Source organism: Streptomyces sp. NBC_00158 (assembly GCF_045160885.1).
Taxonomy (GTDB): domain Bacteria; phylum Actinomycetota; class Actinomycetes; order Streptomycetales; family Streptomycetaceae; genus Streptomyces.
Map to the genome: position 1 here is coordinate 1,306,430 of NZ_CP108161.1, position 57,671 is coordinate 1,364,100.

Here is a 57,671-nt window from a genome sequence, read left to right on the forward strand (position 1 = left end):
TGATCGAGTAGGTGAAGGGCATGATCACCACGGTCAGGAAGACCGGGATGGCGGTCGCGGCGTCGGCCCAGTCCACGTGGCGGGCGTTCTGCATCATCATCGCGCCGATGATCACCAGGGCCGCGGAGGCGACCTCACCCGGGACGACCTGGGTGATCGGGGTGAAGAAGAGGCAGGCGGCGAAGAGCAGACCGCTGACGACGGAGGCGAGACCCGTGCGGGCACCCTCGCCCACGCCGGTGGCGGACTCGACGAAGACCGTCTGGCCGGAGCCGCCGGCGATGCCGCCGATGGCGCCACCGGCACCGTCGATGAACAGCGCCTTGGACAGGCCCGGCATGCGGCCCTTGTCGTCGGCCAGCTTGGCCTCGGTACCGACGCCGATGATGGTGGCCATCGCGTCGAAGAAGCCGGCGAGCACCAGCGTGAAGACGATCATGCCGACCGTCATGACGCCGACGTCGCCCCAGCCGCCGAACTCGACCTTGCCGAAGAGCGAGAAGTCCGGCATCGAGATCGCGGAACCCTCGAGGGTCGGCGGACCGTTCTTCCAGGCCTTCGGGTCGATGTCCAGGACCGCGTTCAGGATCGCCGCGAGGACGGTGCCGCCGACGATGCCGATCAGGATGGCGCCGGGGATCTTGCGGGCCTGGAGCATGAAGATGCCCAGCAGGGTGACGCAGAAGAGCAGGACCGGCCAGCCGGCGAGCTCGCCGACCGAACCGAGCTGGACCGGGGGACCGAACTCGGGGCCCTTGCCGACGAAGCCGGCCTTCACGAGACCGATCAGGGCGACGAACATGCCGATGCCCATGGTGATCGCGTGCTTGAGCGCGAGGGGGATCGCGTTCATGATCATCTCGCGGAGGCCGGTGACGACCAGGAGACAGATCACGACGCCGTACATGACGCACATGCCCATGGCCTGCGGCCAGGTCATCTGCGGGGCGACCTGCGAGGCCAGGACGCCGGAGACGGACAGGCCGGCGGCGAGGACCAGCGGGACCTTGCCGATGAAGCCCATCAGGAGGGTGGTCAGGGCCGCCGCGAAGGCGGTGGCCGTGATCAGGGCCTTCTGGCTCATCGTGTCCCCGGCGACGTCCTTGCCGGAGAGGATCAGCGGGTTGAGCAGGAGGATGTACGCCATGGCCATGAAGGTCGTGACGCCGCCACGAATCTCATTGCCTACGTTCGACCCTCTGTGGGTGATGTGGAAGTAACGGTCGAGCCAAGAACGCCCAGCGGGGTTCAGAGTGCCGTCGCCGGCCTCCTCCGCTGTGGTCTTGGGCTCTACGGAAGACTGGGTCATGGTGCCTAACTCCCAAGGTTCAAAGGGGCACCCGCATGAAGATTGGAGACACGGGATTTGGGAAACTGCGTTGGCTGCACGACCCGGGGTGACGGCCCGAGGCGACGCGAATGTGCACTGCGTGTACTGCGGGTAGTGCGGGGGTGACCGCTGGTACTACGTGGGGGTTTTGCAGGGGTTCTGCCAAGTGACGAGGACCGCGAGCGGTGCGGTACTGCGTACTTCGTGCTCCGGGCGGTGCGGCGTGAAGTGTGACGTTCCCGAGTCACACCGCCCGGAAATCCGAGGGGTGCGGTCCGGGGGCCTCGCGGCCCCCGGACCACTGCGTCCTTAAAGGGTCCCGGTGAGGGCTTCCGGACGGATCGGCGTCTTGTTGAGCTCCAGACCGGTCGCCTGCCGGATCGCCGCGAGGACGGCCGGGGTGGACGACAGGGTCGGGGCCTCGCCGAGACCGCGAAGGCCGTACGGCGCGTTCGGGTCGGCCAGCTCCAGGACGTCGACCGGGATGGTCGGGGTGTCCAGGATGGTCGGGATCAGGTAGTCCGTGAAGGAGGGGTTGCGCACCTTCGCGGTCTTCGGGTCCACGATGATCTCTTCCATGACCGCCACGCCGAGACCCTGGGTGGTACCACCCTGGATCTGGCCCACCACGGAGAGCATGTTCAGCGCCTTGCCGACGTCCTGGGCGGTCGCCAGCTCGACGACCTTGACGAGGCCGAGCTCGGTGTCCACCTCGACGACCGCGCGGTGCGCGGCGAAGGTGTACTGGACGTGGCCGTCGCCCTGGCCGGTCTTCAGGTCGAACGCGACGGTCGGGCGGTGACGGAACTCGAGTTCGAGGTCGATCGCGTCCTCGCCCTCCAGGATGTCCGCCAGCTCCGCGAGCACCTCGCCGCCGTCGGTGACGACCTTGCCGCCCTCCAGGAGCAGCTCGGCGGTCGCCCACGCCGGGTGGTAGGAGCCGTTCTTGCGGCGGCCGATCTCGAGGACGGCCTCGCGGACGGCCTCACAGGTGTTCTTCACGGCGCCACCGGTCATGTACGTCTGCCGGGAGGCGGACGTGGAACCGGCGGAGCCGACCTGCGTGTCGGCCGGGTGGATGGTCACCTGCGTGACACCCAGCTCCGTACGGGCGATCTGCGCGTGGACGGTGACACCGCCCTGGCCGACCTCCGCCATGGCCGTGTGGACCATCGCGACGGGCTCGCCGTTGATGACCTCGAGCCGCACGCGGGCGGTCGAGTAGTCGTCGAAGCCCTCGGAGAAGCCGACGTTCTTGATGCCGACCGCGTAGCCGACGCCGCGGACGACGCCCTCGCCGTGGGTGGTGTTGGAGAGGCCACCGGGCAGCGCGCGGACGTCCGCGCTCTCGCCGGCGGTCTCCCACTGGCGCTCCGGCGGCAGCGGGCGGGCCTTGACCCGGCGCAGCAGCTCGGCGACCGGGGCCGGGGAGTCCACGACCTGGCCGGTGGGCATGATCGTGCCCATCTCCATGGCGTTCAGCTGGCGGAACTCGACCGGGTCCATGCCCAGCTTCGCCGCGAGCTTGTCCATCTGGGCCTCGTACGCGAAGCAGGCCTGGACGGCGCCGAAGCCGCGCATCGCGCCGCAGGGCGGGTTGTTCGTGTAGAGCGCGATCGCCTCGATGTCCACGTCGTCGATGACGTACGGGCCCACCGAGAGGGAGGACGCGTTGCCGACGACGGCCGGGGAGGCCGACGCGTAGGCACCGCCGTCGAGCACGATCTTGCACTTCATGTGCGTGATCTTGCCGTCCTTGGTGGCGCCGTGCTCGTAGTACAGCTTCGCCGGGTGACGGTGCACGTGGCCGAAGAAGGACTCGAAGCGGTTGTAGACGATCTTGACCGGCTTGTTCGTGGCCAGGGCCAGGAGGCAGGCGTGGATCTGCATCGAGATGTCCTCGCGGCCACCGAAGGCACCGCCGACGCCCGAGAGCGTCATGCGGACCTTCTCCGGCGGGAGGCCGAGGACCGGGGCGATCTGCTGGAGGTCCGAGTGCAGCCACTGGGTGGCGACGTAGAGGTCGACACCGCCGTCCTCGGAAGGCACCGCGAGACCGGACTCCGGGCCGAGGAAGGCCTGGTCCTGCATGCCGAAGGTGTACTCGCCCTCGACGATCACGTCGGCCCGCTTGCGGGCCTCCTCCACGTTGCCGCGGATGATCGGCTGGCGGTGCACGATGTTCGGGTGCGGGACGTGACCGGAGTGGTGGTCGTCGCGGCCCTCGTGGATCAGCGGCGCGTCGGCGGCGAGGGCGGAGGCCTCGTCCGTGACGAGCGGCAGCTCACGGTAGTCGATCTTGATCTTGGCGGCCGCGCGGCGGGCGGTCTCCGGGTGGTCGGCGGCCACGAGGGCGACCGGCTCACCGTGGTGGCGTACCCGGCCGTTGGCCAGGACGGGGGTGTCCTGGATCTCGAGGCCGTAGTTCTTCATCTCGGCCGGCAGGTCGTCGTACGTCAGCACCGAGTAGACGCCCGGCATGGCCAGGGCCTCGGAGATGTCGATGGAGACGATCTCGGCGTGGGCGACGGTGCTGCGCAGGGTCTGGCCCCACAGCATGTCCTCGTGCCACATGTCCGAGGAGTACGCGAACTCGCCGGTGACCTTGAGGGTGCCGTCCGGACGGAGCGTGGACTCGCCGATGCCGCCCTTGGTGTGGTTCTGGGTGACGTTCTTCGGCGTGCCGACGGTGCGGGTGTCCTGAGCCATGATCAGACCGCCTCTCCCTGACGGGCGGCCGCGAGGCGGACCGCGTCGAGGATCTTCTCGTAGCCCGTGCAGCGGCAGAGGTTGCCGGACAGGGCCTCACGGATGTCCTGGTCGGACGGGTCGGCGTTCTGCTCCAGGAGAGCGTCGGCCTGGACCAGCAGACCCGGGGTGCAGAAACCGCACTGGACCGCGCCGGCGTCGATGAACGCCTGCTGGATGTTGGAGAGCTCGCCGCCCTCACCGGTCTGGGAGTCGGTGCCCTTGGCGGACCACTGCTTGGCCTCGTCCGTGGAGACGCCCTTGCCGCCGCCGCACGCGCCGGTGCCGCAGGCGTGGCCGTGCTCGTCGCGCTGCTTGGCGAAGTCCGCCAGGCCCTCGACGGTCACGACGTCGCGGCCCTCGACCTGACCGGCCGCGACCAGGCAGGAACAGACCGGCACGCCGTCGAGGCGGACGGTGCAGGATCCGCACTCGCCCTGCTCACAGGCGTTCTTGGAACCGGGCAGGCCCAGGCGCTCACGCAGGACGTAGAGGAGGGACTCGCCCTCCCAGACGTCGTCGGCTTCCTGCGGACGACCGTTGACAGTGAAATTGACGCGCATGGTTACGCAGCCCCTTCAAGCGAGCGGCCGTTGGTGCCGCGGTACTGCTCCCAGGTCCAGACGAGCTGGCGGCGAGCAAGGATGCCGACCGCGTGGCGGCGGTACTTCGCCGTGCCGCGGACGTCGTCGATCGGGTTGCACGAGGCGGACGCGAGCTCACCGAACTGCTTGGCGATCGACGGGGTGATGACCTTGCCGTTGTCCCAGAAGCCGCCCTCTTCGAGCGCAGCGTTCAGGAACTCCTCGGCGGCCTTCGCCCGGATCGGGGTGGGGGCCGCGGAGGCGATGCCCGTACGCACGGTGCGGGTGTCGGGGTGCAGCGCGATGCCGAAGCCGCAGACGGCGATGACCATCGCGTTGCGGGTGCCGACCTTGGAGTACTGCTGCGGGCCCGTGGCGTTCTTGATGTGGACCGTCTTGATGAGCTCGTCGGCGGCGAGCGCGTTGCGCTTCACGCCGGTGTAGAACTCGTCGATCGGGATCAGGCGGGAGCCGCGCACCGACTCGACCTCGACGTGGCAGTCGGCGGCGAGCAGGGCGGGGTGGGAGTCACCGGCGGGCGAGGCGCAACCGAGGTTGCCGCCGACGCCGCCGCGGTTGCGGATCTGCGGGGACGCGACCGTGTGCGAGGCGAGCGCGAGACCCGGCAGCGTCGCGCGCAGGTTCTCCATGATCTGGGTGTACGGGACGGAGGCGCCGAGCTTGGTGACCTCCTCGCCGACCTCCCACTCCCGCAGCAGTTCGATGCGGTTGAGGTCCAGGAGGTATTCCGGACGGCGGTGGTCGAAGTTGATCTCGACCATGATGTCGGTGCCACCCGCAATCGGCACAGCTGTGGGGTACTCGGCCTTGGCGGCGAGTGCCTCCTCCCAGCTGGCGGGGCGAAGGAAGTCCATGTGCGGCTCTCTTCTTCTTAATCGGGTCGTTCACTTCAAGCCAGGAGGCCGAAGGCCCTCGACTGGTCGTTCACGTGCTGTTAACGCGGTGTGGAGCCAGTACACAAGCCCGGCGTCCCTCGGGTGCAGTCACCGAAACCATGAAGGAGTTGGCTGGCGGCCTCCTTCGTCTTGTAGATTCGTATGAAAGGCAGGATGCGACGACCTGCCCGATTTCCAACGGCAACATTCGAGACAGATCGGCGGCGACATCATGCGGCTGCGCGCACTGCTGGAAACCGAGGCGCTGGGGCTGCGGCTGCTGGGCGGCGAGGAAGAACTCGACCGGACGGTCCGCGGGGTCATGACGACCGACCTGAGGGATCCCAGCCGATATCTGACCGGGGGAGAACTTGTCCTGACCGGCCTCGCCTGGCGAAGAAATTCAGCCGACTCCGAGCCATTCGTACGAATCCTCGCGAGCGCGGGGGTGGCGGGCCTCGCGGCCGGCGAAGCGGAATTGGGAGACATCCCGGACGACCTGGTTTCGGCCTGCGTGCGCAACCGGCTCCCGCTCTTCGCGGTGAACGAGGACGTTGCATTCGCCACCATCACGGAGTACGTGGTGCGGCAGGTCTCCGGGGAGCGCGCGGGCGACCTCGCGGCGGTCGTGGACCGCCACCGGCGCCTGATGACCTCGGGCCCCGCGGGCGGCGGACCCGATGTGGTGCTGGATCTGCTCACCACGGACCTCGATCTGCGGGCCTGGGTGCTCTCCCCCACCGGCCGGCAGATCGCCGGAGCGGGCGAGCCGCTGGCGCCGGGCATCTGCGCGACGCTGGCGAGCGAACACCTCGCGGCGGTCCGGACGGGCCGCAGGGGCCCGCACCGGATGTCCATCCAGGGTATTACGTACTCCCTCTTCCCGATCAGGGGACACGGTCGCGGCCCAGGTCAGGCCACCCGTGACGTGCGCGAGAGCGTCCTGTCGGACTGGCTGCTGGCCGTCGAGGCGGACGCCGGCGACTGGCCCGCCGAACGCCTGGACCTGCTCCAGGGCGTCACCCAGCTGATCGCGGTCGAGCGGGACCGCCGCGACGCGGCCCGTACGGTGCGCCGCCGGCTGGCGCAGGAGGTGCTGGAGCTGGTCCAGACGGGCGCCCCGCCCGCCGAGATCGCCGCCCGCCTGCGGGTGGCGGCCCCGGTGCTGCTGCCCGGCCTGGGCGCGGCCCCGCACTGGCAGGTCGTGGTGGCGCGGGTGGACTGGGAGGGCGGGGACATCCCCGGCGGCCCGGTGGCCCAGTCGCTGCTGGAGGAGATCCTGGTCGACCCGTCGATGTCCGGGCCGGAGCCCTCCGACCGGATCGCGGTCGCCCACGCCGGCGACGAGGCGATCGCGCTCGTGCCGCTGCCCGCGCTCTCCGGCGACGCCGGCGAGGACCGGGGCCCGGACTCCGCCCTGCACGCCGACGCGCTCCTGGCGGCCGTACGCGAGCCGCTGGCGGCCGGTCTGGCCGACGACGGCCGGCTCACCCTGGGCGTCAGCGCGGCCGTGCACTCCGCCGAGGGGCTGCGCGGGGCGCTGGAGGAGGCCCGGCACGCCCGCCGGGTCGCGGCGGCCCGCCCCGGACGGGTCTGCGCGGCCGGCCACCACGAGCTGGCCTCGCACGTGCTGCTGCTGCCGTTCGTGCCGGACGACGTCCGCCGCGCCTTCACGGCCCGGCTGCTGGACCCGCTGCGGGACTACGACCGCCGGCACCGGGCGGAGCTCATCCCGACCCTGGAGGCGTTCCTGGACTGCGACGGCTCCTGGACCCGCTGCGCGACCCGGCTGCACCTGCACGTCAACACGCTGCGCTACCGGGTCGGGCGAATCGAGCAGCTGACGGCGCGCGACCTTTCGCGCCTGGAGGACAAGCTGGACTTCTTCCTGGCGCTGCGGATGAGCTGACCCCCGGCCCTCCCATCTGCGCACTCCCCACGAAGGGGCCGGGCAGGGGCGGCTGACGAGCCGTCCGGACTTTGTGAAAGAGTTCACCCGACCCCTTGGCCGAGGCAGCCGATCCGTGCTCTCATTTCGCCCCAGGGCTCAACGACGTGCTGCTTGGTTGCTTCGGGGAGGGCAATGTGGCGGATACCGCCATGTCCGGTGCGGGATCAACTGGGGGCGACGACCCCCTCCAGCGGGCGATATGGCGGCTGCGCTCGCGCGGCTGTTGGACGGACGCGGCGGCCCTGCTGACGCCGCACGCGCACGACGCGGGGGCGGCGGTGCAGCGCACCGCGCTCCTGGTGGAGCGGTGCCTGTTCACCGGCCAGGGCTGGTCGGACGCGGAGGACGCGCTGCGGGTGGCCGAGGCGGTGGCCCGGGACGACGACGAACGGGGCGCGGCGGCCTGCGAGCGGGGCCAGCTGGCGTACGCGGCGACCGTGCTCGGCGTACGGGACCGGGCGGACGAGGCCCGTTCGGCGCTGGGCCGCGCGGCGGCGCTGCTGTCCCCGGGATCGCGGACCCGCCCGCTGCTGGACTTCCGGCGGGGCCTGGTCGCCGAGCACCTGGCGGACGCCCCGCAGGCGGCCCGGCCGGCGTACGACCGCGCGCACGCGGGGGCGGTGGCGCACGGGGACACCCTGCTGCTGTCGTTCACCTGGCGGCACCTGGCCGCGCTGGCGCTGCGGGACGGAGAGGTCGCCGAGGCCCGCAAGGGCTTCGCGGAATCGCTGCGGATCCGGGAGGACCTGGGGTTCCTGGTCGGCACCGCGCCGGCGCTGGCGGCGCTGGCCGAGGTCGAACCGGAACCGGAGGCCGCCCGGCTGCGCGCGGAGGCGCGCCGCCTGTTCCACCTCCTGGGCGGCATCCCGACCTGGCTGGCGGACCAACTGGCCCCGGCGGCGTAGCCGACTCCCCGCGGGGCGGTGGTCCGGGCGCGGGCCGACGGCCGATGCCCAGGGTGCTGCCGACTCCCTGCGGGGCCGGTCCCCTACCCGCCCTTCCACCGTTCCCAGGGGCTCCGCCCCTGACCCCGGTCCTCAAACGCCGGACGGGCTAAAGACAGCCCCGCCGGCGTTTGAGGCGCGGGGGTCTGGGGGCGGAGCCCCCAGGGGGTCCGGGGCGCAGCCCCGGGGAACGGGCGAAGGGCGGGGCGGGGACCTCGCCCCGCGCAGCGGTACCCCCAGCGGGAGCGGCTACGCGCCGGCGAAGTGGGCCCGGACCAGGGACTCCACGGCCCCGAGATCCTGCGCGGCCAGCGCATCGAGCAGCGCCGAGTGCTCCGCCGCATCGGCGACGAGGTCCCCCCGCCGAACCCGCGGAGCACCCGGCAGGGGCCACTGCGCCCGCCGGTGCAGTTCCTCGGCGATCCGCACCAGCTGGCCGTTGCCCGACAGGGAGAGCACCGCCCGGTGGAAGGCCCGGTCGGCCTCCGCGTAGCGCGGCAGGTCGCCCTCCTCCGCGGCCTCCGCCGCGGCCACGGCGGCCGGCCGCAGGGACTCCCAGGTCGCGGCCGGCACGGAGCGTGCCAGCCGGAGCATCACCGGGACCTCGATCAGCGCCCGGACCTCGGACAGCTCCGCCTGGCCGCGCGGGGTGCGGCTCAGCACCCGGAAGCCCCGGTTGGGCAGGCACTCCACCGCGCCCTCCAGCGCGAGCTGCTGCATCGCCTCGCGGACCGGGGTGGCGGACACGCCGAAGCGTTCGCCGAGCGCGGGGCCGGAGTAGATCTCCCCCGGCACCAGCTCCCCGTCCACGAGGGCGGCGCGCAGCGCGTCGAGGACCTGTCCCCGCACGGAATGCCGCAGCACCTTCTGCGGCGGGATCAGGGGCTCCCGCCCCTGCGGGGCATGCTCGTCCGACACCAGGGCGTGGGCCGCTCCGTGCACTCGGTCCTCCTCCGGGTCTCGACCGGTTCCGAGGATAGGCGGAACTCGGGCGTCCCCGGGCTCCCCACACCCCCCGAGATCAGCTAAGGTAAGGCTTACCTTTCCTCACGACGCGTGATTCGGTGGTCCGCCATGCCCGGCTCGGCTGTTCCCGTCCTGCTCCCGTCCGCACCCGCCCCGGCCGGCTCTCCGGTGGCGCGTGCGTACGAGCGCCTGGCGGCCGCCTACCCGGGCCTGCGGGCCGAGGAGCGCGGCGCGCACGAACCCCTCCCTCGCGGTGTGGGCTGGGTCGGCGCGCACGAGCTCGCGGCGGGCGCGGCGGCGCTGGACACCCACCTCGCGTGGGACGAGGCCCAGGTGCTGCGGGACTACGGGCGCCGGGGGCGGCCCGACGTGGTGGCCGGGTTCGGCCTCCACCGGTACGCCTGGCCGGCCTGCCTGCTGATCACCGTCCCGTGGTTCCTGGACCGCCGGGTGCCCCGGCTGCCCGTGGACCGGGTGGCGTTCCACCGGACCCGGGGGCTGATGTCCGTACGCGTCGAGGAGTTCGCCTGCCTGCCGGACGACCCGGCGGCCGCCCTCCCCGGGGCGCGGGTCGTCTCCGGCGAGGAGGCCCTGCGCGAGGAGGTGCGGGCAGCGGTGGCCCAGCACCTCGGACCGCTGCTGGAAGGTTTCGGCCCGCGGATGCGGCGCGGCCGCCGCGCCCTGTGGGCGATGGCCGCCGACGAGGTCGTCGAGGGGCTCTGGTACCTCGGGAGCCTGCTCGGCGAGGAGCGGCGGGCCGTGCGCGAGCTGGAACTGCTGCTGCCGGGCGCGCTCGCCCCGTACGCCGGGGCGGCCGGCTTCCGCACCCTCGCCGGCCCCGGCGGGGCGGAGCTGACCACCCGGGACCGGGCGAGCTGCTGCTTCTTCTACACGATCCGCCCGGAGGACACCTGTACGACCTGTCCGCGCACCTGCGACGCCGACCGCGTCACCCGGCTCACGGCGGCCGGCGGCTGAACCCACCCGTGCGGATGAAGTGAAATCGAACTCAACTCGACAGACACGAGCGTCAGTTCGACCCACAACACCCTATCCGACGGGACCCGCCCCCCGATGGCGTCCACTTGCCCCGAAACCCACGTGCACCACTGACCGGCTGCGCCACTATGGCGCCCGGAAAGCCGCATACGCGAGGCAAGGGACATCCGCATGAGACTGACCGACATATCGCTGGACTGGCTGCTGCCCGGCAGCCTGTTGATCCTGGGCGTGCTTGCGGCAGTGGCGGTGGTGGCCCGGGGCAAGCGTGAGGGCGAGAAGGCCACGGCCGACGACAGCTGGGAACGCAGCGAGGAACGGCGGCGCCGCAAGGAAGCCGTATACGGGACCGCCTCGTACGTCCTGCTCTTCTGCTGCGCCGCGGTGGCCGCCGCGCTCTCCTTCCACGGGCTCGTCGGCTTCGGCCGGCAGAACCTGAACCTCTCCGGGGGCTGGGAGTACCTGGTCCCGTTCGGCCTCGACGGCGCCGCCATGTTCTGCTCGGTGCTCGCCGTCCGCGAGGCCAGCCACGGCGACGCGGCCCTCGGCTCCCGGATGCTGGTCTGGCTCTTCGCCGGGGCGGCCGCCTGGTTCAACTGGGTCCACGCCCCCCGGGGCACGGGCCACGACGGCGCCCCGCAGTTCTTCGCCGGGATGTCGCTCTCGGCGGCGGTGCTCTTCGACCGGGCCCTCAAGCAGACCCGCCGCGCGGCCCTGCGCGAACAGGGCCTGATCCCGCGCCCGCTGCCGCAGATCCGCATGGTCCGGTGGCTGCGGGCACCCCGCGAGACCTTCGGCGCCTGGTCCCTGATGCTGCTGGAGGGCGTGCGCACCCTCGACGAGGCCGTGGACGAGGTGCGCGAGGACAAGAAGGAGCGCGAACAGGACCGGCACCGCAGGCGGGAACAGCACCGCCTGGACCGCGCCCGCATCAAGGCGCTGGGCCGGCAGCACAGGGCGTTCGGGCGGGCCCGGGCGCGTCAGGTCGACCTGCCGGGGCTGACCCCCGGGACGGGCTCCGCGCCGGTCGGCGCGGAGCCGGCCATATCGGAAACGGGACAGCTGCCCCTACGACGAAGGCCCTCCCTGCAGGCCGTGAACGGAACCGAGTCCCCTGATCCGTCCGGGTCCCGGACGGTGGACCTCACCGCCGAGGACGACACCCAGACGATCCCCCGGCTCGACTCCCTGGAGCGCAAACTGAAGGACCTGGAGCAGCAGTTCGGCTGACCGGACCGCACGATGACGGAGGCGGGGCACCCCCTGGGCGCCCCGCCTCCGCACGCTCAGGCCTGAGCCACGGCCGCGGCCGGGGCCCCGAGTTCGAACCAGACCACCTTGCCGCGCCCCATCGCGAGCGGGTCCACGCCCCAGGCGTCGGCCAGCGCCTGCACCAGGACCAGTCCACGGCCGTGCGTACCGTCGTCGGCGGACGGTACGTGCGGCCGGGGCAGGCGCCCGGCGTGGTCGCGGACCTCGACCCTGAGCCTGCCGGCCCGGACGGTCGCGGACACCTCGGCCCCCTGGTCGGTGTGGACCAGGGCGTTGGTGACCACCTCGGTGATCAGCAGCTCCGCCACCTCGGCCGTCTCGCCCCGGCAGCGGTGCCGCACCAGCTCCCGCAGTGCCCGGCGGACCTCGCCCACCGCCTTCAGATCGGCCCTGCGCACGCTGCGCGCCATCTCGGCGCGGTCCTGCTCGGCGCCCGCCGACGGCTCCCGCGCCACCGGCCGCTCGGTCCGCCACGTCTTCCCGGTCCTCGCCCCCACCCGCACGGCGACATACCTCCCCGTATCGCTCTGCCCGTGGTCTCGAACAGGTCTACGGAATGCATGCCCCCGGCGACGGTCCGCACTCCTTCGGGCTCAGGGCCTGGGCACGTTGCGTAGGTTGGATCGAGCCATCTGGATCATCCGTCCGACCCCTCCGTCCAGCACGATCTTGCTGGCGGACAATGCGAATCCGGTCACCATCTCGGCACTGATCTTCGGTGGAATCGACAAGGCGTTGGGGTCCGTCACCACGTCCACCAGAGCCGGTCCCTTGTGCCGGAACGCGTCCTTCAAAGCGGCCGTGAGCTGCTTGGGCTTCTCCACCCGGACCCCGTAGGCGCCCGCCGCGCGGGCGATCGCGGCGAAGTCCGGGTTCCGGTTCGTCGTCCCGTACGAGGGGAGGCCGGAAACCAGCATTTCCAACTCCACCATGCCCAGGGAGGAGTTGTTGAAGAGAACCACTTTGACGGGCAGGTCGTACTGCACCAGGGTGAGGAAATCTCCCATCAGCATCGAGAAACCGCCATCACCGGACATGGACACCACTTGACGGCGGCGGTCCGTGAACTGTGCGCCGATGGCCTGCGGGAGGGCGTTGGCCATGGAACCGTGGCTGAAGGAGCCGATGATGCGCCGCTTGCCGTTCGGGGAAAGATAGCGCGCCGCCCACACGTTGCACATGCCCGTGTCGACGGTGAACACCGCGTCCTCGTCGGCGAGTTCGTCGAGGACGGACGCCACGTACTCGGGGTGGATCGGCGTGTGCTTCTCGACCTTGCGCGTGTACGCCTTCACCACCCCCTCCAGTGCGTCCGCGTGCTTCTTCAGCATCCGGTCCAGGAAGCGGCGGTCCTCCTTCGGCCGCACCCGCGCGTTCAGCGCGCGCAGGGTCTCCCGCACGTCCCCCCACACCGCGAGGTCCAGCTGCGAGCGGCGGCCGAGGTGTTCGGGGCGGATGTCCACCTGGACGATCTTCACGTCGTCGGGGAGGAAGGCGTTGTACGGGAAGTCCGTGCCGAGCAGGACGAGCAGATCGCACTCGTGCGTGGCCTCGTAGGCGGCGCCGTACCCCAGCAGGCCGCTCATGCCGACGTCGTACGGATTGTCGTACTGGATCCACTCCTTGCCGCGCAGCGCGTGGCCGACGGGGGCCTTGACCCGGCCGGCGAACTCCATGACCTCGGCGTGCGCGCCCGCGGTGCCGCTGCCGCAGAAGAGCGTGACCCGGTCGGCGTCGTCGATCAGCCGCACCAGCTTCTCGATCTCCCCGTCGCCGGGCCGTACGGTCGGCCGGGCCGTGACCAGGGCGTGCTGCACCGCCTTCTCCGGGGCGGGCTGCGCGGCGATGTCCCCGGGCAGCGCGACGACGCTGACGCCGCCGCGGCCGATGGCGTGCTGGACGGCGCTCTGGAGCAGCCGGGGCATCTGCGCCGGGTTGGAGATCAGTTCGCTGTAGTGGCTGCACTCGCGGAACAGCTGGTCGGGGTGGGTCTCCTGGAAGTAGCCGAGCCCGATCTCGCCGGAGGGGATGTGCGAGGCGAGGGCCAGGACGGGGGCCATCGAGCGGTGCGCGTCGTAGAGGCCGTTGATCAGGTGGAGGTTGCCGGGGCCGCAGGAGCCCGCGCAGGCGGCGAGCCGGCCGGTGATCTGGGCCTCGGCGCCCGCCGCGAACGCGGCCGTCTCCTCGTGGCGGACCTGGATCCACTCGATGCCGCCCGTGCGGCGGATCGCGTCGACGACCGGGTTCAGGCTGTCGCCGACGACCCCGTACATCCGGCGCACGCCCGCGCGCACGAGGATGTCCGTGAACTGCTCCGCCACGTTCTGCCTGGCCATGGAAGGACGCCCTCTCCGGTTCCCCGCGAGCCGTGTGCGCCTTCCATCCACGCACGTCCCGCGCGGTTACGCCTCCCAGAGCGCGGCGGCCGTCCGGTCGTCGGCGTAGCCCTTGAGGCGGAGCTGGGTGTCGGCGAGGAAGGCCGCCAGGCCCGGCGGCTCCCCCTGCGACCAGCGGGCGGACAGCTCGGCCGGGAGCAGGCTCTCCTCCCGCATGGGCTCGGCGAGGCCGCCGGAGCAGAGCAGCAGGGTGTCACCCGGCCGGGCCACCGAGGCGCGGAACCGGAAGCCGGTGCCGCCGGGCGCGGCGCCGTCCTCCTCCAGGTCCTGCCAGCGGCCCCCGCGCAGCCGGAACACCCCGCCGGCGCCCGCGCCGAAGCAGATCCGGTGGGGGCAGTCCGGGTCCAGCGGCAGCAGCAGCCCGCGCAGCCCGGCGGTGTACGCCTCCTCCGCGAGCCCGAGCTCGGCGGCGCGGGCCCTCAGCCGTCCGTAGCCCCGGTCGGTGAGGCGCTGGAGCCCCGACAGCAGGGCCTCGCGCCGGCCCGCCCGGATGTCGTCGGCGAGCCGCTCCCGGCTGCGCCCGACGGCCGCCGCGACGAGGTGGCCCAGCTCGGCGGCGGCCTCCCGGGCGCCGGGGGCGGCCCGGTCCCCGCCGGCCAGCACCACCAGGACCAGGGCCTCGTCACCGCTGCCGAAGCGGGCGGTGAGCAGGAAGTCCCGCCGGGCCTCTCCCCGGTAGCGGGCGGAGTCCCCGCGCAGGGAGGCGGCCCGCAAGGTGTACGTCCCGTAGCGGGCGCCCTCCAGGACGGTGTCCGGTGTCAGGAAGTCCAGCGCGGCCGGGTCGGCGGCGGGCAGCGCCCCCGGCTCGGCGGCGTAGGTGGGGGCGCGGTCGCCGAGGTACCGCACCGCCGGCCGCCCGGTCGGCTCGCGGGGCGGGGCGGGAGGTGCGGGTGGCGCCGCGGGCACGGCCACGTTCCCCTGCGCGTACGCCGTCTCCCCGGCCACCCGCGGGTCCGGCGGCGCGGGCGGCTCCGGCGGCGCGGGCGGTACGGGGGGCGCGGGCGGTTCCGGCGGGGCGGCGGCCCGGTACCCGGGCGGTGGCGGGGGCACTGCCGGGGTCCCCGTCGCAGCGGGCGCCACGCCCGCCGGCGGCTCCCGGCGCGGGCCGGGCAGGGAGGGCCCGGGGGGTGCGGGCTCCGACGGCGAAGGGCCGGACGCGTCCGGCCCGGGCGGGGAGGGATCCGTCACGAGGACCGACGCCGAGCGGAAGCGCTGGTCCAGGGTGTCCCCCGGGTCGGGGGCGGGGCCCGCGTCGGGGTCCTCGTACAGCTTCTGCCACCAGTCCTGCGCGCCCTGCTGACTCATGCCCCCATTCTGGGCGCGACCGGGCGGCGGAAAACCCCGAATCCGGGAAAAGGGCCCACCGGGCCGCCACCCCGTGGGACGCTCCCCCACCATCCGCACGAACCATCGGAATTGGCATGTCCGATCGACCCTCCGGGAGGTCCGGGCGGGACCTCCTTGGCGCAGCGGCGGGGCGTGCGGCGAAGATGGCGGCGGCGGGTTCGCGCCGTGGCCGCTTCCCGCCGGGAGCGGCCCTGGGGAGTGGGGGTGGACGGGTTGCTGGGAGCGATAGGCCTGGACGAGGGCCAGGAAACGGCGTACCGGGCGCTGGTGGCACTGGGGGCGGCGGAGGTGCCCGACCTGGCGCACCGGCTGACGCTGCCGGCTGCGCAGACCGAGCTGGCACTGCGGCACCTGGAACGCCAGGGGCTGGCCGCCCGCTCCCCCGCCCATCCGGGCCGCTGGGTGGCCGCGCCGCCCGGCGCCGCCCTCGGGGCCCTGCTGACCCGGCAGCGCGACGAACTGGAACGGGCGGAACGGGCCGCCACGCTGCTGGCGCGCGAGTACCGGGCGGAGGCGGCCGAACCGGCGGTGCACGACCTGGTGGAGGTGGTGACGGGCGCGAGCGCCGTGGCCCACCGCTTCCAGCAGCTCCGGCTGGGCGCCACGCGGGAGGTCTGCGCGCTGGTGTCAGCGCGGGAGGACGACGACGGGGACCGGGCGGCCGTACGGGGCGTCGAGTACCGGGTGGTGATCGAGCGGGAGGTGCTCACCCTGCCGACCGGTATGCGGGAGGCCTCCAGCGCGCTGGCGCGCGGTGAACGCATCCGGGTATCGGCGGCGGTCCCCACGCACCTGCTGATCGCGGACGGCAGCCTCGCCATGGTCCCGCTGACGGCCCGCGGGGCGGAGCCGGCGGCCCTCGTGGTACACGCGTCGGGCCTGCTCGAATCGCTGCGGGGCCTCTTCGAGGCGGTGTGGCGGGAGTCCCTCCCGCTGCGGCTCGGCGCCACCGGCCACCCGGAGGAGGGCGACGGCGGCCCCGACACCACCGACCTGGAGATCCTCTCCCTGCTGCTGGCGGGGATGACGGACGCGAGCGTGGCCAAGCACCTGGAGCTCGGCCTGCGGACGGTGCAGCGGCGCGTGAAGGGGCTGATGGAACTGACGGGCGTGACCACCCGGCTCCAGCTGGGCTGGCACGCGTACGAACGGGGCTGGGTGGCCCGATAGCCGGGGGTCGGTCACGCTGGGCGCATGGACCTGCCGCAGCTGCTCCTGGTCGGGGTGGTGCTGCTGCTCGGGGTGGTGGGGGTGCTGGTCCCGGGGGTGCCGGGGACGCTGCTGGTGTGGGCGGCCCTGCTGTGGTGGTCCCTGCACGAGCGGTCCGCGGCCGCGTGGGCGGTCCTGGTCGCCTCGACGGCCCTGCTGCTGGTGGTGCAGGTGGTGAAGTGGCAGCTGCCGCCGAGACGGCTGCGGGGCGTCGGCGTCACCCGCCGGATGGCGGCGTACGCGGGCGCGGGCGCGGTGGCGGGCTTCGTCCTGCTGCCGGTGCTGGGGGCGGTGCCGGGGTTCGTGGGCGGCATCTACCTTTGCGAACGCCGCCGGCTGGGCACGCACGGGGAGGCGTGGGCGTCGGTCCGGGCGGTGATGCGGGCGGTGGGGACGAGTGTGCTGGTGGAGCTGTTCGCGTGCCTCGCGGTGACGGCGGCGTGGCTCGGCACGCTCCTTGCCGATTCCTGACGCGCCGCTCGCGGGGCTCGGCCGCGAGCGACCTCCCCGGCTTCGCGCCGCTGCGCCGGACTCCGTCCGTCCCCTCCTTGACGCGGTCCTCGCGCCGCTCGGCGCCGGGGCGCTTCGCGGGCTTCGGGCCCGCTGCGCCGGACTCCGTCCAGCGGCCTGTGGGGCGGGGCCGGTGCGCGTGGCCGCGGCCGGTGGGTCGTCTGCGGGTGGTTGGGCCGCTGCGCGGGGCTGGGTCCCCTACCCGCCCTTCCACCGTTCCCAGGGGCTCCGCCCCTGACCCCGCGCCTCGAACGCCGGCGAGGCTGAGAAACCGGCGCTCCGCGCCCGGTGCGCTCAAACGCCGCGCGGGCTGGAATTGCCGCGCAGCGGCAAATCCAGCCCCGCCGGCACCCTCCAGCCCCGCCGGCGTTTGAGGCGCGGGGGTCTGGGGGCGGAGCCCCCAGGGGGTCCGGGGCGCAGCCCCGGGGAACGGGCGAAGGGCGGGTAGGGGAACCGGCCCCGCGCAGCGGGACACCCAGCCCAGGTCGCGACGGGCACGCACCGGCACGGCCCGGCCAGGCGCGCCACGCACCCCCGGCGGGGGCCCCGCACGGGGCCGGCCCCGCCCCGGCCAGAGGTCCCGCACGGTGTCACACCCCCCGGCCAGGGGATCAGCGGCCGCGCTTCGCCGCGTAGTTGGCCCGGCCCTCCGCCGACTTCAGACGCCAGTCCCGCGCGAGCTCCGCCCGCAGCCTGGCGTCCGTCTTGGCGACGATCCGCTGGTTCTCGCGCAGCAGCTTGCGGTAGCTGTCCAGGCGGCGCTCCGGGAGCGCCCCCTCGGCCACCGCCGCCAGCACCGCGCACCCCGGCTCCGACTCGTGCGCGCAGTCGTGGAAGCGGCACTGCTCCGCGTACTCCTCGATCTCCGAGAACACCTGCCCCACCCCCGCTCCCGCGTCGAAGAGCCCCACGCCGCGCAGGCCCGGGGTGTCGATGAGGACGCCCCCGCCCGGCAGGGCGAGCAGGTTGCGGGTGGTGGTGGTGTGGCGGCCCTTGCCGTCGACCTCGCGGGTCTCCTGGACCTCCATGACGTCGGCGCCGAGCAGCGCGTTCGCCAGCGTGGACTTGCCCGCGCCGGAGATGCCGAGCAGCACGCTCGTGCCGTCGGCGACGACCGCGGCGAGGACGTCGGTGCCCTCCCCCGTGTGGGAGGAGACGGTGAGCACCTGGACGCCCGGGGCGGCGGTCTCCACGTCCTGGACCAGGTAGGCCAGGGCGGCCGGGTCGGGGACGAGGTCCGCCTTGGTCAGGACGACCAGCGGCTGCGCGCCCGACTCCCAGGCCAGCGCGAGGAACCGCTCGATGCGGCCGAGGTCGAGCTCGACGGCGAGCGAGACCGCGATGACGGCGTGGTCGACGTTGGCGGCGAGGATCTGCCCCTCGGACCGCTGCGAGGAGGTGGAGCGTACGAAGGCGGTCCGGCGCGGCAGGTACGCCTTCACGTAGCGCGGGTTGCCGGTCGTCTCGACGGCGGCCCAGTCGCCCGTGCAGATGACCCGGAGCGGGTCGTGGGGGGTGACGAACGCGGTGTCGGCACGGATCACGCCGTCCTCGGTCATCACGTCGCACTGGCCTCGGTCGACCCGCACGACGCGGCCCGGGACGAGTCCCTGGGCGGCGTACGGGGCGAACTCGGCGGCCCAGGCCTCGTCCCAGCCGAGGGCGGCGAGGGAGGTGAGGGACCGGGAGGAGGAAGAGAGGGAAGTCAAGGGGGACCCTTCGAAGGGTGGCCCCGGCAGCGCCCGCCCGGCGGCGGTGCGTTGGGTGTGAGGTCAGCCGGAGGCCACAGGGGTGGAAACGATGACGAACTCCTGAATGCGGGCAGTGCCCGTCTCCGTGACAGTCATCAATGTCCTCACCTCCTGCTTCTTCTCAACGGAACAACACCGTTCCCCGGCACAGGACACAGCCGCGCCTCGGAACGAACAGGACCATATCCTCGACCCAAGGCACGGCACCAGCGAATAAATCCGGGCCCCGGCCCACCCGGCACCTACCGCGGGTGCTCCGCCGAGGTGAGGGGGCAGTGGCCACACCGGCTCGCCACAAGCATCTCAAGCCCGTGGGAGCAGCAGCCGGAAGTGAGCACCCTGGAGTACCGGATGCCCCAGAACGCGTGACCGGACATTGAGGTCTCCGTCCACGTCGCGTGCCAGTCGGCGGGCGATGTACAGACCTGTGCCCCGGTTCGGTCCGCGAGTCGACTCGCCCTTGCGGAACACGAAGTGCTCGGTCTCCTCCGAGTAGGCCAGGCCCGGACCATTGTCCTGAATGTCGATGGCGAACTCCGCGCTCAGTGGGGCGACAGTCGCCCGCACGGTCGCATCGCCGTTCACGGCACACGCCTCAGCCGCGTTGGAGAGCAGCTCGTAGAGGATCCGCTGGAGACCAGCGTCCGAAATGCTCACCCGGCAGTTGTCCGGCGAGTGGACCTGTAGTTTCACCTCGGGGTAGTGGATGGCGAACGGGTTCCTCATCTCCAGGAGCGTCACGGAGACGTCGGACTCGCCCTCCGCCGACAGGCTTGCGGAAAGTTCGTCCGTGGTGCCGGTCAGGGCTTCGGCGGCGGCCTCCAGTTCCTCGGCGGTGGTGCCGGGCCCGTCGGCGATCTGCTCGTAGTGCCGCAGCCCGGGGTGTAGGGCATAGCGGTACAGCTGCCAGTCCGCGAGCCGGAAGGCGCGGCTCGGGTCGGCACCTGTCTCTCTGGCCTCCTCCGCCATGCGGGCGACGGCCTGCTCCAGTTTCCGGTCGGCGTCGCCCCCGAGTACGAGAAGGACCCCGCACCGGTGCAACCGGACCTCGTCGGCGTCGGCCCGCTCGGCCAGCGGAAGGGTTGCCAGCCGGGCCAGACCATGCCGGACCTCGGTCTCGTGGGCATCGTCGAACATGCCGTCCCCCGCTACCGAGGCAGCACTCAGCAGGATCTCTTCGAACGTGACCTGCTGCCCCGGCACCGCGGCGGACAGCGCGGCCCAGAAGGCGACCTGGGAAGCTGCCGAATCCGCGATCGGGGCGAGTACCGTGCGCTCGACCGCCTGGGCGAACGGCTGGTTCCTGGCGCAGTCCCGCACGACGGCATACCCGTCCCGCTCCTGCGACCCGGCTTTCGGACGTGCCAGGAACTCCAGGAAGAGATGGAGCAGCGCCGCATCGGGGCCGGTCTGGAACGTCAACGCGTCGGCGGTCGTGAGGTCCCCCAGCCCCGCGAGGTCGACCATCCAGCGCAGGACGTGCCACCACTGCCCGGGGTCGGTGCCGAGCAGTGCCTCCAGTGAGGCGGCGGACCCGCCGGTGAACACGTCGAGCGGCCACTGCCTCCCCAGCACTCTGAGCAGTTGCACGGGAACATGCGCACGCAGGGTGACCAGTTCGACGAGGTGGCCGAGGTCGAGCACGGCACAAGGGGTCCGCTCGGGGAGCGTCTGCGCCCACAAGGACCAGCCCACCGCGATGTAGGGCCGGCCGAGGTCCGTCTCGGGCCGGTGCTCGGTCTCCGGAGCGGCGACGAAGAGCTCGACGCTGCCCGTGGGCCAGAACCGTGCGGTCTCCTCGTCGGTGAACACCCCGGTGATCGCGGTGAGGTACCCGCCCTCGACGCGGTGCACCGGCGGCTGGGGGCGGTCGCCGCCCCCGAGGAACTCCGTCAGCGCCCGGGAGAACCGGGCCGCGGTGGCCTCGTTGCTGTCGGCGAGCGCGGCGTAGGCCTCAAGCAGTTCCTTGCCCGCCGGGCCGGTGGGCCGCCAGCGGTCGAAACTCACGGGTCGGACGGTCGCGTCGAGATGCCATTTCAGGACCTCGGAGGGGGTTTCCCCGGCATATGCCCAGCCCCGAAGCGGTGGGACTGCCTCCGGTCCCGGGCGGGGTGAAGCTCCGTTGGCCAGCAGCAGTGCGACCAGACGCAGCTGCCCTGCCTTCAGCAGCTCCTCGCACACGCCGAGCGTGTCCGGTTCCATGCCCTGTGCGGCCGCCTCCTCGCATCTGCCGCGCAGCACCCTCCGCTTCTCGTCCAGTACGCCTTGCAGGGCCTCCTCATCGGCGCGCAGGCGTTCGTCCGCCTGCGGCCACGATCGCGCGCACAGTGCGGTGAGTGCTTCCCGCTCGGGTACGGCGTCCACGTCGGCCGCGACTGCCCGGTCCATGAGGTGCTGGACCCGGCCCAGGACCAGTTCCAGGCACTCGGCCCGGCGCCGGCCGAGCCGGGTGCGCAGATCGTCGGTCTGTGCGCCTTCGAGTGCCTGGCACTCGGCGAGCATCTCCTCGGCGATCCGGAACTCCCCGTCGGAGATGAGCCTGGCGCAGGCCCGGTACTCGTCGTGGTCCCCGGCGATCCCCGTGAGGCCGGCGACGGCCAGGTCCTCCAGAGGTTTCGTGCGGCCTTCGGAGAGTGCCACCAGCAGTTCGGGGAAGCGGAACCTGCCCGGCCACACCGCGAGCAGGGACCGCAGTGACTCGTAGGCGTCCGTCATCGTTCCTCGGTCCTCCTGCTTCGCTGCGACCTGTGCCATTGGGCGAGCGGATCGAGCCGTTCCAGCAGGGCCAGCAGGGGCGCCCCGTAGGGGCGGCCGAGGCCGCCCGCGTCACTGAACAGCGCGTCCCACCTGGCTGCGATCAGCTCGGCCAGCTCCGCGCAGCCCGCCAGCTCCGCCGCCGCTCCCGCGGTGGTGCCGGGCCCGTTGGGCAGGGGGGTGAGGGACCTGGCGCGGCGCACGATGTCCTCAATCGTGTGCAGGAACGTGCGCTGGTTGCCCCACTGGATTTCGGGACGCCCACCGTCGGCCACGATCTGGTCGAGGTGGCGGCGGACGTTGGCGGGAAGGCCTGCCTGGATCCGTACGCACTCCTCCGTGTCGACCTCGGCTGCTATCCGGATCGACGACAGCATCCCGTCCTTGGAGAACAGCTCCCGGTGCAGGAATTTGCCCGAGTCGAAGGTGAAGCGGTGCAACTGCTCCAAGTGCCCGATCCTGTAACTGAGTTGATTCCACTGCTCGGCCGTCTGGCCGAGCTCCGTCACCCGGGACAGCTCGGACATGAGCAGGGCCAGCGGGAGTGCGCCGTTACCGTCCGCCCGGTAGCGTAGGGCGGCCGCGGCCAGCTCCCGCCAGGAGGGCGGCAATGCCTCTCCGAGCAGCTCCAGCACGGCCGGTCCGTCGCCCGGCAGGGTGCGCAGCAGCGTCTCGGCGAGGCCGGCCGCAGCGCCCACAGCCTGTGCGGCCGGTTCGCAGTCGGCGAGCTCCAGCGCCGCATGCTCCAGTGCCGTGCCCAGCGGGCCGGTCTCGATCGCCGCGGCCGCGGTGCAGGCGGCCGGCGGCACCGTCTTCTCGTCGGCGCGCAGGAGCCGGCCCAGCAGCGAGGCCTCGACGAAGGCGCGCCGGTCCCAGGCGTCGGCGATCAGCCAGTCCGCCCAGCGAAACCAGTGCTCTCCACGGGATTCGCGCTCCTGGACGAGCGCCGCGGCGACCACCGGGCGCAGTTCCTCGGGCGGGGCCGTGCCGTGCCAGACGTCCAGGACGCCCCAAAGGTCGTCGACCTGGCGCAGCCGTTCGGCGACGATCGCCGCGTACCGGGTGCTGCCCCGCGCGGAGCGGGCCTCGACCCGCAGGGACAGCGCGACGGCGGTGGTGCCTCTGGTATGGCCCTCCAGCTCGGCAGGGGTGGTCGGCTCGGGGACGTTCACGGGGGTGATACCCAGCTCCGCGGCGATCCGGCCGACCGCGTTCGCGCCACGGATGTGGACGCCGACGTGGCTGGTGCGCTCGGACGGCGGCAGGGCGCGCCGGCGTTCACGGAGCAGCGGCAGGCTGCCGAGGACCGCGTCGTCGTCCCAGACCGCGGCCCGCGCTCCGGCCCGTTTGTCACGGATCTTCAGACCTCGGCGGAGCAGTTCCTTGAGCGCCGGCTGGTCCACGGGCCGCTTCTGGCCGCCTGCGCTCGGCCGGATCACCTGCACGTCGACGCCCCGGTCGACGCGCTCGCGGAGTGAGGCCACGAACCGTTCGTCGAAGGCCTGGGCGTCCTGGATGTCGTCGGCCAGCAGCAGGAGCCGGGTCGCATTCTGGAGGGCCTGCTGGACGAGGTCCCGCGGGGCCCCGTCCTCCAGGATCTCCACGACCGGGTCGCCCTGATCGGCCCGGTGCAGGACGTCCGTCAGCACGGCGTGGTGCTCCGCCCAGCTCTCGGCCCACAGGACACGGGCGGTCGCGTCCTCGCGGAGGACGGCGGCCTGACCCTCCTCCTCACCCGGCGGAGGGACGGCGGCCGGTTCGGCGCGGCGCTGTTCCGGCACGGGATCGAAGTGGTCGTCCTGGACCAGGATGCGCTGGCCGAGCTGCCAGTACGGGAAGGACTTGCGTGCCCAGATGAGCAGGTCGGTGACGCACTGCGGAACACCCTGCGGACCGTCCTGGGTCGCGCTCTCGATGAGGACGCCCACTTCTCCCCGGTCGTCGCGGACGGCGTTCACGTCGAGCGGGCTGTGCGTCCCAACGAACGCCCGCCGGTTGTCCTGGACGACCACGCATGCTTGGGTCCTGGCGCTCCGGTCGGCGAGCAGCACTCGGGAGGGGTGACGGGCCTGGAGGTCGTAGAGGGCCGTTTTCACGCGGTCGGGCAAGGTGTCGCTGTCGCTGCGGCCCCAGAGGAAGACCAGGTGGACGCCGCGTTCCAATGCCTTGCGCAGCAGTGGCAGGAGTCCGCTGAGTGCCGCATAGCCGATGTTCGGAGCGGCGAAGACCAGTTGGTTCGCGGCGTGCTGGATCAGCTCCTCGACTGCCCACTGGTGCCCGGCGGCACGAGTCACGACGGTGACGGCAGCCTTGGCCCGGGTGATCTCGGTGATCCGTGCCGACAGTCGCCGGGAGAGGTCCGCGAGGACCCTTTGTCGTTCCTCGACCTGGTTGGGCTCGACCCCGGACAGCGTGGCGACGGACTCACCCATGCGCCGCAGCAGGGTCTCAGCGTCCTCGGAGGGGGCGAGTTCGTGGGTGGCCCGGCCACGCAGCGAGCGTACGAACGCGAGGTCGGGCTGCTGCTCCGCGAGGTCGGCCAGGTGCTGGCGCATCCGCTCGCGAGCCCGGGAGTTCCACCCCGGCTCGTCCAGGAGCCGGACCGAGATCCGACCGGTGGGGTCGTCGACGAATACCTGCGCATGGGCGCTCAGCCAGCGCAGCTCGCTCGCCGGCCGCAGCACGGGGCTGCGGAAGCCGACGTCGAGGACGTTCTGCCGGAATCCCCGGCTGCGGCGGTCGATGCGGATGGCGGTCTGAACGGCGCGCAGCAGCTCAGCGGCCGGCAGGTCGGTCTCGCTGAGGACCTGGTGCAGCGGTACGTGGAGGCCGGCCGGGGACGGTCTGCGGGTGCCGGCATCAGGGGGAAAGACCCGGCCGCTGACCGGTTCGAAGAGGAACTGCCGGTGTTCCTGCCGCACGGCGCTGTCGCGCAGCGAACCGTCCGAGGTGATCATCTCGCGGGCACCGTCGGTCAGTTCCAGGTTCCCGCTGGTGAAGTCGACCATGACGTGGCCCTTGCGCCACAGGCTGTGCACGACGTCCAGGACGATGCGCCGCGGCAGGGCGAACAGTTCGGCCTGTCCTTCGACGGTGGTGCGGCCGGCCGCGATGGCCTTCGCAACGAGGTCCTCCAGGGTGGTGAGCCCCTCTTCGGGGCCGAGCAGCAGGGAGAGGGTGACCAGTCGGCAGGGGATGGCGAGTTCGACGTCCTGTGCCATGACTCACTTCCACTCATCGGCGGGGACGATCCGGCCGAACCGCTTCACGGTGTCGGTCACCAGCCGCCAGTCCGAGCCGCCGTGCTCGGAGAAGTGGCTCAGGCTGCCGACCATGACGAGGAGGCGGCGTGCGCGCGACATCAGTACGTTGATCACCTCGGCCTGGCCGACGTGGCCGACGTTCTGCAGGACGTTTCCCCGCACGGTGGACCGAACCAGTGAGACGACCACACGCTGTGCCTCCCGGCCTTGGAAGGAGTGGACGGTGTGCACCCGGCCGCGCAGTGAGCCGCGCTGCTTGAGCAGGTCGACCTGGGCGGCGTACGGGGTGAGAACCGCGAGGCCGTCAGCGGCATCCGGTTCGGAAGTGCCTGCCGGTTCCGGCCTCATGTCGGTGACGAGCCGGTCCACCAGGTCGACCTCGCCGGTGTTGATCCAGTAGCCCTCGTCGGCGCAGCCGGGGTGCCCGGTGGTGTCGATCCACACCAGCGGAGAGCCCTTCAGGAACGGGGGGTTGGTGACGCCGTGCGGCTCGTTGGCGGTTTGGTGGGTGGTGAGGAAGCTAACCGGCAAGCCCAGTTCGCTGTCCTGCTCCGGGGGCTCCTTGGGGTAGAAGGCGCGGCTCGCGGGTTCGGCGATGACGCGGTGCATGCGGAACTGCCTCTCCAGGCTGCCGAGAGGGGGGACCCTCCTGCTCTGCGCCGGCCGTGGCGGCTGAGGGCGGAACAGCTCTCCGAAGAGTCCGAGGACCTTCAGATAGCTGTCGCGGGCGTCGTAGTGCCGCTTGACGTCGGGGTCGTTGTGGCCGGCAAGGCTCGTCAGGAACGCCCTCAGGTCGCCCTCGCGGTGCGGGCCCAACTGCCGGTGGTCGCCGATGAGCGTCCAGCGCACGCCGAGCACCAGGGGGGTGACGACTTCCGTCGGCCACGCCTTGGCCGCTTCCTCCAGCAGGACCCAGTCGAACAGGTCGGAGGGATCGCGGACCGTGTCGGTGACCGTGGCCGCCATGGAACAGGTGGCGAGGACGATGTTGGCCCCGGCCTTGATCCGGTCGGAGATCTCCACCTGGTTGGCCTCGATCTGCTCCAGCCACTGCCGTGCGAGGGCGGCCTCGTTCGGCTTCATGCCCGCGGTGCCCGGCTTGCCGTCCAGCTTCCGTCTGATACCGCGTACGACCTCGCGAGTCAGGTCGGGCAGAGTGTGCTTGTGCAACTGCTCGTCAACCTTGTCGATGCCCCGGGCCTCGGACATCTCCCGCAGCAGCAGGATCTGTCCCTTGCCGATGCCGTCGGCGAGCTCCTCCGCCAGCCGGATGCCGAGGTTGTCCAGGGCGTAGTTCGACTGGGCGCTGACCAGGACGCGTGCGCCCTTCTCCATCGTCAGATAGCGGCTTACGGCGCGGGTGGCCACGGTGGTCTTGCCGGTGCCCGGCGGGCCCTGGAGGGCGTAGAAGGGGTGCATCGCCAGCATGTCCCGAATCACCTCGGAGGCGTTTCCCGCAAGGGTCCCGTCGTCGATTTCGTTGTAGCGCCCCCGGCCGAGGTCGATGGAGAGAGGCTCCCGGAGGGCACGGATGAGTCCGGGCAGGTTCCCCAGAGAGTGCCGGGCCCGGGCCTGCCGGCCGAGCTGGATGTCGGTTCCGGCATCGGTGGAAGGACGAACCCAGCCGGATGGCGGGACCGGCCCTCCGCCGATCCTCCGCACTTCGATCGAGCGGGCGTCGAGTCGCCTGAGGAACTGCAGTTGGACCGGGTTGCGGCCGAAGTGCGGCCGTTCCGAGTGGTCGAGCTTGACGAAATCGTCCTCTTCCACGGACAGATCCTCCACGAAGTCACCGAAGAGAGGCCGGCGACGGGAGTCCGACGTGTAGGCGGTTAGCAGCGGATTGCGGTGCAGCCAGTCGTCGTCCCGGTCTTGGGCGTACGTCAGCACGGCGATGTTCGAGTTCGTCTGGGCCTTCGATGCGTCGTCTGCCCCTTCGACACGGACGAATGGATACTTGCGAGCGTTGAGCTCCACGGTCTGGTAGTCGATCAGGAAGTCGAGGGCGGTGAGGAACGCCTCGTCCTTGTGGTCCTTGCTCCGCACGCCCACTGATACCGACTCGGTGAGCCGGGCCCACGACGGGCGGCCGGTGCGGTGGTGGGAGATGTCATGGCGGGCCTTGTAGGCAACCAGGTCGATCCGGGACAGCCGGCGCCGGGGGTAGGCGTTGACGAGTTCCTGGGCGTAGTCGCGGTCACGGAGGTACTTGATGACCAGGGTGTCGTCGAAGATGCGCTGGTCGCCCTTCGGGCCGGAGTCGTCGTAGAGGTAGGCGCAGAACCACACGGCGCTCTCGCCGATGAGGACCCACTCCGCCTCGCGCAGCTTCTCCTCCTGGCCGGTGGCGTAGCCGAAGGCGCCGTTGGGCGACCTGACCAGTTCGGCCTGGCGCAGCTCCTTCTCGAAGAACGCCTTCAGCTCCTCGCGGCCGGCCGAGTCGTCGGGACTGCGGGAGACCCATTTGCGCTGCTTGTAGATCGTCTCGACGGACTCGTCGGGCATGAAGGCGACGAGGTGGGGGAGCTGGCTCTCGTCCTTGTCCTCCCAGACACCGCAGACCGCCTCCCAGTCCCGCTCGATCCGGCGGGCGGCGTCGAACGAGGTGATGCGTGCTTCCGGGCGCAACTCCAGCATGCTCCGCAGCAGTCGCGTCAGGGCGGCGGGAATCTCGGGGCGGTTGGCCAGGTGGGTCCTCATCGCGCGGTGCAGTTTGCCCAGCGCCTGGCGCAGACCGGGCTCGTCGGCGCGGGCGACGCCCGCGTAGTCCTCTGGAAGGCACTCGTCGATCGGGCCGCAGAACAGCTCGAAGCCGAGGACGCCGAGCCCGAAGACGTCCGTGGTGTCCCAGTCGCGGCGCGAGGCCGGGACCGCATCGAAGAGCGAGTGGTGGGTCTCGGGAGCCAAGTAGGAGAGGTGGCGGGCCTGTTCGACGCCCTCTGGCGGCGTCAGGTAGAGCTTGCGGATGCTCTGCTGGGCGACGGTTCCCTGAGACTGGCTGCCCATGGAGCGGAGCAGGTTGCCGATGAGGGTGCTCATCTCGAAGCGTTCGAGGCCCAAGGCCATGTGCTGGGAGGCCGCGTCGTAGCCCGTCTTGACCCGCAGGGCGCCGAGAGTGAGGTTGCGGTGCAGGATGCCTGAGCCGTGCAACTGGCTGAGTCCGTCGACGAGGACGCTGAACTGTTCGAAGGCGGCGATCCGGTGCTCCTTCGCCCAGGCGACGGCCCCGTCGATGTTCAGCGGTCTGCCGTTGTCCTGGGTCATGGTGAAGGCGATGCCCTCGGTCGCGTCGAAACTGCCGTCGCTGATCTGCGGCAGTGCCGTGTGGTTGAGCGCCTGGAGCCGCAGCAGGCTGCGCACCTCGTGCTCCCAGAGCTCTCCCGCGAATTCGTGGATGCCGTCGAAGAGCGACATCTCGAACGTCTCGTATTCGTCGCCGGGCGTCTGCATCCGCACCCGCACCAGCCGGTTCTCCAGCACGATGACCGGTTCGGAGATCCTCTTGTACGGGCCGTACGAGGCCCCGGGCCGGCAGAAGAGCCGGTCCACCAGTTGGGCGTACCAGCTACTGTCCTTGGCTGGTGCGGACATCACGGCCCCCTTCCGTCCGTCCTGTCAGCAGCCAGGACTCCATACGTACGACGAGGACGCCCTCGTCGGTTCCGATCGCGATCCGGCCGTCACCGAGGTCGGCCAGGCTGAGGCACTCGGTGTCGAGCCTGAGGGTGTACAAGGGCTTCCGGTCGACGGGGCGCGGGCGGCCGGCGGGAGTCGCGGGACCGGTCGGGTCCGCGGGATCCCAGAACCGGACCGTGCAGTCGTCGCCGTCGCCGCAGGAGGCGATGAGGCGCCGCCCGTCGCTCGCGGTGAATTCGATGACGTCGGTGACCCAGTTCTCATGGGCCCTCAGCGGCGTTCCGTACGGGCGGTCCGTCGCCTCGACGGTGAGCACGATCTGCTCGCTCCTGCCGTACGTGGCGCGCAGCGCCAGGCCGTTCGGCCCGCGCACCGGGGTGGTACCCGGAGGCGGTCCGGTGGGGTGGCGGCCGGGGGGCACGTCGACGGGTTCCCCGGTGAGTGCGTCGAAGGCGTTGAGGGCGCCGCGGTCGTGCTCGGCGATCAGTACGGTGCGGCCGTCGGGTCCCGTGGCGGTGGTGAGCCGCACGGTCCTGCCCAGGTGTGCGTCGGCGGCCGTGCGGGTGCTGGTGGGGGAGGTCCGTGGTCCGGGGTACGGGTTCCACACGCTGACCACGCCGTTGGCGGCGGCGGTGGCCAGCAGGGTGTCGCCGCCCGGCACCTCAAAGGCGGTGATGGCCAGGCCCGTCGCGGACCGGCTGCCGAGGCCGGGGCTGCCCTGCGACGGTGCCCCGGTCATCCCTTCGGGCACACCGGTCAGCGCGTCCCAGAGGCGGACCGCTCCGTCCACGGCGGCGGCGAGCAGCGGACGGCGGCCGTCTGGTGCGGTGAGGACGGCCAGCCCGTGCACGGGGCTGTCGGAGTCGAACGCGACGACGGGTTCACCGGTGACGGGGTCCCACACCTGGACCCGGCCGTCGTCCCATCCGCCGGCCAGCAGCGTGCCGCGGCCGTCGGGTCGCGCGAACGCGACCACGGCCCGTGGCGTCGCGCCGTCACGGCGCACGGGTTCGCCCCGGCGGCTGCGGTCCTCGACGGCCCAGACTCGGATGCCGCCGCTCGCCGCACTGGCGAGGAGCGTGGCTCCGTCGGCGTCCAGGAAGGTCGTGAGGGCCCAGACCGGTCCGTTGTCATCGGCAGGGAACCGGTGGCGCACCTGGCCGGTCATCGGGTCGACGATGCGGATCGCGCCGCCGAAGTCCCCGACTGCCAGCAGGGGGGCGCCCGTCGGGGCCCCGACGGCACGGTCCGTGACCCGGCAGCCGTGCAGGGAGTGCGGCCACATGCCGTTACCGATGGACTTGACGAGGTGGGGACGGTGCGCGGACAGGTCCCAGATCCGCACGCGCTTGTCGTGGCCGGCGGTGGCCAGGCAGGTGGTGCCCGGCAGGGCGGTGACCAAGGCCACCGGCCCGTGCGAGAGGGCGGCCGCGGTCGTGGCGGCGTACCCGCGCGCCGGGTCCCAGACATGCAGTCCGCCGCTGTCGTCGACAGCTGCGAGCAGAGTGCTCCCGGCGGGTCCGGTCACGGGAGTCAGCGAGCGGACCGGCACTCCGAGGCAGGCGAGGGTCAGCCGGGGCGGTCGGGGCAGCAGCCGGGACCAGCACACCTGCCAGCCCGCACGCCGCGTTTCCTCGTTCGGTTCCTCCCACCCGGGCGCGATCCCGGTCGCGCGGACCGTACCGAGCTGCCGCTGGCCGACCCGGTCGGCCTGTTCGGCCCGCCGCATGAGGTGCGCGGCTTCCAGGACGCCCAGAACGGCTGGCGGCAGGTCGACCGATGTGCCCAGCGCGTGGAGGACGTCGGTGGCGACGGCCGGTACCGACAGCCGGTCCAGCACGATCGGCCGTTCGGCGAGGGCGGCCCACCCATGGCTGCCGGCTGCGGCCGTGTGACCGGAGAGGTGCCGTTCCAGATAGGGGTTGAGGGGCCGGTCGGCGCTGTCATCGGCGAGCCGCACCAGCGCGTCGGCGACCAGCCGCGCGCGCCCGGCTGCGTCACTCGATCCGGCCTGGGTGAAGTACTCGGCGAAGGTCCGGTGTGCCAGGCGGTGGACGCTCTGGCCGTCTTCGCCGTCCAGCATGATGTAGGGCGCCGCCGCCTTGAGAACGTCGTCGATGTCGGCGGAGCCGACCTGGCCCGCGGGCCCGTCGCCGAGCGCCGAGGCGGCGGCGGCCCAGATCCGGTCCGCGCGGGGCAGTCCTCTGCCCTGGGCATACGCGAGGGCCTCGATCAACCGGGGGGCGCGGGCGTGCCGGGCGCCGAGTCGGCGGAGCGCGGCGGCGAACAGGGTGCGGTGGTCGCCGCGCAGCAGATCCGTGAGTGCGCCGACGCGATCGGCGGTCAGCAGACCGGGGTCGGCTTGGATCTCGTGGACGGCGAGGCCCGCGTACAGGAAGTCCCGGTCCTCGTCCTCGTCGCCGACGATCAGCACGGCGGCACGCCGCACAGCGTCCTGGAACGTCTCCGGTCCTCCCGGGAAAGCAGCCCGTGCCTCCTCCAGGCCTTGCGTGACGAACTCGGACAGGGCCTGGGCATCACGGCGCAACCACAGCACGCGGACGTGCTCCTCGCCCTCACCGAGAGCCTTGAGGAGGTCCTGGTCGGTGCTCGGGGCGCGGTCGGGGTCTTCGCAGGAGGACGGGCGGGAGCCGACGATGACGCGCACGCCGTCCAGCGTGCCGAGTTCGCGCAGCAGGCCGGCGATGAGTGCGGGTTCGTGCGCCTCGTCCAGGGCGTCCACGAGGAGCGTGTACGTCTGGTCGGGGCTTGATGCCGAACGCAGGGCGCGGATGAGGGCGTTGGAACGTTCGACGGGATACAGGGCGTCCGGACTCATCTCGACGGACAGGGCCTCGGCGAGGCGAGTGGTGACGTCGTGCGTGGTGGCGCCGGTCAGATGGAGCGTGGCGTCGAACACGGGCAGTTCGGGGGCGGCGCCTTCGTGTTTCCGGCCCGCGATGCCGGCCTGGGACAGCAGCGGCAGCAGTTCGTCGAGGCCGGGGGCGGCGTGCAGCAGGACGTCGCCCAGCAGCGCGGACTTGCCGCACCCGGCCCGGCCGGTGACCACGAGCAGGCCTGAGCGGTGTTCCGCGAGCCACCCTGCGATGGCGGCCCGGTCTTCCGCACGTCCAACGAAGCACCAGGACAGCTCCCCCGCGTCCGGGCCGAGCCCCTCGCGGACGAGCTGCGCACGCTCTGCTTCGGGCAACGCGTCGACCGCTTCGTGGAGCCGGGTGTGGTTCTCCACCGAGGCGGTGACCGGGAAGGCGGTGCGACGGCGCAACGGCGGGAGGCCGCCGAGGTTGAGGGCGCAGACGGAAAGGGTGCGCGCCTCGTCGAGGTGCTGCGCCAGTCCGCTGACGGGGATCTCCGTGTCGTGGTCCGAGTAGCGGTTGGTGAGGACGTCCGTGAGGGTGCGCCGGAACGTGCCCAGGTGCCCGATCCCCTCGTCGCGTCCCGAGCCGACGAGCAGCAGGCCGCTGGCGCTCCTCGCCGCACCGAGCACGGCGAGGGCATGCGCGACGAACCCCTCGGCGCCGCACGCCTCGACGACGACGATGTCCCACTTGTCATGGTGAGAACGCAGCCGCCGCGCCTGGATGACGTGCTTGGCCAAGGCTGCGGCGGAGAGCTCCGCGTCGTCTACGGCCGTGGCGTGTCCCCGCACATAGAGCGAGGCGTCCTCCGCGTTCGACGTGCCGTGTCCGATCCAGAGCAGCACGCCGCCCCGGACCTCGGACGGGCCGGCCCAGGCCCGCAACCGCATGTCGACCTGGGCGAGGTCGCGTTCCGCGGGCTTCACGTCCCAGGGAACGGGAACGCCGCCGAACTGGGCGAGCAGCTCACCGATCGCCCGGGCCTCCTGGTCGGCGTCGAAGTTCTCCTGCCGTACGTAGTCGCCGAGCGCCACGGAGTAGATGTCGAAGCCGTCCTCGTCCGGCTGTTCCCCGGAGCTCGTGTCCTCCCCCCACACCGGTCAGCCGCCGAGGTCCGGGTCCTCGGCGCTGGCCAGGATCAGCCGAGTGACCGGCTCGCTGCCGCCGGACACCCTGATCCGGTACAGACCGGGATTCCGGAGCCGGCAGCGGACGCGCAGTGCGCCGGAGGTGTCACGGCGCGGCGGCAGCCGCAGTGAGTCGACGACGCGATCGGTGTCGCCGGTGTCCTGGATCTGGCAGGTCATCCGGCGGGGGTCGTCGTCGCCGGTGACCACGATCTCCAACTCCTCCTGCACGGCCACGAGATCGGGAGCCTCCAGCCCTGTCATGCCGCGTCCGAGCCGCTGCCCCAGGTCTTCGAGGCTGCGCAATCCGGTCAGCAGCCCGCGCGCGCGGTCGATCGCGCTGCCGCAGGCGGCCAGTGCGCCGTGCTGCTGGGCGTAGGTGCCGCCCTCCCCGGTTCCGGCGATGTGTCCGGCGTAGCGGTAGACGGTGCCGTCGCCGCCGCAGTTGTCCGTGAGCGGCCGTCCGATCGCGTCCCTCATGACCGAGTCGTCCGCGTGCCGCTGGAAGACGTACGGCTGGGGGATGACGACCCCGTCCTTCAGGCGCATGCTCTGCATGGTGTGCTGGTCGATGCCGACGGCCATCACATGGCCCGGGATGCGTACGGGCCGCAGCGCCGCCGAGCGGTCGAGGGACGCTTCGGCGAGTTCGCGGTCGCCGCCGAGGAGGGCGATGTCGGCGGGGGTCGGAGCGACCATGTCGTCATCGGTCTCGATACATCGGTAGGAGGGCAGCAGATCGTGCAGCCCGGGAAGGGTGCGGGCCAGGTCGCGCAACTGGCGGTGGGGCAGCGGTACGGGCGCCCCGCGCCCCTGGTTGAGGATCGCCGTGGCCTTCACCGCGCCGTGGAACGGAGTGCCGAGGGTGAGCGTCGCCCGGACGCGGTCCATCGCACCCGGGATCCGGGCCAGCTCCCGGACCAGCAGGCCGCCCATGGAGTGGGCGACGAGCACCACCTGGGCCGGCCGGCCGTCCCGGTCACGGCGCAGGGCGTCCCGGTGCGCGGGGTGTTCCGTCCACGCCTGCATGTGCCGGTCGATCGCATCGGCCAGCAGCCGGGCGTTGAACGCGGCCGGGAGCCTCCAGTCGTACGCGAACTCGCAGATCGCGGCCCGGTCGGCAACGGCGGGCAGGATCCCCCGCACGAGGTTGGTGTATGGCTCGAATCCCCCGAGGAGGGGAGACCAGGAGGCGAATTTGAGCAGGCGGCCGGCGGTGATCCGGCCCGTTCGTCCGGCCCGTTCGTCCTCAGTGACGGCGAGTGCCGCCATCCCGGTCTTGTGGTGCCAGCGGGCGGAGTACTCGAGCGCTTTCCGCATGCCCCACAGCACACGTCCCGTGTCCGTCTCGATCAGCTCGCTGCCCATGATCCCGGGGATGATCACTACGGCGTCATGCGTCACGGCGTTCCCGACAACGGGTGGGCTGATGGGGTCTAAGTGCTCCATGAACCGCAAGTCTACGGTGAATCCCGCCTGTTCCGTGGCGGCATGGTCGACGTTGGCCCGGCCCGGACGGCGGCACCACCGAATTGATCCGCGTCAGTCGGCGAGGCCGTTGCGGTAGGCGTAGCGGACGGCCTGGGCGCGGTCGCGGACGCCGGTCTTGGCGAAGAGGTTGTTGACGTGCGTCTTGACCGTGGACTTGCCGATGGTGAGCCGCCGGGCGATCTCGGGGTTGGAGTGCCCCTGGGCGATCAGGGTGAGCACCTCGCCCTCACGGGCCGTCAGGCCGTCGGGCAGGCCCGTGCGGGGTGCGCGCGGCGGTTCGGCGGCGACGGCGGCGGCCAGCAGGCGTTCCTGCGCCGCCGGCCCCAGGCCGGTCGCGCCGTCCCGTACGGCCGCCAGGGCGCGGGCGATCTCCTGCGCGTCGGCGTCCTTGGTGAGGTAGCCGCGGGCCCCGGCCCTGAGGGCGGCCAGCACGGACTCGTCGTCGCTGTAGGTGGTGAGGACGACGACGCCGGTGCCGGGGTGCTTCCCGGTGATGAGGCGGGTGGCCTCCACCCCGTCCATGCGGGGCATGCGCAGGTCCATCAGCACCACGTCGGGGGCGTGTTCGGCGACGAGCCGGACCGCTTCGGCGCCGTCCGCGGCGGCGGCGACCACCTCGGTGCCGGGGAGCAGGCCGAGGAGGAGCACCAGGCCCTCCCGTACGACGGTCTGGTCGTCGGCCACGACCACGCGGATCGGGGGGCGGGTCTCGGTCACGGTGCCAGGGGTCCTTCCAGCCGGACGCGGAAGCCGGGGCCGTACGGCCCGGCGTCGAGGGCGGCTCCGATGAGTTCGGCCCGTTCGGCCATGCCGACGAGCCCGTACCCGCCGCCGGACGCGGCGTGGGGGCCCGGGCCGGTGCCCCCGGAGTCGGTGACGCACAGTTCCCAGCGGTCCGCCGGGTAGGAGAGGGTGATCCGGACGTCGGCCCCGGCGGCGTGCCTGCGGGCGTTGGTCAGGGCCTCCTGGGCGGTGCGGACGACGGCGAGGGCCGCCTCGGGCGGCAGCGGGCGCGGGCCCGGGGTGACGGTGAGGGCGCAGGCGGAGCCGGTCGTGCGGCGGTACTCCTCGGCCAGGCCGGCGAGGGCCTCCCGGGGGGCGGGGGCATCACCGCGCAGTACGGCGACGGCCCGGCGGGTCTCCTCCAGGCCGCCCTTGGCGAGGGCGCGGGCCCGGTCGACGAGGGCGCCGGCCTCCTCGTAGCGTCCGGTGGCCAGGGTCAGGCGGGCGCTCTCCAGGTGGATGAGCTGGGCGGAGAGGGAGTGCGCGAGGATGTCGTGGACCTCCCGGGCCACGTGGGCGCGCTCGGCCAGCACGGCGCGTTCTCGTTCGGACTCCTCGGCGGCGCGGCGGGCCCGGCCGGCGCGGACGTACGCGTACATGCCGCAGAGGCCGACCACGTTCCACAGTTCGACGGGGTCGCGGTCGCGCAGCAGGGTGACGGCGGCGACGGCGGCCGCGCCGCAGCCGAGGAGTACGGCCCCGGTGGCCGCGCTCTGCCGGGCGGCGGCGAAACCGCAGGCGGCGAAGACGAGCACGACCCACGGGGTGCCGGGTGCCAGCAGGCCGGTCGCTCCGGCGGCGGCGAGCGCCGCGCCCAGGGCGGCCGCTCCGGCGGGGGTGCGGTCGAGGGCGGTGACCCCGAGGGCGATCAGGCCGAGCCCGGCGAGCCCGCAGGCGAGGGCGGTGGCGCCGGGCGGGGGCGTGAGCAGGCCGTGCACGAACCAGACGAGGACCGCTAGCTGCACGGCGACCCTGAGGTGGGTGTTGGTGAGCTGGGGCAGCGGGCGTCGGATCGGCATCCCGCCCACTCTAGGGGGCGTCCGCCGGGTCCCGCCCGCCCGCTCCCCGGGCCCCGCACCGTGCGGATCATGCCGCCAGGGGCGGGACGCGGCGGGCCCTGGCGGACAGGACCAGGCCCTGGGCGAGGATCCACGCGGCCAGGGTCAGCAGCAGGGCTCCGGTGTGCGGGGGTATACCGCCGGCGTAGCCGAGCAGGGCCAGGCCGGCGCGGGTGGCGAGGGAGAGGGCGAACAGTGCGAGGACGGCCCGGTTGCCCTTGGCCCACGGGGTCCCGTCGGGCTCGCGCCAGACGGTCATGGCCCGGCCCATCAACAGGCCGAGCCCGAAGGCCACTCCGGCCTCGGCGGCGAGCAGCAGGACGGCTGCCACCGGGTGCCGGGGCTCGACCAGCCCGCCGCCGGCCACGGCGAAGAAGACCAGGGCGGCGGGCAGGGTCCAGAGGCGGTCCTGCTCCTTGACCGGCCGCCCGGTGAACCGGCGGACCACGACGAGGGCGATGACGAGAGCGGTGACGAGGAGACGTGCGGCATCCATGCGTTCCACGCTAGGAGCGGGCGGGGCGGCTGTGATCGGCGCCAGGGTGGATCCCGGGTGGAGGTCCGCCCTCCACCCAGGGGTGGACCCCACCGGCCCACCGGCCTCCCGAGGCCGGACCCTGCCGTGCCCTGCCCTGCCGTGCCCTGCCCTGCCGTGCCCTGCCCTGCCGTGCCGTGACGTTCCTCGGGGCTCCGCCCCGAACCCCGCACCTCAAACGCCGGTGGGGCTGGATCGGGGGCTGGTCCCGGGTGCCGGGCCGGCGGGCGTGTCCGTTTCGTTCAAGACCGCCGGACAGCCCCCCGCCTAGCCTGCGGGCATGACTCCACGACTCGACATGATCGGCCTGGTCGTCTCCGACATGGCCGCCTCGCTCGCCTTCTACCGCCGGCTCGGCCTGGACGTCCCGGCCGGTGCCGATGACCAGCCGCACGTCGAGGCCGTGCTGCCCGGCGGGCTGCGGATCGGCTGGGACACCGAGGAGACCGTCCGCTCCTTCGACCCCTCCTGGACCCCGCAGCGCGGCGGACAGCGCAGGGAACTCGCTTTTCTGTGCGAGTCCCCCGCGGAGGTGGACGCACTGTACGCGGAGCTGACGGGCGCCGGGTACGAGGGGCACCTGAAGCCCTGGGACGCCTTCTGGGGCCAGCGCTACGCGGTGGTGCTCGACCCGGACGGCTGCGGTGTGTCACTGTTCGCGCCCGCCGACGCCGTGTAGGCCCCGAGGGTGGTCCCGGCCAGCGCGCGCACCTCGCGGGCGAGGTGGGCCTGGTCGGCGTAGCCGGCGGCGCAGGCGATCTCGGCCTGCGGCAGCCCGCGCCGGGCCAGGGCCAGGGCCCGCTGGAGGCGCAGCACCCGGCCGAGGGTGCGGGGGCCGTACCCGAAGGCGTCGAGCGAGCGGCGGCGCAGCTGGCGTTCGCCGAGGCCGACGGCGCGGGCCATGGCGGCGACCGGCTGGCCGGCGCGGAGCCGGGCCGTCACCTCGGCGGGGAGCGGGTCGGGCGGGCCCGCGGCGGCGAGGCGGGTCCGGGCCAGCGCTTCGAGGGCCGCGCACGGGTCCCCGTACGCGGCCGTGCGCTCGGTGAGCCGGCGCACCTCGGGGCCGGGCCACAGGTCGGCCAGCTCGACGCGCCGGTCGCGCAGCTCGTGGGCCGGTACGCCGAGCAGCGCGGGTGCGGTGCCGGGGGCGAGGCGGAGTCCGGCGAAGGCCCGGCCGGGGACCTCCCCGGCGGGGTGCGGGCCGGTGTCGGGGCCGGCGACGAGCAGTCGGCCGTCGGTCCAGAGCAGGTCCATGCACCCGTCGGGCAGCACCACCCCGCCGGGCCCCCCGGCCCGCCAGAGCACGGCTCCGGGGACCAGCCGGGACGGCGCTTCCTCGTACACACAGCCACCGTAGGCCGTGGCCGCCGGTCAGTGCTTGCGCAGGCGGGAGGTGTAGTCGTCGGGCGGCAGGAAGTTCGACCAGCGCTCGGGGAACTCCGAGGGCATCCCGGCGTCCTCGTCGTCCTCGGACTCCCCCTCGGCCAGGGCCCGCCAGGCGGCGGCGCGGGCGACGAGCTGGGCGGCCTCGGCCTCGCGGACCCGTTCGTTGGCCTCGCGGGCGGCGGCGGTGGCCACCGAGGGCCAGACCCGGTCGATGGCGGCGTTGACGGCGGCGCCGACGAGGACGGCGAAGGCCGAGATGCCGATCCACAGCAGGATCGCGACGGGCGCGGCCAGCGACCCGTAGATGGTCGGGCCCTCCACCGTGTTGGTCAGGTAGATCCGCAGCAGGAACGATCCGAGCACCCACATCGCGAGCGCGACGAGCGCGCCCGGCACGTCCTCGATCCACGGCGAGCGGACGGGGACGGACACGTGGTAGAGGGTCGTGAGGAAGGCGATGGAGAGCAGCGTGACGACCGGCCAGTAGAGGACGGCGATCACCTCCGTGCTCCAGGGCACCAGGCGGACCACGGCGTCGGGCCCGACGACCATCAGCGGCAGCACGATCGCACCGATCAGCAGGGCGATGACGTAGAGGAGGAAGGCGAGCAGCCGGGTCTTGACGATGCCCCGCTGCCCGTCGAGCCCGTACATGACGGTGATGGTGTCGATGAAGACGTTGACGGCGCGGGAGCCGGACCACAGGGCGAAGGCGAAGCCGAGGGAGATCAGGTCGGGGCGGCCTCGGCTGGTGACGTCGTCGAGCATGGGTCTGGCGATGTCGTTGACGCCCCGGTCGGACAGGACGGTGCCGACCGCGCGCAGGATGTTCTCCTCGATGCTGGCCACGGACTGGGTGTTCGTCCAGCCGTCCACGTAGCCGAGGAGGCCGAGCAGGCCGAGGAAGAGCGGGGGCAGCGAGAGCAGGGTGAAGAAGGCCGCTTCGGCGGCGAGGCCGAGGATCCGGTACTCGATGCACGAGTTGACGGTGTCTTTGAGGAGCAGCCAGCCCATCTTGCGCTTGGAGACGTTGCGGTAGAGGGCGCGGGCCCGGTGGAGCCTTCCCGGGCGTACCGGGGTCCCCTCGGGTGTTTCTTTTGCTGGCTGCACGTCCTTACGGTATCCGCATGGCAGCCACCACCCACACAGTCAGCAACCAGGCCCCGCCGCTCGTGGGGTACGAGGTCTACCTCGGCGACCGGGCCCTCACCGAGGGCGTGGAGCGGCACCTCGCCGACGCGGCCCCCGAACTCCGGGACGGGGTACGGGAGGAGCTCACCGCGCTCGGGCGCGCCGCGGGTTCGGCGCAGGCCCAGCGGTGGGGCCGGGAGGCGAACGAGAACCCGCCGGTACTGCGGACGCACGACCGCTACGGGAACCGGATCGACGAGGTGGAGTTCCACCCGTCGTGGCACCGGCTGCTCGGGCACGCGGTCGGCGCCGGGCTGACGGACGCCTGGGGCCGTCCGGCCGGGCACCTGAGGCGGGCCGCGGGCTTCTTCCTGTGGTCGCAGGCCGAGTCGGGGCACGGCTGCCCGGTCTCGATGACGCACGCGGCGGTGCCGGCGCTGCGGACCGATCCGGAGCTCGCGGCGGAGTGGGAGCCGCGGCTGACCTCGCACGTGTACGAGGAGGGGCTGCGGCCGGCCGGGCAGAAGGCCGGGGTGCTCTTCGGGATGGGCATGACGGAGAAGCAGGGGGGCAGCGACGTACGGGCGAACACGACGGCCGCGGCTCCGCTGGACGCGTCCGGGGAGTACGTGCTGACGGGGCACAAGTGGTTCTGCTCGGCGCCGATGTCGGACGGCTTCCTGGTGCTGGCGCAGGCGCCGGGAGGACTGACCTGTTTCCTGGTGCCGCGGGTGCTGCCGGACGGGACGCGGAACGCGTTCGCGATCCAGCGGCTGAAGGACAAGCTGGGCAACAAGTCGAACGCGTCCGGGGAGATCGAGTTCTCCGGGACGTGGGCCCGGCTGGTGGGCGAAGAGGGCCGGGGGGTGCGGACCATCATCGAGATGGTCGCGGCGACCCGGCTGGACTGCGTGATCGGCTCGGCCTCGCTGATGCGGCAGGCGCTGACCCAGGCCGTCCACCACGCGGAGCACCGCTCTGCTTTCGGATCACCGCTCATCGACCAGCCGCTGATGCGCAACGTCCTCGCGGACCTCGCCCTTGAGTCGGAGGCGGCCACCGCCCTGACGCTGCGCCTCGCGGCCGCGTACGACGCCGGCACCGACCAGGAGCGGGCCTTCCTGCGCCTGGCGGTGCCCGCCGCGAAGTACTGGGTGACCAAACGGTGTACGCCGATGGTCGCGGAGGCCCTGGAGTGTCTGGGCGGCAACGGCTACGTCGAGGAGTCCGGACTGCCGAGACTGCTGCGCGAATCCCCGGTGAACTCCATCTGGGAGGGCTCGGGCAACGTGCAGTCCCTGGACGTGCTGCGCGCGCTCCAGCGGGAGCCCCAGGCCCTGAACGCGTTCCTCCAGGAGATCGGGCGGGCCAGGGGCGCGGACCACCGGCTGGACGCGGCGATCAAGAACCTGCTGACGGAGCTGGCCGACCTGGACGGGATCGAGGCCCGGGCCCGCCGGGTGGTGGAGCGGATGGCCCTGGTGCTGCAGGGCTCCCTGCTGGTCCGCTGGGCCCCGCCGGAGGTCGCGGACGCGTTCTGCGCGTCCCGGCTCGGGGGTGACTGGGGTGCGGCCTTCGGGACGCTGCCGCACGGCCTCGACCTGGCCGCGGTGGTGGCACGGGCGCGGATCGCGGGCTGACGGCGGTCCCCAAACCACCGTGCTCCCGGGCCGCGGTGGTCCCCAAACCACTGTACGGCCGTCGGAGCGCTCAGCACCGGATCCGAGCCCGTGGAGGTGGGACCAGGGGTGGCGCCGCGCCGACTCGGCGCCACCCCTGCTCCAAGAGCCCCGAGGAAGGAGCTGTCACGCCGCTCGGCGGCGTGCCGATAGTTTCGGTCGGGTGACCGGGGGTTGGCGAGGGTTGCATACCGTTGCAACCCTGCATTCCTTACGGCTCGGAATTCGCCCGCCGCATGTGCCCGGGAAGTAGGCGCGTGCGCCACGGGGGGCGGCTTGCGCAGTACGTCCTGTTCAGCACGGGGAGGTTCCGGTGGCCAACACCGCAGGCAGCACGGTCGACGTGGCGCGCATCTCGGCCATGGACGCGCGGGAGGCGACGCGGCTGCTGAAGGGGGTGCGGGCCGCGGCACTGGCCGGGGACCGCCCGCCGGCCGCCCCCCGTCCCGAGATCGCCGAGTCCTGGCGGCGGATGCTCGCCGGCGGGGTGCACCCCGACCGGGACGCCCGCTCGCGGACGCTGTCCGCCGCCGAGACGGAGGAGCGCCGGCAGGTCTCGCCGCTGCGGGAGGTCCTCCCGGTGCTGCGCGAGGGGCTGCTGCCCGCGCTGGACGAGGCCCTGCACATCATGGTCGTGGCCGACGCGGACGGGCGGCTGCTGTGGCGGGAGGGGCACCGGTCGATCCTGCGCAAGGCGGACCGGCTGGGCTTCACGGTGGGGGCCGACTGGGACGAGGCCGTGGTCGGCACGAACGGGGTGGGCACCGCCCTGGTGACCCGGCGGCCGGTCCAGGTGTTCTCGGCGGAGCACTTCGTCTCCAGCCACCACGACTGGACCTGCGCGGGGGCGCCCGTGCACGACCCCCGGGACGGCCGGCTGCTGGGCGTGGTCGACGTCAGCGGTCCGCTGGACACCATGCACCCGGCCACCCTTGCCTGGGTGAGCTCCGTGGCCCGGCTGGCCGAGCGGGAGCTGCGGGTGCGGCACCTGGAGTCCCTGGAGCGGCTGCGGGCCGTGGCGGCCCCGCTGCTGGCCCGGCTGCCGGGGCGGGCCGCGGCCGTGGACCCGCACGGCTGGACGGCGGCGGTCACGGGGCTGGCCCCCGCCGACCGGGTCGCCCTGCCGAAGGGGCTGGGCCCCGGGCCGGTGTGGGTCGCGCAGCTGGGCGACTGCGTGGCGGAGCCGCTGCCCGGCGGCTGGCTGCTGCGGCTGGCCGAGGCGCGGGGCGCCGCGCCCGCGGTGAGCCGGGTGGTGCTGGACCTGAGCCGGCCCCGGTCCTGGTCGGCGACCGTGTACGGGGCCGCCGGGAGCTGGTCCCAGGAGCTGAGCCCGCGCCACGCGGAGCTGCTGTTCCTGCTGGCGGAGACCCCGCGGGGGCGTTCGGCGGCGGAGCTGTCCTCCGAGCTGTTCGGGGACCCGACGCGGACCGTGACGGTCCGCGCGGAGCTGTCCCGGGTACGGCGGCACCTGGCGGGGGTGCTGACGCACCGGCCGTACCGCTTCGCGGAGGACGTGGAGGTGGAACTGATCCGCCCGGCGGACCCGGGCCGGCTGCTGCCCCACTCCACCGCCCCGGCCGTGATCAGGGCCCGCCTGGGTCGCGGCGCGACGCCCGTGGTTCCCTGAGCCGCCGTACCGCTCCGCGGAGGACCTGGAGGCGGAAACGACCCGCCCGGCGGACCCGGGCCGGTCACTCCCCCGCCTGGGTCGCGGCACGGCGCCCGTGGTTCCCTGAACGGCATGAGCACCATCACACTCACCACCTGGTCCCTTGAGATGACCTCGCCGTCGGACCTCGTCCCGGCGGCGATACCGGGACCGGAGATCACGATCACCCGCGCGGAGGTCCCGTCCCCGGAGCTGAGCCGCTTCCTGTACGCCTCGGTGGGCGGGGACATCCACTGGACGGACCGGCTGTCGCTGACCCGCGCGGAGTGGGTGGAGCTGCTGGAGCGGCCGGGCGTCGAGACGTGGGTCGCGTACGACCGCGGGACCCCGGCGGGCTACGTCGAGCTGGACCCGCAGCCCGACGGTGTGGTCGAGATCATGTACTTCGGCCTCCTGCCGGACTTCCGGGGGCGGCGCATCGGCGGGCACCTGCTGACGTTCGGCACGGCCCGCGCGTGGGACCTCGCGGCCCGCTGGCCGGACCGCGAGCCGACGCGTCGCGTGTGGGTCCACACGTGCAGCCAGGACGGCCCGACGGCGATGGACAACTACCGGCGCCGCGGCTTCGAGGTCTTCAAGACGGAAACGGAAACGAAGGAAGAAACTCCGACGCCGGGGCCCTGGCCCGGCGCGTAGCCCCTGGCCGGGGGGTGTCCGGGTGGGGCGTGGCCCTTGCCCTGGCCGGGCGGTTGGCGGTTCGGGGCGCTGCCCTGCCGGACGGGGTCCGGGGCGGGTTCGCCGCCCCTGGCCGGGCTCCCTGCCGGGCGGGGTGCCGGGCGGGTTCACCGCCCCTGGCCGGGCTCCCTGCGGGGCGGGGGCGCGGGCGGGGTGGCTGCGGGGTCGGGGGTGGGGACGGGGTGGGGTGTCGTCCGGGACGGGCTTCGATGTTCGGCGCCCGATCCGGATCAGGTCGTACGAGGTACCGCGCGCCGAAATCATCTCGTTTTAGTCCCGGACGACACCCCACCCCGCCCCCACCCCCGACCGGCAGACCCCGCCCCGCCACGCTTTCCGGCCCCGGACGGCCAAATCCAGCCCCGTCGGCGTTTGAGGCGCTGGGGGAGGGTCTGGGGGCGGAGCCCCCAGGGGGTCCGGGGCGCAGCCCCGGGGAACGGGCGAAGGGCGGGGCGGGGAGCAGCCCGCGCAGCGGCCCACCCACCCGCAGCCGAGCCACCGGCCCCGGCCACCCGAACCGACCCCGCCCCAGGACCGACGGCCGGAGGCTGTCGCAGCGGCCCGAAGCCGGTAAGGCCGCACCGCGCGAGCGGCGCGTAAAAAGGTGACCGGGGTCACGTGGTCTCATGATCCGGGACGAGTTCGTCCGGATCGTGGACAGTAGTGGACTCCTCCAATCGCCACATGCCACGCTTCGGCCATGAATGGAGCTGGAATTGCCTTGGTGAGTCGGCGGCACGTCGACCTCGGCCGCATGTCCAGCGCCATCTGTCCGGCGCGCTGACGGAACCAGCACCCGCCGCACATCGCCGCAGTCCCCGCCGCCGCGGACGCGTCGATCACCCGCAAGCCCCCTGAGGCCGAACGCCACCGCCCGCCTGTCGGCAACCCCGACATACGGGTGGAAATCGGCCACACCTGCTCAGAGACTCCAGCGTGACAGGGGCGCGCCGCCGCTCCCCCCTGCCTCCACCTAGAGCCGTTGAAGAAGGACGTACCCGCCATGGCCGCCACCCCTGAAACGCCCGCAGCCGCCCCCGCAGCCGCAGCGCGCCGCAAGACCGGCCGTCACCGCGGTGAGGGACAGTGGGCCGTCGGGCACCACACGCCCCTCAACGGCAACGAGCAGTTCAAGAAGGACGACGACGGTCTCAACGTGCGGACGCGCATTGAGACGATCTACTCCAAGACGGGCTTCGACTCGATCGACCCCAACGACCTGCGCGGCCGTATGCGCTGGTGGGGCCTCTACACCCAGCGCAAGCCCGGGATCGACGGCGGCAAGACCGCGATCCTGGAGCCGGAGGAGCTGGACGACAAGTACTTCATGCTGCGCGTCCGCATCGACGGCGGCCGGCTGACCACCGAGCAGCTCCGTGTCATCGGCGAGATCTCCGAGGAGTTCGCGCGCGGCACCGCCGACCTCACCGACCGCCAGAACGTGCAGTACCACTGGATCCGGATCGAGGACGTCCCCGAGATCTGGCGCCGCCTGGAGGCCGTCGGCCTGTCGACCACCGAGGCCTGCGGTGACACGCCCCGCGTCATCCTCGGTTCGCCCGTAGCCGGCATCGCCGAGGACGAGATCATCGACGGCACCCCCGCCATCGAGGAGATCTACCGCCGCATCGTCGGCAACCCGGACTTCTCCAACCTGCCCCGCAAGTTCAAGTCCGCGGTCTCCGGCTCGCCGCTGCTCGACGTGGCGCACGAGATCAACGACATCGCCTTCGTCGGCGTGAACCACCCCGAGCACGGTCCCGGCTTCGACGTCTGGGTCGGCGGCGGCCTCTCCACCAACCCCAAGCTGGGCGTCCGCCTCGGCACCTGGGTCTCCCTGGACGAGGTCCCCGACGTCTACGAGGGCGTCATCTCGATCTTCCGCGACTACGGCTACCGCCGCCTGCGCACCCGCGCCCGCCTGAAGTTCCTCGTCGCCGACTGGGGCCCGGCCAAGTTCCGCCAGGTCCTGGAGGACGAGTACCTCAAGCGCAAGCTGACCGACGGCCCCGCCCCGGAGCAGCCCAGCGGCCAGTGGCGCGACCACGTCGGCGTGCACCAGCAGCAGGACGGCAAGTTCTACGTCGGCTTCGCGCCCCGCGTCGGCCGCGTGGACGGGGCCACCCTGACCAAGATCGCGGACGTCGCCGAGCAGCACGGCTCCGGCCGCCTGCGGACCACCGCCGAGCAGAAGATGATCGTCCTCGACATCGAGGCCGACCAGGTCGACTCGGTCGTCGCCGCCCTGGAGGCGCTGGACCTGCGGGTCAAGCCGTCCCCGTTCCGCCGCGGCACGATGGCCTGCACCGGCATCGAGTTCTGCAAGCTGGCCATCGTCGAGACGAAGGCGCGCGGCGCCTCGCTGATCGACGAGCTGGAGCGCCGCCTGCCGGACTTCGCCGAGCCGCTCACCATCAACATCAACGGCTGCCCGAACGCCTGCGCCCGTATCCAGGTGGCGGACATCGGTCTCAAGGGCCAGCTGGTCCTGGACGACGACGGCAACCAGGTGGAGGGCTACCAGGTCCACCTGGGCGGCGCCCTCGGCCTGGAGGCCGGCTTCGGCCGCAAGGTCCGCGGCCTGAAGGTCACCTCGGCCGGTCTGCCCGACTACGTCGAGCGGGTCGTCAAGCGCTTCGAGGAGGAGCGCGAGGACGGCGAGCGCTTCGCCGCCTGGGTCGGCCGCGCCAGCGACGCGAGCCTCTCATGAGCGAGCGCGCCGCACCGTTCTACTGCCCGTACTGCGGCGACGAGGACCTGTTTCCCCACGAGACGGGTCACGGCGCCTGGGAATGCAGGGCCTGCAACCGAGCCTTCCAGCTGAAGTACCTCGGGCTGCTGGCCCGGGGTGTTCAGTCCAACACCGCTGGAGGGGACGAGATATGACCACTGCTCAAGACGTGAGTCTCAGAGAACTGGCCGAGCAGGCGGGCCGCGACCTGGAGGACGCCTCCGCGCTGGACGTCCTGCGCTGGGCGGTGGAGACCTTCGGGAAGAAGTTCTGCGTGACGTCCTCGATGGAGGACGCGGTCGTCGCCCATCTCGCTTCGCGGGTCGCTCCGGGTGTGGACGTGGTGTTCCTGGACACCGGTTACCACTTCGAGGAGACGATCGGCACGCGGGACGCGGTGGAGGCGGTGATGGACGTCAACGTCATCACGCTGACCCCGCGCCAGTCGGTCGCCGAGCAGGACGCCGAGTACGGGCCCAAGCTCCACGACCGCGACCCCGACCTGTGCTGCGCCCTGCGCAAGGTCAAGCCCCTTGAGCAGGGTCTGACCTCGTACGAGGCGTGGGCGACCGGGCTGCGCCGTGACGAGTCCCCGACCCGGGCGAACACCCCGGTGGTCGGCTGGGACGAGAAGCGGGGCAAGGTCAAGGTCTCCCCCATCGCCCGCTGGACGCAGGACGACGTGGACGCGTACGTCGCCGAGCACGGGGTCCTGACGAACCCGCTGCTGATGGACGGGTACGCCTCCGTCGGCTGCGCCCCCTGCACCCGCCGGGTAGCGGAGGGCGAGGACGCCCGGGCCGGACGGTGGGCCGGACGCGGCAAGACCGAGTGCGGACTCCACGGCTGATGACCACAACACGTACCGAAACCACGGAACTTACGGAGAAGCGGATGAGCGTGACCGGCCAGGGAGCCACGGTGTGGCTGACCGGTCTGCCCAGCGCGGGCAAGACCACCATCGCGTACGCGCTGGCCGAGCGGCTGCGTGCCGAGGGCCACCGGGTGGAGGTGCTCGACGGGGACGAGATCCGCGAGTTCCTCTCGGCGGGTCTGGGCTTCGGCCGCGAGGACCGCCACACCAACGTCCAGCGGATCGGGTTCGTCGCCGAACTCCTCGCGAGCAACGGTGTCAAGGCGCTCGTGCCGGTGATCGCGCCCTTCGCCGACAGCCGCGAGGCCGTCGCGAAGCGGCACGCCGCCGCTTCCACGAACTACCTCGAAGTGCACGTGGCCACCCCGGTCGAGGTGTGCTCCGAGCGTGACGTGAAGGGCCTGTACGCGAAGCAGGCGGCCGGCGAGATCTCCGGTCTGACCGGCGTCGACGACCCCTACGAGGCCCCGCAGAACCCGGACCTCCGTATCGAGTCGCACACGCAGACCGTGCAGGAGTCGGCTTCCGCCCTGCACGCACTGCTCACCGAGAGGGGTCTGGCATGACCACCGCCGCGCACCTGCACACCGAGTCCGGCTCCGACGCGCCCTACGCGCTGTCGCACCTCGACGCCCTCGAATCCGAGGCGGTGCACATCTTCCGTGAGGTGGCGGGCGAGTTCGAGAAGCCGGTGATCCTGTTCTCCGGCGGCAAGGACTCGATCGTCATGCTGCACCTGGCGTTGAAGGCGTTCGCGCCGGCCGCGGTGCCGTTCTCGCTGCTGCACGTGGACACCGGGCACAACTTCCCCGAGGTCCTCGCCTACCGCGACCGGACGGTGGCCGAGCACGGCCTGCGCCTGCACGTGGCCTCCGTCCAGGACTACATCGACGCGGGCAAGCTCCGCGAGCGCCCCGACGGCGTCCGCAACCCGCTCCAGACCGTGCCCCTCACCGAGGCGATCCAGCAGCTGAAGTTCGACGCCGTGTTCGGCGGCGGCCGCCGCGACGAGGAGAAGGCCCGCGCCAAGGAACGCGTGTTCTCCCTGCGCGACGAGTTCTCCCAGTGGGACCCCCGCCGCCAGCGCCCCGAGCTGTGGCAGCTCTACAACGGCCGCCACGCCCCCGGCGAGCACGTCCGCGTCTTCCCGCTCTCCAACTGGACCGAGCTGGACGTGTGGCAGTACATCGCCCGCGAGGGCATCGAACTCCCCGAGATCTACTTCGCGCACGAGCGCGACGTCTTCCAGCGCAACGGCATGTGGCTCACCGCCGGCGAATGGGGCGGCCCCAAGGACACCGAACCGGTCGAGAAGCGCCTCGTGCGCTACCGGACCGTCGGTGACATGTCCTGCACCGGCGCCGTCGACTCCGACGCCGCCGACCTCGACGCCGTGATCGCCGAGATCGCCGTGTCCCGCCTCACCGAGCGGGGCGCGACCCGCGCCGACGACAAGCTGTCCGAGGCCGCGATGGAAGACCGCAAGCGCGAAGGGTACTTCTAACCATGACGACCACCACCGAGCAGCTCAGCGCGACCACGCTGCTGCGCTTCGCCACCGCGGGTTCCGTCGACGACGGCAAGTCCACCCTCGTGGGCCGTCTGCTGCACGACTCGAAGTCGGTCCTGGAGGACCAGCTGGAGGCCGTGGAGCGGGTCTCCGCCGACCGCGGGCAGGACGCCCCGGACCTGGCGCTGCTGACCGACGGCCTGCGGGCCGAGCGGGAGCAGGGCATCACGATCGACGTGGCCTACCGCTACTTCGCGACCGCCCGCCGCCGCTTCATCCTGGCCGACACCCCCGGGCACGTGCAGTACACCCGGAACATGGTCACCGGCGCCTCCACCGCCGACCTCGCCGTGGTCCTCGTCGACGCCCGCAACGGCGTCATCGAGCAGACCCGCCGGCACGCCGCAGTCGCCGCCCTCCTGCGCGTCCCCCACGTCGTCCTCGCCGTCAACAAGATGGACCTCGTGGACTACCGGGAGTCGGTCTTCGCGAAGATCGCCGAGGAGTTCAACGCGTACGCCTCCGAGCTGGGCGTCCCGGAGATCACCGCGATCCCGATCTCGGCCCTGGCCGGCGACAACGTGGTCGAGCCCTCCGCGAACATGGACTGGTACGGCGGCCCGACGGTGCTGGAGCACCTGGAGACCGTCCCGGTCAGCCACGACCTCACCGCCTGCCCGGCGCGTTTCCCGGTGCAGTACGTGATCCGCCCGCAGACCGCCGAGCACCCCGACTACCGCGGCTACGCGGGCCAGATCGCCTCCGGCGTCCTGCGCGTCGGCGAGGCCGTCACCGTCCTGCCGTCGGGCCGCACCTCCGTCATCGAGGGCATCGACGCCCTCGGCGAGTCCGTGGACATCGCCTGGGCCCCGCAGTCGGTGACCCTGCGTCTGAAGGACGACATCGACATCTCGCGCGGCGACCTGATCGCGCCGTCCGCGAGCGCCCCGGCGACCACGCAGGACGTCGTCGCCACCGTCTGCCACGTGGCGGACCAGCCGCTGGCCGTCGGCGCCCGGGTGCTGATCAAGCACACGACGCGAACGGTCAAGGCGATCGTCAAGGAGATCCCCTCCCGGCTGACGCTGGACGACCTGTCCCAGCACCCGAACCCCGGGCAGCTGGTGGCCAACGACATCGGCCGCGTCGTCGTCCGCACCGCCGAGCCGCTCGCGCTCGACGCGTACGCGGACTCCCGCCGCACCGGGTCCTTCCTGCTGATCGACCCTGCCGACGGCACGACCCTGGCGGCCGGCATGGCGGGCGAGTCCTTCGCCTCCAAGGCCGAGACCGTGGCGGCGGACGACGAGGGCTGGGACTTCTGATGATGCCCGCCGACATCTACTCCACCTTCGCGAAGGAGGGCGGCCGCGTAGGCAGCGGCGCCCTCGGCAGCGGCCAGGGAGGAGTGGCGCGATGTGCGCGATGACGTACGCGCACATCGTGCGCACCTCCCCCGAGCCGTACCTGCCCCCGCATCACAGACGAAGACCTGCGCCGTAGCACCCAGACGGCGCGTCGAGAGGAAGTCCTCCCGTGCCTGCCACCGGTTCCACGAGTAAGACCCTGCGCCGCGGCCTCGCCGCCGTCGCCGCCCTGCCGCTGCTGATCGGTGCCCTCGCCTCCTGCGGCTACGGGTCGCAGGCCGGGAAGTCCGCCGACGAGAACGTCCAGCCGGCCGCCGCCGAGGGCGGCAAGAAGCTCTCGGCGTCCGAGGTCCGCATCGGGTACTTCCCGAACCTGACCCACGCCACCGCCCTGGTCGGCCTCCAGGAAGGCCTGATCGAGAAGGAACTGAACGGCACCAAGGTCAAGCCGCAGTCCTTCAACGCCGGCCCGTCCGAGATCGAGGCCCTCAACGGCGGCTCCCTCGACATCGGCTTCATCGGCCCCTCGCCGTCCATCAACGGCTACGTCAAGTCCAAGGGCTCCAACCTCCGGATCATCTCCGGCTCCGCCTCCGGCGGCGTCAAGCTCGTCGTGAACCCGGACAAGATCAAGACCCTGGACGACCTCAAGGGCAAGAAGATCGCCACCCCGCAGAAGGGGAACACGCAGGACGTCGCGTTCCTCAACTGGATCTCGGAGAAGGGCTGGACGGTCGACCCCGAGTCCGGCAAGGGCGACGTCTCCGTGGTCCGCACCGACAACAAGGTCACCCCGGACGCCTTCAAGCAGGGCTCCATCGACGGCGCCTGGGTCCCCGAGCCCACCGCCTCCAAGCTCGTCTCCGACGGCGGCTCCGTCCTCCTCGACGAGGGCAGCCTGTGGCCCGAGAACAAGTTCGTGATCACGAACATCATCGTGTCGCAGAAGTTCCTCAAGGAGCACCCGGACGTGGTCGAGGCCGTGCTGCGCGGCACGGTGAAGACCAACGAGTGGATCCACTCGAACCAGGACAAGGCCAAGGCCTCCGCGAACGCCCGCCTCCTCGCCGAGACCGGCAAGGGGCTGGACCCGAAGGTCATCGACCCGGCGTGGCCGAGCATCTCGGTCACCGACGACCCGCTGGCCGCGACGCTGAAGAAGCAGTCGGACTGGGCCGTCAAGGCCAAGCTCCTGGAGAAGCCCGACCTGGCCGGCATCTACGACCTGACGCTCCTCAACAAGGTCCTCAAGGCCGCCGGCAAGCCCCAGGTCTCCGACGCCGGTCTCGGCGCCAAGTAATCCCGCCCCCTTTGATCCACAGAAGCCAGCAACCCCAGGAGGTGACGACCATGGCCACCACTCTCGCCAAGGCTGCCGAGGGCGCGGTAGCGGAGCAGACGCACGCCGCCCGCATCGAGCACGTCTCGAAGTCCTTCTCCGGCCCGGCCGGATCGCAGCTCGTCCTGGACGACATCAGCCTCGATGTCGCTCCCGGAGAGTTCGTCACGCTCCTGGGGGCTTCGGGGTGTGGCAAGTCCACCCTGCTGAACCTGGTCGCGGGACTGGACAAGCCGTCGGCGGGCTCCATCGAGACCACCGGCCGTCCGGCCCTGATGTTCCAGGAGCACGCCCTCTTCCCGTGGCTGACCGCGGGCAAGAACATCGAACTGGCCCTGCGCCTGCGCGGCGTCGCCAAGGCCGAGCGCAAGCCCGAGGCCGAACGGCTGCTGGAGCTCGTCCGCCTCGGCGGCGCCTACGGCAAGCGCGTCCACGAGCTGTCCGGCGGCATGCGCCAGCGCGTCGCGCTCGCCCGGGCCCTCGCCCAGGACAGCCGCCTGCTGCTGATGGACGAGCCCTTCGCGGCCCTCGACGCCATCACCCGCGACGTCCTGCACGGCGAACTCACCCGCATCTGGGAAGAGACGGGCCTGTCCGTCCTCTTCGTCACCCACAACGTGCGCGAGGCCGTCCGCCTCGCCCAGCGCGTGGTCCTCCTCTCCTCCCGCCCCGGGCGGGTCGCGAAGGAATGGACCGTGGACATCCCGCAGCCGCGCCGCATCGAGGACGCGGACGTCGCCGAGCTGTCCCTCGAGATCACTGAACACCTGCGTGGGGAGATCCGCCGCCATGGCCAGCACTGACACCACTCCGAAGGCCACGGCGAAGACCGACGACCTGGCCGGTCTCGAAGCCGGCCTGGACGCGCTCGACGCGGTCCCGACCCACCGCACCCCGGTGCGCGAGGTCCTCACCAAGAAGGTCCTGCCGCCGGTACTGGCCGTCGGCCTGGTCCTGGTGGTCTGGCAGGTCCTCGTCTCGTTGAAGGTCACCGACGAGACGAAGCTGCCCGCCCTGTCCGCCGTCTGGGACAGCCTGTCCGCGATGTGGCTGAAGGGCACGCTCCTCGAAGTCATCTGGACCTCGGTCTCCCGGGGCCTGCTCGGCTTCCTCCTCGCCCTGGCCATCGGCACCCCGCTCGGACTGCTCGTCGCCCGGGTGAAGTTCGTCCGCGCCGCGATCGGCCCGATCCTCCAGGGCCTGCAGTCGCTGCCGTCCGTGGCCTGGGTGCCGCCGGCCGTCCTCTGGTTCGGCCTCAACGACGCCATGATGTACACGGTGATCCTGCTCGGCGCGGTGCCGTCGATCGCCAACGGCCTCGTCTCCGGCATCGACCAGATCCCGCCGCTGTTCCTGCGCGCCGGCCGCACCCTGGGAGCCACCGGCCTGCGCGGCGCCTGGCACGTCGTGCTGCCGGCGGCGCTCCCCGGCTACGTCGCCGGCCTCAAGCAGGGCTGGGCCTTCTCCTGGCGCTCCCTGATGGCCGCCGAGATCATCGCCAGCAGCCCCGACCTGGGCCTCGGCCTCGGCCAGCTGCTGGAGAACGGCCGCAACAACATCGACCTGCCGGGCGTGTTCCTCGCGATCATCCTGATCCTGGTCGTCGGCATCGCCATCGACCTGCTGATCTTCAGCCCCGTCGAGCGCTGGGTCCTGCGCAGCCGCGGCCTCCTGGTCAAGAGCTGAGCACCCCATGTCCCGCGCACTTCTGGTCATAGCCCACGGCAGCCGCGATCCGCGGCACGCGGCGACCGTGCACGCCCTCGTCGGGCGGGCCCGGTCGCTGCGGCCGGGGCTCCGGGTGGAGACGGCCTTCCTGGACTTCAACGGCCCGACCGTCTCCCAGGCGCTGGCCTCCCTGTACCTCTCGGGCGTACGCGAGGTCGTGGCCCTGCCGCTGCTCCTCACCAGGGCCTTCCACGCGAAGGCCGACATCCCGGCGGTACTGGCGGAGTCGGCCGTACGCCTCCCCGACCTCTCGGTCCGGGTCGCGGACGTGCTCGGCCCGCACCCCCTGCTGGTGGCCTCCCTGGAGCGCCGCCTCGCCGAGGCCGGCATCGGCCTCACCCCGGCGGACCGCGCGACGACCGGTGTCGTCCTCGCGTCCGCCGGCTCCACCGACCCGGAGGCGATCGCAGTGATCGCTGAAATCGCGCGGGAGTGGCGGCACACCGGTTGGTGCGCCGTGCGGCCTGCGTTCGCCTCCGCTGCCCTTCCCCGCACGGAGGACGCCGTACGCGCACTGCGCGCGGAGGGCGTCCGCCGTGTGGCGGTGGCCCCGTACGTCATCGCCCCGGGCTTCCTCCCGGACCGCATCGCGGCGGGCGCCGGGGCGGCGGGCGCGGACGTGATCGCGCCCGTCCTGGGCGCCACCCCGGAGCTGGCCCGCCTCCTCCTCCACCGCTACGACACGGCGGCCCCGGCCCGCGCCCCGCGCGAGGCGCTGACCGCCTGAGGCGGACTCAGCCGCGGGCGGCGGCCTCGTCGGCCAGGGCCGTGAGGTCGGCGATGGACATCGCGCCCGGCGGGAGGCCCTCGCGGGCGAAGATGTTCGCCGCGTGGCGCAGTACGTCGTTGACCGGGGTGGGCACGCCGTGCAAGCGGCCCAGCAGGGAGATCTCACCGTTGAGGTAGTCGGCCTCCACCGAGCCCGTGCCGCGGGCCAGGCTCTGCCAGGAGGAGCCGCCGCGTACGCCCGCCGGCTGGTCGACCTTGCCGTCGCGGGCCGCCGACTGCTCGGCCTCGGTGACGTAGCCGATGCCCGCGGCGTCGAAGGCCGCCTTGCCCTCCCGGACCGCCCGCAGCAGCAGGGCCGCCTTGGCCGGGTCGGCCTCGGGGCCGGTGGTCGCCTGGACGGCGTTGCCCAGGTTGCCGAGCAGCTTCGCGTACTTCCACCGCATCACGTCCTCGACGACGGGTGCCTCGAAGCCCGCCCCGCCGAGGTCCGCGGCGATCGCCCGGATCCGCGCGTCGGAGCCGCCGGCGGCCCGCCCGAGGTGCAGGATCCCGGTGAGCGGGGCGCACAGGGCCGATACCACTCCCGGCTCCAGGAAGGTGGCGGGGAGCCAGACGCAGACCCCGTACACCCGTGAGAAGCGGCGCAGGGCGAGCCGTTCGCTCTCCACGCCGTTCTGCGCGCACAGCAGCGGTAGCCGCTGCGCGGCCGTACCGCCGCCGGCGACCTCGGCGTCGCCCCACGCGTCCAGGGCGGCGATGGCGTCCTGCGTCTTGACCGTGAGCAGCAGTACGTCGTCCGGGCGCAGTTCGCCCAGCTCGGCGGGGCCGGTGACCACGGGGAGCAGGTGGACGCGGGTGCCGTCGGCGGTGGTCAGCCGCAGCCCGTCCTTCTTCAGCGCCTCGGCGTGCGCGCCGCGCGCGACGAGGACGACCTCCCGGCCCGTTCCGGCGAGGCGTCCGCCGATGGTCGCGCCGATCGCGCCGGCGCCGATGATGATGTAACGCATGCCCCGAGCCTGACACACCCGTGACGCCCGGATACGGTCGGCCCATGACGGACTCGACGTTCTCCCTGGGCGGGGACCTGCCCGTACGCCGCCTCGGACTCGGTACGGGCGGGCTGGTCGGCGCCGGCTACTGGGGGCCGCGCGGCAGCCGCGCGGAGGCCCTGGAGCTGCTGCGGGCGGCGGTGGAGCGGGGCGTGACGCTGGTCGACACCGCCGACAACTACGGGCCCGGCCTGGCCGAGGAGCTGGTCGCGGAGGCCCTGCACCCGTACGGGGAGCGGCTGGTGGTCGCCACGAAGGGCGGGGTGGTGCGCACCGGGCCGGACCAGTGGCACGTGGCGGGCCGTCCGGAGGAGCTGCGGCGGATGTGCGAGGCGAGCCTGCGGCGGCTGCGGCTGGAGCGGATCGACCTGTACCAGCTGCACCGCTTCGATCCGGCGGTGCCGATGGCCGAACAGCTGGGCGCGCTGGCGGAGTTGCGGGCGGAGGGGAAGATCCGGCACATCGGGCTGGACACCGTGACGGCCGGACAGCTGCGCGTGGCGCTGGAGTCGGTGCCGGTCGCGGCGGTGCAGAACCCGTTCAACCTGCTGGACCGTTCCTCCTCCGAGGTGCTGGAGCTGTGCGAGGCGCGGGGGATCGCGTTCCTGCCCTACTACCCGCTGGGCAGCGGTGCCCTGACCCGCGAGGGTGCGGCCGCCGTCGCCGAGGTGGCCGCCGCGCACGGGGCGACGCCGGGGCAGGTGGCGCTGGCCTGGCTGCTGCACCGTTCGCCGGTCCTGTGCCCGACGCCGGGCACCGGCTCTCCGGCGCACCTGGCGGAGAACCTGGACGCGGCGTCGCTGTCCCTGTCGGACGGGGAGCTGGCGCTGCTGGACGCGGTGGCTTAGGGGCGGGTCAGTTCCACGAGCTTGGCGACGGTGTTCCAGTTGCGGGTGGTGACGTCCAGGCCCTTGACGACGGCGGGCCGGGCGAGGGCCTCGGCCAGTTTGGAGCGGCCGAGGCCGTCGGGGGCGTAGAGGTAGAGGACGCGGTCCCCGAGGCGGTACTCCTCCGGGAGGTACGCGGGGCCGTCGAGCGCGGCGAAGCGTTCGGGGCCGGGCTGCTCGGAGAAGAAGGTGGCGTGGAGCTGCTTGCCCTCCAGTTCGGCGGCCGGGAAGGGGCAGGCGGCGGCGACGGCCGCGAGGTGGTCCCCGTCGACGACCAGGCAGGGCACCCGGAAGCCGAAGTGGGCCTCGATGGCCGCCTCCAGGCCCCGGGCGAGGGCGGTGGGGTCGGTCTCCGGGCTGCTGAAGACGGCGTTGCCGCTCTGCAGGTAGGTGCGGACGTCGCCGTGGCCGAGGCCCTCCAGTACGGAGCGCAGCTCGGCCATCGGGACCTTCTTGTTCCCGCCGACGTTGATGCCGCGCAGGAGGGCTGCGTACTTCTTGGTGTTCGCTGTCTTCTCGGTCATGGCGGCACCTTAGGCCGTGGCTACGACAGGGCCGCCTCGATGAGGTCGGCGGCCTGGCGCGTGCCGCCCTCGGCGGCCATGCCGGCGCGGACGGCCTCGGCGCGGAGGGCGACCTCGGGGTCGGCGAGCAGGCCGAGGACGGCCTCGCGGAGGGTGGTGGCGTCCGCGTCCTCCGTGTCGACGCGGCGGGCGACGCCGAGGGCGGCGAGCATGTCGGCGTTGCCGAACTGGTCGACGGCCTGCGGCACGGCGACCATCGGGGTGGCGGTGGCCAGACCCTCCTGGCTGCCGCCGGCGCCCGCGTGGGTGATGAAGGCGTCGGCCTGGCGCAGGATGTCCAGCTGGGGGACCCAGCGGTGGACCTCGACGTTGGCGGGGACCTCGCCGAGTTCGGCCTCGTCGGTGAACTTGCCGATCTGCAGGACCACGTGCCAGTCGGGGAGGCCGCCGAAGGCCTCGACGCAGGCGCGGTAGAAGGCGGGCTGCTTGGTGTAGGTGGAGCCGAGGGAGACCAGGAGGACCTTCTTGCCCTCGGCGGAGGCGGGCCGCTCCCAGGTGCCCTGGGTGGCGCTGCGGTCGCCCTGGCAGGCGCCGACGAAGGTGTGGACGGCCTCGTCGACCCGGTCGGCGCACGGCTGGAGGGCGCGCGGGATCAGGACGATGCTGCGCGCGGGCCGGCCGACGAAGTGGTCGGGGTCCTCGTCGATGCCGTTCTCGTCGAGCCAGGCGCGGAAGCGGGCGTAGTAGGCCCGGCCGCGCTCGGAGGCGTGCAGCTGTGCCGTCATCGGGGCGGCGACCTCCTCCTCGTAGCCGGTCCAGGCGACCAGGTTCGGGGAGAGGGAGATCTGGGGGACGCCCCAACGGCGGGCGAGGACGCGCGCCGGGTAGGCGGTGATGTCGTGGATGACGAGGTCGGGTTCGTCGCCCTCGAAGGCGGCGGCGAGCTGCGGGAGCGCCTGGACGGCGTCGTTCAGGAAGGGCTCGATGTTGTCGATCAGCTCGGTGCCCCAGGCCTCGGGCTCGTCCTCGGTGGGCAGGACGGACTTCCAGATCACCGGGGTGGCACCGGTCTCGGCGACCTTCTCGGCGAAGGGGGCGGGGATGGCGTAGCTGACGCGGTGGCCCCTGGCGACGAGCTCCCGGATCACTTCGATGCTCGGGTTCACGTGCCCGGGGGCGGCGATGGAGAACATGGCGATGTGTGCGGGCTTGGCCGTGGCTGCTGAAGTCATGGCTCGACCATAGCGAGACGAGACGTCTCGTGCAATTGGAAAGCGGCCGAGCAGCCCCTCCCGCCCGAAAATCGATGAACCGGCCGATTCCCGCCCCCTGAAGGGCCGTCGGGTCCCGCAATGCGAGACTGGGCGGACTCAGGGTGATCACGGGGCGCCGATCACGGATGACGGAGCACGGATCACGGATCACGGATCACGGATCACGACCAGCCGGCGAAGGACGAGACGAACGCATGGACGAGGCGCGGGCCAGGGACGTACTGGCGCAGGCGGGACTCTCGGGCATCGGGGCGGACCGCCCGGAGCTGCTCGCCTTCGGCGAGAACGCCGTCTTCGCAGCCGGCGGCCTGGTCGTCAAGGTGGGCCGCGAGGCGGGCCTGCTGGAACGGGCCGAGCGGGAACTCGCGGTGGCCGGCTGGCTCGCCGAGGCGGGGATCCCGGCGGTCCGGGCCGCCGAACCGAAACCCCGGCTGGTGGGCGGGCACCCGCTGACCCTCTGGCACCGGCTCCCCGAACCACTGCGGCCGGCCGGCCCCGAGGACCTCGCGGCACTGCTGCGCCCGCTGCACGCGCTGCCCGCGCCCTCCTTCGCGCTGCCCGCGCGGGACCTGCTGGGCGGCGTCGAGAGGTGGCTGCGGCTGGCCGGCGGGGCCGTCGACCCCGAGGACGCGGCGTACCTGCGCGCCCGGCGCGACGCCTACGCCGGCGAGGTCGCCGCGCTCACCCCGC

At 72.6% G+C, this 57,671-nt stretch carries 44 protein-coding genes and 1 pseudogene (2 of these 45 running past the window's edge); 23 read left to right on the forward strand and 22 right to left on the reverse strand.

Going from position 1 to position 57,671, the window contains the following annotated elements:
- The 4 genes from OG553_RS05905 to OG553_RS05920 all read right to left on the reverse strand — a co-directional run.
- Window positions 1–1,309 carry the 5' portion of an NCS2 family permease gene (locus OG553_RS05905; RefSeq protein WP_405977962.1) on the reverse strand. The gene continues 155 nt to the left of window position 1, outside the view, so the window shows 1,309 of its 1,464 coding nt (coding positions 1–1,309); it begins with the start codon at window positions 1,307–1,309; the stop codon falls past the left edge of the window.
- A gap of 330 nt (window positions 1,310–1,639) precedes the next feature.
- On the reverse strand, window positions 1,640–4,039 hold the full coding sequence (locus OG553_RS05910) for a xanthine dehydrogenase family protein molybdopterin-binding subunit (RefSeq protein WP_405977963.1): 2,400 nt from the start codon (window positions 4,037–4,039) through the stop codon (window positions 1,640–1,642).
- A gap of 2 nt (window positions 4,040–4,041) precedes the next feature.
- Entirely contained in the window at window positions 4,042–4,641 is a 600-nt protein-coding gene (locus OG553_RS05915) for a (2Fe-2S)-binding protein (RefSeq protein ID WP_007267275.1), read from the reverse strand.
- A gap of 2 nt (window positions 4,642–4,643) precedes the next feature.
- Window positions 4,644–5,537 (reverse strand): xanthine dehydrogenase family protein subunit M, encoded by an 894-nt coding sequence (locus OG553_RS05920; protein WP_007267274.1) that lies wholly within the window; start codon window positions 5,535–5,537, stop codon window positions 4,644–4,646.
- A gap of 253 nt (window positions 5,538–5,790) precedes the next feature.
- Here OG553_RS05920 and OG553_RS05925 point away from each other — a divergent pair, with 253 nt between their 5' ends.
- Window positions 5,791–7,467, forward strand: a complete 1,677-nt coding sequence (locus tag OG553_RS05925; RefSeq protein WP_405977964.1) for a PucR family transcriptional regulator — start codon at window positions 5,791–5,793, stop codon at window positions 7,465–7,467.
- 191 nt (window positions 7,468–7,658) lie between these two features.
- Window positions 7,659–8,414 (forward strand): hypothetical protein, encoded by a 756-nt coding sequence (locus OG553_RS05930; RefSeq protein WP_405982971.1) that lies wholly within the window; start codon window positions 7,659–7,661, stop codon window positions 8,412–8,414.
- A gap of 288 nt (window positions 8,415–8,702) precedes the next feature.
- On the opposite strand, the gene OG553_RS05935 is transcribed toward OG553_RS05930, so the two are convergent.
- A complete protein-coding gene (locus OG553_RS05935; protein WP_405977965.1) occupies window positions 8,703–9,395 on the reverse strand; it encodes a GntR family transcriptional regulator in 693 nt (230 codons plus the stop codon).
- Window positions 9,396–9,527: 132 nt separating this feature from the next.
- Between OG553_RS05935 and OG553_RS05940 the strand changes: the two genes are divergently transcribed.
- Window positions 9,528–10,397, forward strand: a complete 870-nt coding sequence (locus OG553_RS05940) for a (2Fe-2S)-binding protein (protein ID WP_405977966.1) — start codon at window positions 9,528–9,530, stop codon at window positions 10,395–10,397.
- A gap of 192 nt (window positions 10,398–10,589) precedes the next feature.
- A complete protein-coding gene (locus OG553_RS05945) occupies window positions 10,590–11,648 on the forward strand; it encodes a DUF2637 domain-containing protein (RefSeq protein ID WP_405977967.1) in 1,059 nt (352 codons plus the stop codon).
- A 56-nt stretch (window positions 11,649–11,704) separates the two neighbouring features.
- On the opposite strand, the gene OG553_RS05950 is transcribed toward OG553_RS05945, so the two are convergent.
- From OG553_RS05950 to OG553_RS05960, 3 genes are all read right to left on the reverse strand, one after another.
- Window positions 11,705–12,100, reverse strand: a complete 396-nt coding sequence (locus OG553_RS05950; protein WP_405982972.1) for an ATP-binding protein — start codon at window positions 12,098–12,100, stop codon at window positions 11,705–11,707.
- 183 nt (window positions 12,101–12,283) lie between these two features.
- Entirely contained in the window at window positions 12,284–14,026 is a 1,743-nt protein-coding gene (locus OG553_RS05955) for a pyruvate dehydrogenase (RefSeq protein WP_405977968.1), read from the reverse strand.
- 66 nt (window positions 14,027–14,092) lie between these two features.
- Window positions 14,093–15,391 (reverse strand): protein phosphatase 2C domain-containing protein, encoded by a 1,299-nt coding sequence (locus tag OG553_RS05960; RefSeq protein ID WP_405977969.1) that lies wholly within the window; start codon window positions 15,389–15,391, stop codon window positions 14,093–14,095.
- A gap of 255 nt (window positions 15,392–15,646) precedes the next feature.
- Between OG553_RS05960 and OG553_RS05965 the strand changes: the two genes are divergently transcribed.
- On the forward strand, window positions 15,647–16,603 hold the full coding sequence (locus OG553_RS05965; RefSeq protein ID WP_405982973.1) for a helix-turn-helix domain-containing protein: 957 nt from the start codon (window positions 15,647–15,649) through the stop codon (window positions 16,601–16,603).
- 24 nt (window positions 16,604–16,627) lie between these two features.
- Window positions 16,628–17,113: a DUF456 domain-containing protein gene (locus OG553_RS05970; RefSeq protein ID WP_405977970.1), complete on the forward strand. Its 486-nt coding sequence runs from the start codon at window positions 16,628–16,630 to the stop codon at window positions 17,111–17,113.
- 650 nt (window positions 17,114–17,763) lie between these two features.
- On the opposite strand, the gene rsgA is transcribed toward OG553_RS05970, so the two are convergent.
- The 9 genes from rsgA to OG553_RS06015 all read right to left on the reverse strand — a co-directional run bounded on the left by rsgA (window position 17,764) and on the right by OG553_RS06015 (window position 36,390).
- The gene (gene rsgA, locus OG553_RS05975; protein WP_405977971.1) at window positions 17,764–18,861 is read right to left on the reverse strand and encodes a ribosome small subunit-dependent GTPase A; all 1,098 of its coding nucleotides are present in this window, start codon (window positions 18,859–18,861) and stop codon (window positions 17,764–17,766) included.
- Window positions 18,862–19,206: 345 nt separating this feature from the next.
- On the reverse strand, window positions 19,207–21,657 hold the full coding sequence (locus OG553_RS05980; protein WP_405977972.1) for an ATP-binding protein: 2,451 nt from the start codon (window positions 21,655–21,657) through the stop codon (window positions 19,207–19,209).
- On the reverse strand, window positions 21,615–24,878 hold the full coding sequence (locus OG553_RS05985) for a hypothetical protein (RefSeq protein WP_405977973.1): 3,264 nt from the start codon (window positions 24,876–24,878) through the stop codon (window positions 21,615–21,617). Before OG553_RS05985 ends, OG553_RS05980 begins: the two co-directional genes overlap by 43 nt.
- Window positions 24,879–24,881: 3 nt before the next feature.
- Complete coding sequence (locus OG553_RS05990; RefSeq protein WP_405977974.1) at window positions 24,882–28,511, reverse strand: AAA domain-containing protein; 3,630 nt, start codon at window positions 28,509–28,511, stop codon at window positions 24,882–24,884.
- The gene (locus tag OG553_RS05995) at window positions 28,486–32,532 is read right to left on the reverse strand and encodes a hypothetical protein (RefSeq protein ID WP_405977975.1); all 4,047 of its coding nucleotides are present in this window, start codon (window positions 32,530–32,532) and stop codon (window positions 28,486–28,488) included. The genes OG553_RS05990 and OG553_RS05995 overlap by 26 nt, the downstream gene beginning before the upstream one ends.
- A gap of 3 nt (window positions 32,533–32,535) precedes the next feature.
- Window positions 32,536–34,011, reverse strand: coding sequence for an esterase/lipase family protein (locus OG553_RS06000; RefSeq protein ID WP_405977976.1), 1,476 nt, complete (start codon window positions 34,009–34,011; stop codon window positions 32,536–32,538).
- A 93-nt stretch (window positions 34,012–34,104) separates the two neighbouring features.
- Window positions 34,105–34,770, reverse strand: a complete 666-nt coding sequence (locus OG553_RS06005) for a response regulator (RefSeq protein WP_405977977.1) — start codon at window positions 34,768–34,770, stop codon at window positions 34,105–34,107.
- Window positions 34,767–35,855 carry a sensor histidine kinase gene (locus OG553_RS06010; RefSeq protein ID WP_405977978.1) on the reverse strand — a complete coding sequence of 363 codons (1,089 nt, stop codon included), beginning with the start codon at window positions 35,853–35,855 and terminating at the stop codon, window positions 34,767–34,769. The genes OG553_RS06005 and OG553_RS06010 overlap by 4 nt, the downstream gene beginning before the upstream one ends.
- Window positions 35,856–35,922: 67 nt before the next feature.
- Window positions 35,923–36,390 (reverse strand): DUF1453 domain-containing protein, encoded by a 468-nt coding sequence (locus OG553_RS06015; protein WP_405977979.1) that lies wholly within the window; start codon window positions 36,388–36,390, stop codon window positions 35,923–35,925.
- 319 nt (window positions 36,391–36,709) lie between these two features.
- Between OG553_RS06015 and OG553_RS06020 the strand changes: the two genes are divergently transcribed.
- On the forward strand, window positions 36,710–37,108 hold the full coding sequence (locus tag OG553_RS06020; protein ID WP_007267261.1) for a VOC family protein: 399 nt from the start codon (window positions 36,710–36,712) through the stop codon (window positions 37,106–37,108).
- On the opposite strand, the gene OG553_RS06025 is transcribed toward OG553_RS06020, so the two are convergent.
- Together OG553_RS06025 and OG553_RS06030 are read right to left on the reverse strand one after the other, a co-directional pair.
- Window positions 37,042–37,773, reverse strand: a complete 732-nt coding sequence (locus OG553_RS06025; RefSeq protein WP_405977980.1) for a helix-turn-helix domain-containing protein — start codon at window positions 37,771–37,773, stop codon at window positions 37,042–37,044. The two genes, OG553_RS06020 and OG553_RS06025, sit on opposite strands and share 67 nt — an antisense overlap.
- Before the next feature lie 27 nt (window positions 37,774–37,800).
- The gene (locus OG553_RS06030) at window positions 37,801–38,925 is read right to left on the reverse strand and encodes a YihY/virulence factor BrkB family protein (RefSeq protein WP_125815009.1); all 1,125 of its coding nucleotides are present in this window, start codon (window positions 38,923–38,925) and stop codon (window positions 37,801–37,803) included.
- Between the two features lie 17 nt (window positions 38,926–38,942).
- Between OG553_RS06030 and OG553_RS06035 the strand changes: the two genes are divergently transcribed.
- From OG553_RS06035 to OG553_RS06100, 14 genes are all read left to right on the forward strand, one after another.
- Window positions 38,943–40,586, forward strand: coding sequence for an acyl-CoA dehydrogenase family protein (locus OG553_RS06035; RefSeq protein WP_405977981.1), 1,644 nt, complete (start codon window positions 38,943–38,945; stop codon window positions 40,584–40,586).
- Window positions 40,587–40,986: 400 nt separating this feature from the next.
- Entirely contained in the window at window positions 40,987–42,252 is a 1,266-nt protein-coding gene (locus tag OG553_RS06040) for a GAF domain-containing protein (RefSeq protein WP_405982974.1), read from the forward strand.
- Window positions 42,253–42,366: 114 nt separating this feature from the next.
- Complete coding sequence (locus tag OG553_RS06045) at window positions 42,367–42,930, forward strand: GNAT family N-acetyltransferase (protein WP_405977982.1); 564 nt, start codon at window positions 42,367–42,369, stop codon at window positions 42,928–42,930.
- 739 nt (window positions 42,931–43,669) lie between these two features.
- A complete protein-coding gene (locus tag OG553_RS06050; protein WP_312847410.1) occupies window positions 43,670–43,753 on the forward strand; it encodes a putative leader peptide in 84 nt (27 codons plus the stop codon).
- Window positions 43,754–43,972: 219 nt separating this feature from the next.
- Window positions 43,973–45,679, forward strand: coding sequence for a nitrite/sulfite reductase (locus tag OG553_RS06055; protein WP_405977983.1), 1,707 nt, complete (start codon window positions 43,973–43,975; stop codon window positions 45,677–45,679).
- Complete coding sequence (locus OG553_RS06060; RefSeq protein ID WP_125815005.1) at window positions 45,676–45,855, forward strand: hypothetical protein; 180 nt, start codon at window positions 45,676–45,678, stop codon at window positions 45,853–45,855. Before OG553_RS06055 ends, OG553_RS06060 begins: the two co-directional genes overlap by 4 nt.
- Window positions 45,852–46,550, forward strand: coding sequence for a phosphoadenylyl-sulfate reductase (locus tag OG553_RS06065; protein WP_405977984.1), 699 nt, complete (start codon window positions 45,852–45,854; stop codon window positions 46,548–46,550). The genes OG553_RS06060 and OG553_RS06065 overlap by 4 nt, the downstream gene beginning before the upstream one ends.
- On the forward strand, window positions 46,550–47,140 hold the full coding sequence (gene cysC, locus OG553_RS06070) for an adenylyl-sulfate kinase (RefSeq protein WP_405977985.1): 591 nt from the start codon (window positions 46,550–46,552) through the stop codon (window positions 47,138–47,140). Before OG553_RS06065 ends, cysC begins: the two co-directional genes overlap by 1 nt.
- Complete coding sequence (gene cysD, locus OG553_RS06075; protein WP_405977986.1) at window positions 47,137–48,078, forward strand: sulfate adenylyltransferase subunit CysD; 942 nt, start codon at window positions 47,137–47,139, stop codon at window positions 48,076–48,078. Before cysC ends, cysD begins: the two co-directional genes overlap by 4 nt.
- Window positions 48,079–48,080: 2 nt before the next feature.
- Entirely contained in the window at window positions 48,081–49,409 is a 1,329-nt protein-coding gene (locus OG553_RS06080; protein WP_405977987.1) for a sulfate adenylyltransferase subunit 1, read from the forward strand.
- Window positions 49,410–49,620: 211 nt separating this feature from the next.
- Entirely contained in the window at window positions 49,621–50,751 is a 1,131-nt protein-coding gene (locus OG553_RS06085; protein ID WP_405977988.1) for an aliphatic sulfonate ABC transporter substrate-binding protein, read from the forward strand.
- A gap of 50 nt (window positions 50,752–50,801) precedes the next feature.
- Window positions 50,802–51,593, forward strand: a complete 792-nt coding sequence (locus tag OG553_RS06090; protein WP_405977989.1) for an ABC transporter ATP-binding protein — start codon at window positions 50,802–50,804, stop codon at window positions 51,591–51,593.
- Window positions 51,580–52,476 (forward strand): ABC transporter permease, encoded by an 897-nt coding sequence (locus tag OG553_RS06095; protein ID WP_405977990.1) that lies wholly within the window; start codon window positions 51,580–51,582, stop codon window positions 52,474–52,476. The genes OG553_RS06090 and OG553_RS06095 overlap by 14 nt, the downstream gene beginning before the upstream one ends.
- A gap of 7 nt (window positions 52,477–52,483) precedes the next feature.
- Entirely contained in the window at window positions 52,484–53,245 is a 762-nt protein-coding gene (locus OG553_RS06100; RefSeq protein WP_405977991.1) for a sirohydrochlorin chelatase, read from the forward strand.
- Between the two features lie 7 nt (window positions 53,246–53,252).
- Here the strand turns inward: OG553_RS06100 and OG553_RS06105 are convergent, their stop codons facing one another.
- Window positions 53,253–54,254: a ketopantoate reductase family protein gene (locus OG553_RS06105; RefSeq protein WP_405977992.1), complete on the reverse strand. Its 1,002-nt coding sequence runs from the start codon at window positions 54,252–54,254 to the stop codon at window positions 53,253–53,255.
- Window positions 54,255–54,298: 44 nt separating this feature from the next.
- On the opposite strand from OG553_RS06105, the gene OG553_RS06110 reads away from it, so the two are divergent.
- Entirely contained in the window at window positions 54,299–55,144 is an 846-nt protein-coding gene (locus OG553_RS06110) for an aldo/keto reductase (RefSeq protein ID WP_405977993.1), read from the forward strand.
- On the opposite strand, the gene OG553_RS06115 is transcribed toward OG553_RS06110, so the two are convergent.
- Entirely contained in the window at window positions 55,141–55,707 is a 567-nt protein-coding gene (locus OG553_RS06115) for a DUF1697 domain-containing protein (RefSeq protein ID WP_405977994.1), read from the reverse strand. The two genes, OG553_RS06110 and OG553_RS06115, sit on opposite strands and share 4 nt — an antisense overlap.
- A gap of 20 nt (window positions 55,708–55,727) precedes the next feature.
- Window positions 55,728–56,974: pseudogene (gene mgt, locus OG553_RS06120) on the reverse strand (macrolide-inactivating glycosyltransferase).
- 201 nt (window positions 56,975–57,175) lie between these two features.
- Between mgt and OG553_RS06125 the strand changes: the two are divergent.
- A protein-coding gene (locus OG553_RS06125) for a phosphotransferase enzyme family protein (protein ID WP_405977995.1) crosses the window boundary here: on the forward strand, window positions 57,176–57,671 show its 5' portion. 368 nt of this gene lie beyond the right edge of the window; 496 of the gene's 864 nt are visible here — the first part of the coding sequence; its start codon is at window positions 57,176–57,178; the stop codon falls past the right edge of the window.

What these genes read in the sequence shown, in the direction of transcription:
- OG553_RS05910 (WP_405977963.1), bottom strand. Translation starts at nt 4,039, where the DNA reads ATGGCTCAGGACACCCGCACCGTCGGCACGCCGAAGAACGTCACCCAG.
- OG553_RS05915 (WP_007267275.1), bottom strand. Translation starts at nt 4,641, where the DNA reads ATGCGCGTCAATTTCACTGTCAACGGTCGTCCGCAGGAAGCCGACGAC.
- OG553_RS05920 (WP_007267274.1), bottom strand. Translation starts at nt 5,537, where the DNA reads ATGGACTTCCTTCGCCCCGCCAGCTGGGAGGAGGCACTCGCCGCCAAG.
- OG553_RS05925 (WP_405977964.1), top strand. Translation starts at nt 5,791, where the DNA reads ATGCGGCTGCGCGCACTGCTGGAAACCGAGGCGCTGGGGCTGCGGCTG.
- OG553_RS05930 (WP_405982971.1), top strand. Translation starts at nt 7,659, where the DNA reads ATGTCCGGTGCGGGATCAACTGGGGGCGACGACCCCCTCCAGCGGGCG.
- OG553_RS05940 (WP_405977966.1), top strand. Translation starts at nt 9,528, where the DNA reads ATGCCCGGCTCGGCTGTTCCCGTCCTGCTCCCGTCCGCACCCGCCCCG.
- OG553_RS05945 (WP_405977967.1), top strand. Translation starts at nt 10,590, where the DNA reads ATGAGACTGACCGACATATCGCTGGACTGGCTGCTGCCCGGCAGCCTG.
- OG553_RS05950 (WP_405982972.1), bottom strand. Translation starts at nt 12,100, where the DNA reads ATGGCGCGCAGCGTGCGCAGGGCCGATCTGAAGGCGGTGGGCGAGGTC.
- OG553_RS05955 (WP_405977968.1), bottom strand. Translation starts at nt 14,026, where the DNA reads ATGGCCAGGCAGAACGTGGCGGAGCAGTTCACGGACATCCTCGTGCGC.
- OG553_RS05960 (WP_405977969.1), bottom strand. Translation starts at nt 15,391, where the DNA reads ATGAGTCAGCAGGGCGCGCAGGACTGGTGGCAGAAGCTGTACGAGGAC.
- OG553_RS05970 (WP_405977970.1), top strand. Translation starts at nt 16,628, where the DNA reads ATGGACCTGCCGCAGCTGCTCCTGGTCGGGGTGGTGCTGCTGCTCGGG.
- OG553_RS05980 (WP_405977972.1), bottom strand. Translation starts at nt 21,657, where the DNA reads ATGGCACAGGTCGCAGCGAAGCAGGAGGACCGAGGAACGATGACGGAC.
- OG553_RS05985 (WP_405977973.1), bottom strand. Translation starts at nt 24,878, where the DNA reads ATGGCACAGGACGTCGAACTCGCCATCCCCTGCCGACTGGTCACCCTC.
- OG553_RS05990 (WP_405977974.1), bottom strand. Translation starts at nt 28,511, where the DNA reads ATGTCCGCACCAGCCAAGGACAGTAGCTGGTACGCCCAACTGGTGGAC.
- OG553_RS06000 (WP_405977976.1), bottom strand. Translation starts at nt 34,011, where the DNA reads ATGGAGCACTTAGACCCCATCAGCCCACCCGTTGTCGGGAACGCCGTG.
- OG553_RS06010 (WP_405977978.1), bottom strand. Translation starts at nt 35,855, where the DNA reads ATGCCGATCCGACGCCCGCTGCCCCAGCTCACCAACACCCACCTCAGG.
- OG553_RS06015 (WP_405977979.1), bottom strand. Translation starts at nt 36,390, where the DNA reads ATGGATGCCGCACGTCTCCTCGTCACCGCTCTCGTCATCGCCCTCGTC.
- OG553_RS06020 (WP_007267261.1), top strand. Translation starts at nt 36,710, where the DNA reads ATGACTCCACGACTCGACATGATCGGCCTGGTCGTCTCCGACATGGCC.
- OG553_RS06035 (WP_405977981.1), top strand. Translation starts at nt 38,943, where the DNA reads ATGGCAGCCACCACCCACACAGTCAGCAACCAGGCCCCGCCGCTCGTG.
- OG553_RS06040 (WP_405982974.1), top strand. Translation starts at nt 40,987, where the DNA reads ATGGACGCGCGGGAGGCGACGCGGCTGCTGAAGGGGGTGCGGGCCGCG.
- OG553_RS06045 (WP_405977982.1), top strand. Translation starts at nt 42,367, where the DNA reads ATGAGCACCATCACACTCACCACCTGGTCCCTTGAGATGACCTCGCCG.
- OG553_RS06050 (WP_312847410.1), top strand. Translation starts at nt 43,670, where the DNA reads ATGAATGGAGCTGGAATTGCCTTGGTGAGTCGGCGGCACGTCGACCTC.
- OG553_RS06055 (WP_405977983.1), top strand. Translation starts at nt 43,973, where the DNA reads ATGGCCGCCACCCCTGAAACGCCCGCAGCCGCCCCCGCAGCCGCAGCG.
- OG553_RS06060 (WP_125815005.1), top strand. Translation starts at nt 45,676, where the DNA reads ATGAGCGAGCGCGCCGCACCGTTCTACTGCCCGTACTGCGGCGACGAG.
- OG553_RS06065 (WP_405977984.1), top strand. Translation starts at nt 45,852, where the DNA reads ATGACCACTGCTCAAGACGTGAGTCTCAGAGAACTGGCCGAGCAGGCG.
- cysC (WP_405977985.1), top strand. Translation starts at nt 46,550, where the DNA reads ATGACCACAACACGTACCGAAACCACGGAACTTACGGAGAAGCGGATG.
- cysD (WP_405977986.1), top strand. Translation starts at nt 47,137, where the DNA reads ATGACCACCGCCGCGCACCTGCACACCGAGTCCGGCTCCGACGCGCCC.
- OG553_RS06080 (WP_405977987.1), top strand. Translation starts at nt 48,081, where the DNA reads ATGACGACCACCACCGAGCAGCTCAGCGCGACCACGCTGCTGCGCTTC.
- OG553_RS06090 (WP_405977989.1), top strand. Translation starts at nt 50,802, where the DNA reads ATGGCCACCACTCTCGCCAAGGCTGCCGAGGGCGCGGTAGCGGAGCAG.
- OG553_RS06095 (WP_405977990.1), top strand. Translation starts at nt 51,580, where the DNA reads ATGGCCAGCACTGACACCACTCCGAAGGCCACGGCGAAGACCGACGAC.
- OG553_RS06100 (WP_405977991.1), top strand. Translation starts at nt 52,484, where the DNA reads ATGTCCCGCGCACTTCTGGTCATAGCCCACGGCAGCCGCGATCCGCGG.
- OG553_RS06105 (WP_405977992.1), bottom strand. Translation starts at nt 54,254, where the DNA reads ATGCGTTACATCATCATCGGCGCCGGCGCGATCGGCGCGACCATCGGC.
- OG553_RS06110 (WP_405977993.1), top strand. Translation starts at nt 54,299, where the DNA reads ATGACGGACTCGACGTTCTCCCTGGGCGGGGACCTGCCCGTACGCCGC.
- OG553_RS06115 (WP_405977994.1), bottom strand. Translation starts at nt 55,707, where the DNA reads ATGACCGAGAAGACAGCGAACACCAAGAAGTACGCAGCCCTCCTGCGC.